A 57,671-nucleotide genomic window follows, 5' to 3' on the forward strand; every position below is an offset into this window, starting at 1 on the left:
GTATAGAGCATATACCTCGCTCGGCCATACCAGAATTAGTATCAATTAAATGAGATCCTTGAAGTTCATCGTCTGGATTGTAAATATCCAGACAATATTCATCTAGGATGCCTGATGGCAGCTCATCATTTGCTCCAGGCTTAAACCATTTTTCATTTGGGTAATGAACAAAGTCACTGTTAGCAATGTCTTCACCTAGATACTGGTCGTTATAGAAGAAATTACAGTTCAGGCGTTCAATAAACTCACCTAACGCAGAACAAAGTGCACTTTCTTTAGTTGCGCCTTTACCATTAGTAAAACACATTGGAGAAGCGGCATCACGTATATGCAAAGACCATACATTAGGAACGATATTGCGCCATGAAGAGATTTCTATCTTCATGCCAAGATCTGCCAAAATACCTGTCATGTTTTTAATGGTTTGCTCAAGTGGTAAGTCTTTACCCAGTATGAAAGTACTGGCATCGCCATCTGGTTGTCCCATAATCATGGCTTGTGCATCTTCATCGAGGTTTTCAACGTGTTCGATTTTAAACTCAGGTCCAGTTTGCACAACTTTTTTAACCGTACAGCGATCTATCGACCTTAATATACCTTGTCTGTCTTTATCAGAGATACTTTCTGGTAACTCAACATCAATTTGAAAAATTTGGTTGTAGCGATCTTGTGGATCTACAATATTGTTCTGGGACAATCTGATGTTTTCAGTAGGAATGTCTCGAGCTTTACAATACACCTTTACAAAGTAAGCCGCACAAAGTGCAGATGAAGCTAAGAAATAATCAAAAGGACTGGGGGCAGAACCATCCCCCTTGTAACGAATAGGCTGGTCAGCAATGACAGTAAAATCATCAAACTTTGCTTCAAGTCTAAGGTTGTCGAGAAAATTAACTTTGATTTCCATTGGATAGTGTCCACAATTGTATGCTGCAATAGTAAGAGTTTAGTCTCTTTATTTAGGAGTCACTAAATACTTACGATCGGCGGATTGATCTTTATAGGTGGGGAATTATCCTTGTTTTCGCGACAATAGTCTTGAATTAATTATATAAATTGGCGAAATATCTGTGTTTAAGTACGTTTACCTAATATTAGCAAAAGTTATTCAACAAAATTAAAAGTTATTCGTATAACGTTTATTAAAAGTCAGTTTTACTTCTGCGTTAAAAAAAAGCTGAAACAATAATTAAAGAAGGAAAAATAAAAAAATAAGTCCGCATCATTAACCTTAAGTATTTATTTGCCTCTTTTAACTCCATAAAGTGGTCAATCACTACTAGCCCTTTATACATTACTGTTAATGCAATAAAAGTTGTTATAAACACAGTAGAGTCAAAGCCCTCCCCTAAAATCGTGTTACTAAAAGTTATCGCAATTAATGCAACCCAGTAATACTCAAGTTTACCAAAACGTTTCATCGGTTCACCCCTAATGTAATACGTATAACAGCGGAAAAATTAATATCCACATCAAATCGATCATATGCCAATAAACCGCCAGCGCTTCTAATCCAGCGTACTCTTTTGCCGAATATGCGCCACTACGTAATCTAAAAATAACCCACAATATGGCACAAGCAGCCCAACCAACATGTAAAAAGTGATTAAATGTCATGTAATAATAAACGGTAAAAAATTCACTGGTTTTGGTACTGAAACCTTGTAAGTCGTTCCAATAAAATTCATAGGATTTAAAGCATAAATACAGACACGCACAAATAAATGTGTACCAAAGATAGCGTTCACATTTTTTGAAATTATTCTTACGAATATTACTCATGGCTTTTGCCATAAAGTAGCTACTTGTCAGTAAAATAACGGTATTACTAACCCCTATTGGCGTATTTAAACTTAACGGTCCTGTGGCAAAAACCTCTGGGTAGTTATATTTAGCAATAAAATAGGCAATAAAAAATATACCAAATTCGGTTAATTCCGAAAGTATACCTACCCAAATAGGAATATTACCTGGTACTCTGCCAGCTTCTTGTTCACTCCATTTTCTTGGAAAGATAGCTAGCGAATTATTTGGTTCTATAGAAGTCATATTTCACAATTAACCTAAAAATAAAGAAAGTAATCTACATTAAACCTAAAGGACTCAATAACCTGGTTTGGCTTTGGTCAATATTGGTAAATAAATATAAACAAAGCAGCCATAAGCAATTACCCAAAACACAATTGCGGTATTAATAACTTGACTGTAATCGGTTAAAAAGTAGCTGCCAAACACTCTAAAAATTGTCGATAAAATAATTGTAATAAAAGCAAAGGTCATCAACTTACTTGCGACTATAGCTCTGCCAGTATGGCCTAATGATACTCGTGATATCATCGACAAAATCATAGTTCCCATAGCGCCAACAGTGAGTAAATGAACCGCTTGTGATTGGCTTACCGTGGCACTAAGCTCAGCGACACCGAATAACAACAAGCCTATGGCAATACACCAATAACTAAAATGTAGTGACCACACCAATGGTGTTTTTAAGGTCACCCATACTTTCCAACGAAAAGCTCGAGCAGCATGTGCAACTGCAGCGATAAAATAGATACCTGCTTTAAACTCTGTTGGTAAATCAATAATATTAAAGCTAATAATTAGTGCTACCAGGGTGGTGATTATGACCACTTTTTCGAGCCAACCAACTGCATTCACACGTGGTGTTTGGGTACCGTTGGCCGTAAACATTGGAAATACACGCCCCCCCATAATAGTCATAATCAAGGTAACTAATAGCACCATTGCTGTACTTGCGTTGTTCATTAACTGAGGTGATTGAGAAACGATAGAATAATGCATGACAATATTGATTAATGTCATTATTAACAAAATTGGGATAAACATTAGATTTCGCCACAGCTTTACTTGAATTATAGGGTAAGCAAGTGCAGCAGCAGCAAGTGGTAAAAAAGTAATATCAACAAGAATAATAAACCAGGGGGAGAGATTAACTGGCATTAAAAACAAGACTCTGCCTAGCAACCAGAGAATGAACAAACCTAATAGACCTTTGCCATTTAAACTGCGTACCCCTGTCCAGTTTTGCACTGCTGTTAATAAAAAACCAACGATAATGGCAGAAACAAAACCGAACAACATTTCATGCTTGTGCCACCATAATGCCCCACCGTACACATCAGCTGTAAAGCTACCATTCAACATTGCGCCCCAAAGCAATAAACTGATGATGCTAAAGAAGGATGCACATAAAAAAAATGGACGAAATGCCAACTCAAGAAATGCCATTGGAGTGTTTTTTTGCTCTGTTGAAGAGGTTTTAGTATTTGCTATGTTAATCATAATTGAAGTCCTATCGAAGGATGATTTTTGCAATAAATATTTAAGCAAGTTTTAAAGTAAGAAGATTGCCTAATTGGTTCTGGTCATCAGCGCCTACCAAATCAGATAAAGTAAATTTATCGAGAGTTTGATAAAAGCTTTGTTGTGCTTGGGCAAAAATTTGTTTTAATTGACAGCCCGGCGTTATAACGCATTGATTGTTTTCACCAAAGCACTCCACCAGCTTATTCGAATCTTCCAGCTCTCGTACCAAAGCACCTATGTTTATCAAAGCGGGAGGTTTGTTCAGTTTGATACCACCATTTTTGCCACGTATAGCAAGCAAGTAACCCTTTAGGTTAAGTTGCTGAACAATTTTCATTAAGTGATTTTTAGAAATGTTGTAACTTTTAGCAATATCATTAATCGTCACAAGTTGCTCTGAGTTTATCGCCAAGTATATTAATACTCGCAGCGAATAATCAGTGTACCGAGTTATGTGCATTTGAAATTACCATGGCATCAAATTAAAGATGCATTTAAAATACATCTTTAAATATGGCGATTCAAACTTATTCGAAATTAGATGAAATAAAGTTAATGTAGATCAATAAAATTAACTAGTTGTAGTTAAAAGTGTTTTTTATTGCGTAAAAAATTGAACAGCATCACCCAATCACCGATAAAGCTGTACAGAGGATAAATGAAAGTAGCAGGTTTGTTTTTTTCAAAAAAGAAGTGCCCTACCCAAGCAAAACCGTAACCAATTAGCGGTAAAGACCACAACAACACATATTGCTGAGTAAAAAGACTGAATGCCAACATGCTTAACACTAAAATACTGCCAATGTAATGTAAATTACGACAAACAGTATTTTTATGCTGAGATAGATAAAACGGGTAAAACTCTTTGAACGTTTTAAATTTTTTCTCTTTCATCACTTGGTCTTATTTAGAGTCTTTATAATGAACCATTAATGGACCAGTAACATTACCCACCGTAATTTCTTTAATTGTGTCGTAATCACACTCCTTAAAGAATTCTTTGTATTTATCAGAAGTTACATAGATAGCCACGCCTTCACTTTCTGTTTCATCTTCAAACACAGCATTAACCGCAGCCATTAGATAATGACCAAAACCATGGTGCTGATGTAACGGGTGTATGGCAATAAAAGATAGGATATGGAAGCAATCCATTGGCACGGCTGCAATAATTTGCTCTTCTTTTTGGATCATTTGCTTGGTACTCACGTAACCCGCACTAAGCATCATTTTTAAACGCCAATGCCAGAAACGATCCGAGCCAAACCCACCGGCAGGACTGTGTAAACATGCAACACCAACCAGTGCTTCTCCAAGGTATATACCTAATATTGGTTGTTTTGCTTGCCAAAAAGCCGCTAACTCTTCTCTAATGGAAGCTCTTAGCTTTTGTTCGTAATCACCTGAACCAGAAAAAATATCCAGAAATACAGGATCATCATGGTAAGCCTGATAGATTAGTGACGCCGCCAGTTTAAGCTCTGGAGCTGTCAAATAAGCGGCTCTGATCTCGCAATCAGTAGCGATTTTTACATCATTCATAACTCGCCCTTTTAAACTTTTGTTTGGTAACTTAGCAGCGTATTTGTTGTTATTATTGTTGCATCTATTCCCCTATTTTGAGGATTGTTTTTTTAGATACTTTTTCGCTGAAAAACCACCATATCAATTAATTTGAATTTAAGTCAATTAAAGTTGCTGATTATTTATTCAGTTTTGTTTTACAAATAAATAATAAAGCTATACTGAAATAACTGATTAACTTTGGGGAGTTATAAGCTTGGACTTGTCATCACACAACTTAGAAGGCTTGTTTGCACAACTTGGATTAGATGCAACAGACAGTGGAATAAAAACATTTATTAATAAGCATAAAGGCTTAGATGCTAATACTAACCTAGCTGACGCAAGTTTTTGGAATAATTCTCAGGCTAGTTTTTTATCTGATGCGCTTCAATTGGATTCTGATTGGAGTGAAATAGTAGATGTGCTGAATACTTTACTCCGTTAAACATTAAATTGGCTAATATCAGGGTTGGGACCGATATTAGCCAATATATGGTTACGGTTAATTAAAGCTCTTTATATGCGCTTTCGCCCCAGCTTACTAATTTATCCGCTTTAAAGATAAGTGGCGTACACTCATCTTTTGTTGTCATGCTGTCAGAATGAACTCTGTTCGTACGATAAAACAACACTTGAATTGTTTCGCCATCTTTTTCATAACGCTCATTAAAATCTGGAACGCCTAGATAATCTTGGGCTGCTATATAACCCATGCCATTTTCTAGACGAGCAATTTTTTTACGGTTCTCAAACTCTCGATCTTCATGATCAGAAATAAAGCTACCATGTTTACCATCGCCATCGGCAACAATGATGCAACCGGTTAAACCTAAGGTAAGTGGAGCAATAAGTAGTAACGTTGCTAAAGATTTTTTCATGGGATTCCCTCTATAAAGTTAAATTTTTATAATTTATTAAAATTGTAGTTAATTTCATTATTTGTTAAAAGTTAAAGTTTATAAAGCAAATACATTGCCAACTTTGTAACCAATTGTTATTAAAGGCTTTTTAAACATAACATAAAAATACAGGATGACTTGATTAGCTATTTTCGCTACTATTTATTCAATTTAACAATATATGTGTAAAAAATGAGCTCAGATCACGAAATATACCAAATAGCCGCACAACTGGCCGCTGAAAATAAAACACCAACCGTTGCCTTAATTAAAGCAAGATTAACGCAAAGCCTACCTCTGGCCAAAGTCATTAAAGGCTTACAGTCTTGGCAGAACAATCCTAAAATTGCAGAAACAAGCACACCTGAAGTTAAAACGCCAAGAAAGGCCGATGAGAACACACTTACATTGGCTGAAGTTGAATCATTAATTGAACAGGCAATAACGCCTCTAAAAGCTGAAATAGAACGCCTAAAAGCTAAAATAAGTTAATTACGCAGAAAGTACGCCATTTTCAATAGGGATATTGTATATGTCGCTGAAACACGGATGTTAAAAAGCGGTCCTTGGTACTTCTGCATATAGTTCATCCCTGGAACAAAGCAGAAAGTACGCCATCCTTGGCATTTCTGCATATAGTTCATCCCTGAACAAAAAAGCCGATATATTTATATCGGCTTTGTTAAATTGAAGTGATTGCTTGTTAGCTTTTAAAGCTTAAGCTATTGATGAATTCAGTTAAGTTAGACGCTATTAACTTAGAGGGCTCACAGCCAACCGGCTCTACCCAAACTTCACCACTATCGTTTTTAATGACTAAATTAATGTCATCTTCATCTGTTACCGCAAAAAATATGGTTACTTCTTGTTTTAACTTTTGTTTCATCAGTACATGACCAATGATATTTTGTTGTAAACGCTCATAATCATCTTTATTCCATGCAAACAGTAACTCTAAGTTGCCTTCACTGCAGCTTGCTGGAATAGCTTCTGAATATATTTGACTAAAATACGTATGAACATCTGGATGAATAGTGAAACCAAGAGCTTGTTCAACATTTTTAAAATCTAAAGCTTCATCAATGTTTACCGGCTGCCAATGAATAAAACCATCCGCATCTATTGCACCGGTTTCACATGGCGATGGCCAACTACTATCGTGCTCAACACTAGGTAATTTACCTGTTTGTTTAATACAATGTTGTTTGAACTGCTCTGTTAACTGCTTAATAGCTAAGTCAATGCTTTGCGCTGTGGTATTCATCAGGTAAAATACGCCTTAAATTTAATTAATGTTATGCTGCTACATCACAGTATATTATGTTGTTTCTATGAAAGTAAGCAAAAAGAGAATATGACTCACTACGACAATGCCACCGAACTAAAGTCTTTATTACTTGGAAAAAGTACTGAATATAAAAGTAATTATGCGCCAGAGCTGTTGCAAGGCGTGCCAAGATCATTAAATAGAGATGACTTAAACCTGCAAGACTCTTTACCCTTTTATGGTGAAGATGTTTGGTATGGTTATGAGCTTTCTTGGCTTGAGCCGAATGGTAAGCCAGTGGTCGCGGTAGCCGAATTTCGTATACCCTGTACAAGTGAAAATTTAGTCGAGTCTAAATCATTCAAGTTGTATTTGAACAGTTTCAATCAGAGCTGTTTTGACTCATGGCAGGATGTTGAAAAAACTCTTGTTAACGATTTAACAAATACAGCAAACGCTCCGGTTAAGGTAACATTATTTGAGGTTGATAACTGCCCAGCTCTTGCGATTAAAAAAATAGATGCTGTTAAAATTGATGACATCGATATTACTATTGAAAACTATGAGTTTGATCGGAATATTTTAACCCAAGCTGTACCGTCTACACCTGAAGATAGCGTAAGCGAGTATTTGGTAAGTCATTTATTAAAATCTAACTGTTTAATCACCAACCAGCCAGACTGGGGTAGTGTTTATATTTCTTATACCGGTAAACAAATTAATCACGCATTGTTGCTTAAATATTTAATTTCATTTCGCCAGCATAATGAGTTTCATGAGCAATGTGTAGAACGTATCTACACGGATATAATGGAATTTTGTAAGCCGGAATCACTTACTGTATTTGCACGCTACACTCGCAGAGGTGGACTAGACATTAACCCATTTAGAAGCAGCGAAGATATCTCTGCGCCACTAAATAGAACGCTTAGACAATAATCCTAGAATCGATAACAGTCATGTAAACTCTTACTTCGTTTATATGACTGCTCTACGTTTCTCCTTGCTCACCTTTTTATCTGCTCCTTTATAGACTACACTCAAACTATAGACACCCATTTTATTGTCTAAGTTGTTATTTTCCTTAATAAAAACTTTAATTATCTATTGTCATTTTCGAGGTAGCTTATGCAAATTGAATTAAACCCAGTAGGCAATATGTGCCAACTTTCTCCTCTTGAAGTCGATCAACTTCAGCATTCTGCTAATAGTGAACTTTATCAACTTTATCGTAACTGCTCTCTTGCTGTTCTAAATGTAGGCAGCACAACAGACGATGCGGAAGCCATCTATGAAACATATAAAGACTTTAATATCCAAGTGTTAAAGCGTGAGAGAGGGGTGAAATTACGATTAATTAACCCACCAGCACATGCCTTTGTTGATGGTAAAATAATTAAAGGTATTCAAGAACAATTATCGGCTGTTTTGCGTGACATTTTATTTATTTCAAGCAGGTATTTGGCTACCCCACCACCACGCCCATCAAGCTTAATCACCCACATTGTCTTTGATATTATTCGTAATGCCGACGCGATAAAGCTCGATAGCGATCCAGGGGTTATCACATGCTGGGGTGGTCACTCTATAAATCAGGATGAATATAAATACACTAAAGATACAGGTTACCAACTCGGGCTTCGCAATATCAATATTTGTACGGGTTGCGGTCCAGGGGCAATGAAAGGTCCAATGAAAGGTGCAACGTTCGGCCATGCTAAACAACGTAGTGGCATTGGCCGCTATATAGGCTTAACTGAGCCCAGTATTATTGCTGCTGAGCCACCAAATACCATTGTAAATGAGTTGGTGATCATGCCTGATATTGAAAAACGCCTAGAGGCTTTTGTTCGTTTAAGCCACGGTTTAATTATTTTCCCTGGGGGGGCTGGAACAGCTGAAGAGTTGTTGTTTGTATTAGGGATTTTATTGCACCCAGAAAATAAACTGCAAAAATTACCGATTGTGCTCACAGGCCCTAAAGGCGCAGAACAATATTTCAATGCATTAGATAGATTTATTGGTGAAATCTTAGGTCCTGAAGCGCAGCAATTATACACAATTATTATTGACGACAGCGAACAAGTGGCGAAATATCTAAAAGACCAAATAAGCTCAGTAATAAGCTACCGTAAAGCGGTTGGTGATGCTTATCACTATAACTGGACTTTAGAAATAGAAGCTCAATTTCAACAGCCATTTGAACCAACTCATGAAAATATGGTTCAAATCAGTTTAAGTAAAGAGTTACCGGTAAATGTACTGGCGGCAAATTTACGAAGAGTATTTTCCGGCATTGTCGCGGGCAATGTGAAGCCAGAATGGGTTAAAAATATTCGAAAAAACGGTCCTTATGAGATATCTGGCGATAAAGAAATTATGACTCACATGGATAACCTGTTATCATCTTTTGTTAAGCAGGGAAGGATGAAGTTACAAGGTAAATATACACCTTGTTATAAAATCGTTTCAGAATAACAAAAATAAAATACATACGATGCAAGCTCACTTAGTTCTTATTGATGCCATGAATTTGATCCGCAGAATACATGCTGCGCAAGAACGGTTGTACCCGTTAAATGGCGATTTGTCAGATAAAACCAAACAACAAATTATCCACAATACCAAAACTGCAGCGACTAAAGCCCTGCAAAAAATTATTCAAGAACATAAACCAAGTCATGCGTTAGCAGTATTTGACTGCCAAGGTTTGTGTTGGCGTTATAAAATTTTTCCCGACTACAAAAAAGGTCGTAAGAAAATGCCAGAGCATCTTGCTGAAAGTTTGTCGGCAATGCAGGACAGTTTTTTAGCTTTAGGCGTAGATTCACTTGAGTCTGAGCAGGATGAAGCCGATGATTTAATTGCTACATTAGCTGTAAAAATGGCACTCAATGGTCAAAACACAACGATTATCTCTACTGACAAAGGTTTTTTACCGTTACTCGGACATCATGTTCAGGTATATGACTATTTTAAAAAACGTTATTTTGATGATGAATATGTGCAACAAAAGTTCAATGTTAAAACCTCACAACTCATCGACTTTTGGACATTAACCGGAGATACAACAAATAAAATCCCGGGCGTCGCAGGCATAGGACAAATAACAGCTGCAGAACTTTTAAATAACTACGGCTCTTTAAAAGCAATACTCGCAGCTACAGACTTAAAAAAATCAGTTGCTAAAAAATTCGCTGATACTGAATTGCAATTTGAATTAAGCCAACAACTTCTGAATTTGAAAAAAGACATACCTTTAGGCTTTAACCTTAAAGATATTCGTTTACATAATGAGGCCAGTTAAAAAATTGTTACAATTTTTTAACCCTATTATCATCATATAATTTATAATCATTTTTTTATAATTATGTAATAATAAAGTTTATATTTTTTTGCAAGGATTGTTATGAACACCAAAGTAGTTTCGCGTATTGTCATCGCAGTTATTATTTATGGCATTTTTGCCGCTGCGGTAATGCATTTCTATAAAGACACCCCAGTAAAAATGGAGTGGGATGAGCGCGAGGGCTTCAACCGCCAGTATATTGCTAAATTAAAACTAGATAGCGCCAACCTTGATAAAATAATTATGGATATTGGTAGCCCTGATTTAACTGAAGCAAAAAAAGTTAAAACTGGTAACTATCAAGTCATGTTTTTTAGGACGCAACATAAACATTCTGATGGTATAACAACTCAAGATGAATGCACCCCACTATTATTCAAAGATGATATTTTAGTTGGGATCGGCGAAAGTGCATATTTAGACTATAAACAGTTAAAAGCAATTGAGTAACATCATTTGAAATGTTCAAATAACATTGGAGCAGGGTCTTAATCTTCTCATACTTTAGTCTAATTTCGCTTAAAATCCGTAAAAACATATGCAAATTTACGTAAAGTGACTAGATATGAAAGTATAGCCATGATATAAAACGCCGTACTTAAACGGCGTTTTTTTATACCCGAAGTATTTATTTAGCACATGTTATTAATAGGCAAACTTTATGACTCAGCAAACGATCACCATTATTCCTGGCGATGGCATCGGCCCAAGTATTATCGATTCATGTATTAAAGTACTAGACAAAGCTGGATGTGACTTTAACTACGAATTTTCAGATGCTGGTTTAACCGCTTTCAAAAAATCCGGTGACCTTGTTCCTGAAGAAACATTAACGCTTATTGAAAAAAATAAGATCTGCCTCAAAGGGCCTCTTACCACTCCTGTTGGCGAAGGCTTTACGTCTATAAACGTTACTCTTCGTAAAAAATTCCAACTATACGCAAACCTACGCCCAGTAACATCATTCAAGGGTACCCGCGCCCGTTATGACAATATTGATATTTTAACGATACGTGAAAACACTGAAGGTATGTACTCAGGTCTTGGTCAAACAGTATCCGCTGACGGTGAAACCGCAGAGGCAATGAGTTTAATTACGCGTGAAGGTGCTGAACGTATTGTTGAATTTGCCTATCAAACTGCGATAAAAGAAGGCCGTAAAAAAGTTACAGCTGTGCATAAGGCAAATATCTTAAAGTCTACGTCGGGTTTATTTTTAAAAGTAGCTCGTGAAGTTGCTAGCCGTTACCCTGAAATTGAATCAACAGAAATGATTGTCGATAATTGCTGTATGCAGCTTGTGATGAATCCAGAACAATTTGACGTGATTGTAACAACGAACTTGTTCGGTGATATTTTATCTGACTTATGTGCAGGATTAGTAGGCGGTTTAGGCATGGCGCCAGGGGCCAACATTGGTAAAGACTGTGCAATTTTTGAAGCTGTTCATGGCAGTGCTCCTGATATTGCAGGTAAAAACCTGGCTAACCCTACATCAGTTATTTTAGCGGCAATTCAAATGCTTGAATACATGGGGATGGATGATAAAGCTACTCTAATTCGTGATGCAATTGCCGATGTGATAGAGACTGGTGATCGCACTACTCGTGACCTAGGCGGCGAACATGGTACTACCGACTTTACTGAAGCGTTGTTAGAAAGGTTGTAAAAAAGGAGCCGCGGCTCCTTTTTTATAAACGAGAACATACATTCAGCCGCTGCGCGTTTAAAGTACTTCTAGAAGCGAGAAACGAGAAGCTAAGGGCAGTATTGTTATAAAGTATGTTTAAAAACGATACCGATAAAACGCTCTTCGTCTCTCGTATCTATTAATCTCGTCTCTAGTTTTACTTATTACCTAACACACGTAAATGCACAGTCACTTCTTCACGATCATAGTATAAATGCTTAGCGTACATTTCATACCAAATGCTGTGTTCAGATAATGTGTCTTTTATTATTTGTAAGTTTTTCATCACTAGTTGATAACGTCCAGCTGTAGGCGGAAGCTTTAAATTAAACATTGCTTCTTTACAGTCACCTTCAACCACCCAGTCAGCCATGAGTTTGGCAACTTTAGTTGGGTTTTCAATCATGTCACACACTAACCAATAATTGTTCTTTTTACGAGGGCGCCACTTAAAGCCATCTTGCTGATAGTGCTTAACTTGCCCGGTTTGCATCAAGTCATCATCCATAGGGCCGTTATCAACAGCTTTAACCATCATGCCTCTACGAACCAGTTGATAAGTCCAACCTCCAGGCGCTGAACCTAAATCAACAGCATTTAAACCGCCAGCGAGACGAGTTTCATGTTCTTCTTTAGGAATAAAATATAAAAATGCTTCATCAAGCTTTAATGTAGAGCGACTTGGCGACGCACTTGGAAATTTTAGTCTATGTATACCCATCACATGTTCTGATGAGTTTGAGACGTAAGAATAACCCAATTGCACTTGTTGCCCTGACATGAATAAGGCGTGCAAAATTGTTGCGCCACGCGCATCATTGCCCTGCTCTTTCGCTGCCAGCACACCAGATTTACGCAAATTTTGTCTTAGCGGAACCGATAATTTTCTAATGAATTTAGACAGTTCTTTACCATCGTTAGTATCGGTTGTTTCCATACGAATTTCTTCATAATGAAAATCAGTACCCAGCGCTTCACTAATCGCCTCAACGCGGTTAAATGCAGGTAATTCTACTTCCTCACCTAAAGTAACAAACCATTGGCGAGCAAAAATTAAGCGCGCTAAAGGCAGCTTTTGAATTAACTTATCTGCGTCGCTACTTTCATGTAAATGGAAATAAACCAAGCCCTGGTTTTTACACACTTTGATGTAACCATAAACTTCATTCCAGGCTGCTTTCTCTTGAATTTCAGCGCCACATTCTTTTTCAAAACCTGGTCGACAATAAAGGACAATCGCGGTCATTAATCTTTGTTTCCTATGATGTTAGGACTAGTTTTAGCACTGGCTACACCAAGTACTATCCAACCTAAAGCAAACGCTACTCCGCCCATTGGGGTCAGTTTCGAGAGCATGCCTATAGATATAAATGTTCTTAAAATTATTAAGCCACAAAAACTTAATAAACCAAAACCAAACAAACTTGCTGCATATTGGCAAAGCCTTTGATTAGTTTGGTTAAATAAAAGCACCGCAATAAATATCGCAATGCTATGAATAAATGCAAATAATAATGCGGTTTCTAAATTACTTACCTGATGTAAGGATAGCTTATCTCCTGCGTGAGACAACCATGCCGACAGTAGCACGCAAGCGGCGGCTATTATGCCAGAAAATGTAGATAAAATACGCATTAACATTTAACTTTGTTCCTTTATAAAAGCTTTTATTACATTAGCCGCGGTTATTTTATGCTGAAAATGGGTAAAACCTGATTTTACTCTTGGTTTTAAATCGTGATCGCCATCCTCAACAAAGTGAACAGTAATATTATTTGCTAAATCATAATCCAAAATATCGGCTTTATTACCTAGAGGATCTCTGTCACCTTGCACTATTACAACTGGCTTATCAGCTTCCTGCAAAGGCTCTAAACGGAGTTTTTCTGGTTTTTTCTGTGGGTGAAACGGATAACCAATACACACAACGCCATTCACTTTTTCTTCACCGGCAACCATAGCGGCTACCCTAGACCCCATAGATTTACCGCCGATAAACAAAGGTAGCTCTGCAGAGTATTGCTTAATTCGTTCAATATAACTTTCTTTCAATACATCCATTTTTCCTGGTGGACGTCGTTTACCATCAATTAAGCGTTGTTGCATGTAAGGAAAATTAAAACGTATTACGTTTATCTCACGTTCGTTTAACAGCTGAGTAAATTCGGTCATAAACGCACTATCCATATTCGCGCCTGCACCATGGGCAAATATCAAGGTTGCAACAGCACCATCAACCAAATTTTGTTGAATTGATAAGTCATCAGTAATTGGCATTACCCTATTTCTCCATTCTCTATGTCACTTTCTTCTACAGCAATAGTGTTTAATACCCATTGACGAAATTGGTTAATTCTTCCCGTATCAAGCTGTTCATCTCTACAAACAATATAAAATGCATCCTGATTCACTAATACATGAGAAAATGGTGCAATTAAACGACCAGCTTCAATATCTGGTTTTGCCAAGATGTTATTTACTAGTGCGACACCCTGGCCATGAATTGCAGCTTGCATAACCAACGCTGAATGGCTAAATATCGGTCCTTGATTTAGATTGCTTGTTTGAGTATTTATACTTTTAAACCACCGTTTCCAATCTTTCCTTGATGAATCGTGCAATAGCGTATGATGCTCTAAATCAGCAGCGTTAACTATTGGCCTTTCACTTGTCAGCATTAACGGCGAACAAACTGGAATTAAATATTCAGTTAATATTTTATCTGAGACTACGTTAGGCCATGGACCACGCCCATAATAAAATGCAACATCAACATCACTGGTGAGCGTGTCATCGTCGTTATCAGCCGCTTTAATTCGTACATCAATGTCTGGATGATGTTTATTGAAATCAGTCAAACGTGGCACTAGCCATTGAATGGCTAAACTTGGCTGAATAGAAACGGTTATCGTCCCCTTCTCACTTTTTGCTAATAACTTTTGTGTTGCGTCATGCAGAGAAACAAAAATATCTTTTATGTCTAAAAAGTAAGACTGACCTTCTTCGGTGAGTAACAGAGATCTATTTTTTCGCATAAACAGCTTTAAACCAAGATGCGCTTCTAACGATTTTATTTGATGAGAAATTGCAGCTTGAGTGACGAATAACTCTGCAGACGCTTTTGTAAAGCTCAACAGACGTGCGGATGCTTCAAAGGCTTTTAGTGCATTAAGAGGTGGTAGTCGATTAGACATAGGCTAAGTTGTTTTTATTCATTATATTTTCTAATGCGTAATTATAAAGTAACTCTTGCTTGTGTGCTATTAAAGTAACGCTTCCCAAAAAATTCAAACAGGCAACTACCGACATGAAAGTTTATTCTAAGAATAATAAATCTATATTAATCTGAAGGTTACAAACTATTACATTACTAAACAATCCATTACTTGTTAATTTTATGTTGCACTGGTTTAATAGCACCATATTAATTAAGAGGCTTAAGTCATGAAAAAGAACACAAATACTATTATCGCTATCGCAACTGCTGCAGTATTACCATTTTTTGCTTTTAATGCTGCTGCTGAAGACAGTGCTGTTACTCACGCACAAGCTCAACAAATTCGAATCGCTGCAATTAGCGTAGAAGACAACCTAGAAGCAATGCGTTTAGAAATGAACGAAGAGCAAAATGTTGAAATCACTGCTATGACTCAACTTAATGAAGAGCAAATTGATCTTGAAGTTGAACGTGACCTTGAAAACAACGAAGAGTATCAAGAGTTAATTGCTGATTAATTCAGTAAAGACTACCTATTGGTAAACCATGGTCAAATAGAATTTATTTGTCAATGAAGTTACAAACTTAAAGCCGTCCATGGCAGTTTGCATTCCTTCATCCATGAAGTTACAAACTTAAAGCCGTCCATGGCAGTTTGCATTCCTTCATCCATGAAGTAAAAAGCGCCTTAATAGGCGCTTTTTTGTTTTAAATAATTAGCAGAATATCTAAAGTAGAAATTTTCTAATCCAAATGTTAATTAGGCGCGAACAACCCACGCCAAAAAACACTTTGTATCATTCACATTATTAAACTTCAATAACTGTGAACAAGTTTGATCTGTCACCACAATATTGTGTTTATTGACAGAGATTGATTGTATTGGCGATTTAATTGAATAAATCTTGCCATTATATGTATATGACATAATAAAACTCTTTTTAATTAGCGCGATACTTTTTGACGTATTGGCGCATGAATATGAAAAGCTTTTTATTGTTTGAACTAGTCGCAATGTAGCATTGTGCTATAAGTACGACGATTATAATTTTTTAAAAATTAAAACAACAGTATGATCGAGACTTTGCTCGATAACTCAGACAACGTTAAGCTTTTTGTTTTGCGTGATGACTGACTGTGAAAGGGAAAGACATAACATTAATTATCGCAGTGATAATTGGTTAAATAAACAAGATGGGAATAGTTAACAACGCAACTCTATAGATATTTGTATATAAAGTAAACATTTATTTATAACACCTATACAAAATTTGCATTTTACGTTCATAAAATAAAGGCTGCATAGTGCAGCCTTGTATTAAATCAAGATTGTATAAAGCTAGTCAGTGATTAATGGCTCAAACGATTTCACTAAGTCATCAACTGCTTTCATTTGTACTAAATAGTTTTCCAATGCATGCAATGGTAGTGCACAAGGACCGTCACAAAGGGCTTCATCAGGGTTCTCATGAGCTTCAATGAATAAACCTGCAATACCCAACGCCATACCACTTCGAGCTAACTGTGCGGCTTGAGCACGGCGCCCATCAGCAGAATCACTTCTACCGCCTGGCTTTTGTAGTGCATGAGTCGCATCAAAAATAACTGGCGCCATTGTAGTCATCTCATCCATCGCAAGCATATCAACAACCAAGTTGTTATATCCGTAGCAACTACCGCGCTCACATAAGATAACGTTTTCATTACCCGCTTCGCTGAACTTGTTAATGATATGGCGCATTTCATGAGCAGCTAAAAACTGTGGTTTTTTCACATTTACAACAGCATTAGTTTTTGCCATCGCCACAACTAAGTCAGTTTGACGAGCCAAAAATGCAGGCAGTTGAATAACATCAACAACTTCAGAGACCGGTTGTGCTTGGTAAGTTTCATGCACATCAGTGATAATTGGTACGTTAAAAGTAGACTTTATTTCTTCAAATATTTTTAAACCAGCATCCATTCCTGGACCTCGAAATGAGTTCACTGACGAGCGATTGGCTTTATCAAAAGAAGCCTTAAATACATAAGGGATACCAAGCTTCGTTGTTACTTCAACATAATGCTCTGCGATTTTCATTGCCATATCGCGAGATTCCAGCACATTCATACCGCCAAACAACACGAACGGCTTGTTGTTATCAACACTTACGTTAGCAAAATCTATCGTTTGTAAACCCATGAGAAATCCTTATTAAGAAACAACTTGTAAAATTTGGCCACATAACCACGCCATATATGTACCTACTGTATAGCCTAAAACAGCTAATAAAACACCTACCGGAGCTAAAGATGGGTGGAACGCTGATGCAACAATAGGTGCAGAGGCTGCGCCACCAACATTGGCCTGGCTACCTACAGCCATATAAAACAGTGGTGCTTTGATTAGTTTAGCGACAAATAACATAAGACTCGCGTGTATTATCATCCAAATAGCACCTATAACGAAATAAATCGGCGCTTCAACAATCATGGTAACGTCCATCTTCATACCAATTGAAGCTATAAGAATATATAACATTACCGAGCCAACTTTACTGGCACCTACACCTTCAAGTTTACGTAAACGAGTAAATGACAAAATAATACCAACAGTAGTGGCAAATACTATCATCCAGAAAAATTTACTATGGAAAGATAATTTGTCCAGTTCAGGAAAGTTCGTCACCATATAAGGCGTAATGGCATCGGCAAAGATGTGAGCAAAACCAGTTACACCAAAGCCAATGGCTAAAATAATCATTAAATCATGAAGTGCAGGATTACGAGAGTGCTCAGCATGGAAGTTTTCTACTCTTTCTTTTAAACGAGTAATAGCTGATGTGTCTGCTCCAGCTTTTTCATCAATTTGTTTTGCATTCGATGCCATAACTAATAGGATTGCCATCCAAATATTAGCAACAATGACATCAACGGTGATCATTGCAGAGAAAATTTTGTCTCCTGCCCCGTAAATTTCCTTCATTGCGGCTTGGTTAGCGCCACCACCAATCCAACTACCGGCAACAGTCGTTAAACCACGCCATACCGCTTCAGGCCCATCTACACCAAGAACTCCTGGAGCAAAACTGGCTACAATCATTAATGCAATCGGGCCGCCCAATACAATACCAACGGTACCAGTAAAGAACATAATTACTGCTTTTTTACCTAAGCCGGCAATTGCCTTTAAATCAACACTTAACGTTAATAACACCAAACAGGTTGGTAATAAGTATCGAGATGCAACAAAGTAAAGGTTCGACTCTTCACCACTAATTACACCAAAGGTATTTAGTAAAGACGGTAAAAAGTAACATAATAATACGGCTGGAACGATGGTATAAAATCGCTTCCATTTAGGGTTACTGCTATTAGCGGTATAAAAAACCAAACCAAGTAAAATGGCCAATAAACCAAGGACTGAAGCATCGTTAGTGATTAACGCTTGATTATGCATGTGTTCTCCGAAAATGAAATTATAGTCTCCCCTTCATGTAAAAAAGGGATAGTGTAGTTTTTGCTAATGAATAACAGTATCTATACTGCTAATCATATCTAATTGCATTTGTAATATTTTAGCTTGTGGATCTTTAGGACAACGCTCAACAAAATACTGATAGTCATCGAAAGCTACTTTAAAGCAATCAAGTTGCTGTAATAAAAAACCACGATCACGTCGATGATACGGATCATTTGGGTTTAATGCCAATATTAACTCAACACATTGTAATGCTTCAGAAAACATTTGTTCTCTGATCAATGAGTTTTTCAAAGATATTAAATATTGAACAATTAAATTTTTATCACTAATAGCCTCTAAAGTAACATGTTCGTTTGGATTTTCATCATTATTCAATCGTTGGTCAAGCTCATGCCAATTAATTGGTGTGCCATCTAAACAATTAAAAATAATGGCATAGTCTTCATCACAAACAATACGCAACATTACTTCATTAGGTACATAAACGGCATCCACTTGAAAGCCACAGCAACGAATAATATGCAAAAGAAGTAAATTCTTTAGTGCTGGAGCCATCGAACGAAACGCCATTCCGTCGTTAAGCTGATGAGTATTAACAGGCCAACTTGGTCGCGGATGATCAACAAAGAGTTGTTCAACAAAAATTAAGTTTAATAAACGCTCTGCTCGGTCTAATGCATCATCTATACTTTCAATCTCTGATTGAAACAAATGCACAAACTCATTTATATCAGCCATATTTTCTACGATGGCTGATTCGTCTAAGCCCAGTAAACTTTTCTCAATTAAGTTAACGGCTTGCATTGCATTAATGTGGTCTGAGTTTAACTCAGACAATAATAAATCTTTCATCAAAATAAGAAGTTTTGTTTAGTCATTGCTATTCGAGCAATTAAAATTACCCAGCCCATCGCACCAAGATAACCAATAACCTGCATGGTTTTATTGCGAGCTAATTTTAATGTGTAATAGCCAGTAAATATATAAGCTGCAACTGCAACTAATTTTTCAGTCATCCAATCTACCTGCCCGGGGTATAAAGAATACTGAATCACCATAATTATTCCTAAAGTAAAGAGTAATGTATCGATAATGTGCGGACTTATTTTCAACCATTTCTGCTTTAGCTTTTCAGGGTTGGTCATCAAAAGGGCAAAACGGAATGTAAAAAACGCCACACTAATGGCGGCAAGAAGCATATGTAGATGTTTCATTGTACGGGTAGAAACCTTTAGATTAACAAAGCAGAAAAATTTGGCGCTAGAATAACATATAGCTGTGCTAGCTCAAAGTGCAAGATGCGTCTTGGTGCTTGTATGGTATTAAACAGCTACTTTCAGGCACAGAACTTATGTTGTTAACAAGGTTGATTTTCAAACTGTTTTAATTGCTTTTTTGTGCGAATAACTTCGATGTTCATTAATTAAGCAAGGCTTGCTAGATCACGGTTTAATTGGGATAAGATCTTTTGTATAAAGGTAATACACAATGTTATCCACAAGCTGAGTGGATAAGTCTAATTAAAGCGAAAGGAAGAAACTGGAAGGTAGAAACGAAAAGCATATTAACTTTTCGTTTCTTAACTTAATGGTTATAAATTTTTAGTGATGTGGTGCGAAGCCGCTGCTGTAAATACTACATCGGTTGAGCTATTAAGCGCAGTTTCTGCAGAGTCCTGTATAACACCAATAATAAAGCCGATAGCAACTACTTGCATTGCAACATCATTATTAATACCAAATAGACCACAAGCCAGTGGAATTAATAATAAAGAGCCGCCGGCAACACCAGATGCGCCACACGCAGACACAGAAGCAACGACACTAAGCAATAAAGCGCTGGCTAAATCAATCTCAATACCTAACGTATGAGCCGCTGCCAGGCTTAATACCGTGATGGTTATCGCAGCACCTGCCATATTTATAGTTGCACCTAAAGGAATAGATACCGAGTAAGTGTCTTCGTGCAAATCCAGTTGCTTACATAAACGCATATTTACCGGAATATTAGCCGCAGAACTACGAGTGAAGAATGCTGTGATACCAGAGCCACGCAAACACTTAAATACTAATGGATATGGGTTTTTACGAGTTACAGCAAAAACTATCACAGGATTGATTACTAGCGCCATGATCAGCATTGAACCGATTAGTACTAATAACAACTGAGAGTATTCAGCAAGAGCACTAAAACCGGTTGTTGCAATAGTATTTGCCACTAAACCAAAGATACCTAAAGGTGCTAGTCTGATAACTACTCGAACAATCGCAGAAACGCCTTCTGCAACATCATGAACCATTAATTTAGTTGAATCATTTACACGTTTTAGTGCAAAGCCTAAACCTAACCCCCAGGCCAAAATGCCAATAAAGTTACCAGTTGCAATGGCATTAATTGGGTTATCAACAATTTTAAACGCCAAGGTTGTTAACACTTCATTTAATCCTTGCGGCGGTGTAGCTGATGCTCCTGCTAAATCAAGAGTTAACGAGGTAGGAAACATAAAACTCATGGTAACTGCAACAAAAGCGGCACTTAAGGTACCAACAAGATAAAGCCCAATAATAGGTTTTAATTCTGCGTCACTGTCTACCTTTTGATTAGCAATTGATGACACTACCAGCACAAATACTAAAATTGGTGCCACAGCTTTTAAGCCATTTACAAACAAACTACCTAACAATGCAAATGATTTTGCAGCCTCTGGCGCTAAAACGGCTACGATACAACCGAGTATGATTGCCACAATAATTTGATTTACTAAACTAACTTTCTGGATTTTTTGAAATAATGATGTGCTCACTATCAACCTTCTCTATTTATGTTTATGCCAAGTAATGCTTAGGCATTTTGTATTAGTATTAGCGGTAAAATCCTTGTCGATAAACAAAGGTAATACTGCCGCGAGTTGTTCGTTAATAAAAATTAAAGGCAATCGCCTTCTTTGCCACGTTGGTATTTGTAACTCTTGAAGTACTTTCTTTAACGTCCTACGTTGATGTCTAAAATCAGGTAAACACTTTGGATTATCATGTTTAAATGCTAATTTTAATTGTGCATGTACATCGTTATAAGCTAAAAAAAACTGACTCTCAGAGCTATTTTCTATCTGTTTATTTTCCGTAAAGTATAGACTACCTAAGTTATCCGGTAAGGTGATTTCTTTAGTGTGTAATAATTCAGCTATGCTAAATTGTTTTTGCCAAGCAGAAATATCACCAAATACATCGCTAATAAACAATTTCTGCTTAAAGCGCCGTATATAAAAGTCCCCAACTTTAACTTCAGGATTTTTATCTTCCTTTGCGCTAAAACAAGTTTTTATAACTTCTTCAATTTGTTTTTCTGAAGGCGCTAATTTATTGTTAACTTTGATAAAAAAGCGTAAAAGATTGATTAACCTTTGCTTACTTAATTCCTTAAGTAAATCAATACTCAATGAATCTTTTGATATTTGACAATGCTTTAAGTCGGTCTCTGCGACCTGTTCAACGAGAATTTGTGCCTGCTGGCAATGCTTTGCACTTCTACTGGCTGTTTTTTTTATTTGTGGCCAACGCTGTTCAAGTAATGGAATAACGCTTTGTCTTAAAAAATTACGATCAAACTCTTGATTGCTATTAGACTCATCTTCAATCCACTTTAACTTAAATGTATTGGCATAATTTTCAATTTGCTTACGACTGATAGAAAGAAACGGTCGAGCAATAACTCTGTTGTCAGTAAAAGAGCGTACATCTTGCATTGCAGAAAGGCCTTGAATGCCAGAGCCACGTTTTAGCGCAAGTAATAGGGTTTCTAGTTGGTCGTCCTGATGGTGTGCGGTTAGTACGACGCTGTTGACTGCACTATTATCAGAAATAGCTTGATAACGTGCATCACGGGCCAACGCTTCCAGGCTTTGCTGATTTTGCTTTTTGATCACGACTTCAACCGCAACATATGGCACGTCAAACTGCGTTGCCTGTTGCTGGGTGAACTGTTGCCATTGGCTGGCATGTTCACTTAAGCCATGATTTACATGCACCGCATGCACTGGCGCGATTAAATAATCTTTTATTTGTGCTAAACAGTGCAAAAGCACCTGCGAGTCGACACCACCACTATAAGCGATGACTAAAGGCTTATTAGCAAATTCATCTTTAGATAGGAAGCTAAGTACTTGTTGGCAAAGTGGATTTAATGATGTGTCAGTCATGAAGGTACATTATCATAAAAACGAAAGACTAGAAACGGGAAACGAGAGACGAAGAGCGGATGCATCGACCAATCCAAATTTTGGATGATATTTATTTCTTGTACTTGTTTCATCATCTGATTTTATCTAGAGCCTGAAATGAGTTCAGGAAGGGGTGTCTCTGTGACATATAATTTATTGTGATTAGGATTCATCAACTTTATCAGAATACATAACATGCTCTTCGTTTCTCGTTTCTAAATTCCACATATAAAAAAAGAGTGTAAAAATACACTCTTTTTTAGCAAACTCAAATGTTGCTACTAGCAGTAACCGTATGTCATTAGACGCTGATAACGGTTCTCAATTAACTCATCACCTTTTTGGCCTTCAAGGCTAACAAGGTCTGCTTTAATTTTTTGCTTTAAGCTATTTGCCATCATTTCAAAGTCACGATGAGCGCCACCAAGTGGTTCATCAACGATATCGTCAATTAAACCTAACTCTTTTATGCGTGGTGCAGTTACACCCATAGCTTCTGCAGCAGTAGATGCTTTTTCAGCAGTTTTCCACAAGATTGAAGCACAACCTTCAGGTGAAATTACTGAATACGTTGAATATTCAAGCATGTTAACTTTATCACCAACACCGATAGCTAATGCACCACCAGAACCACCTTCACCAATAACAGTACAAACAATAGGAACAGTTAAACGTGCCATTACTTTAAGGTTACGAGCGATAGCTTCAGATTGACCACGTTCTTCAGCACCAATACCTGGGTATGCGCCTGGAGTGTCAATAAAAGTGATGATTGGCATTTTAAAACGCTCAGCCATTTCCATAATACGTAACGCTTTACGGTAGCCTTCAGGACGAGGCATAGCAAAGTTGCGACGTACTTTTTCAGTAGTGCCACGGCCTTTTTGGTGGCCAATAACGACAACTGGTTTGCCATCTAAACGAGCGGTACCACAAATAAGGGCTTCATCATTTGCATAAGCTCTGTCACCGGCAAGTTCATTAAAGTCAGTAAACATAAGATCAATATAATCTTGTGTATAAGGACGACCTGGATGACGGGCAATACGGCAAACTTGCCAAGGGTCTAAGTCAGAAAAAACCTTTTTAGTTTTTTCTTCACTTTTGGTACGAAGCTGAGCAATTTCAGCTTCTAAGTCTAAGTTTAAATCTTGACCTTGGTTAACCAATTGAAGCTCTTCAATTTTTGCTTCTAATTCTGCAATTGGTTGCTCAAAATCTAAAAAATTGAGTGACATATGTAATCTACCTAATAATTGTAATGCTAATCTTTTAGCAAGTAACAAGGCTCGAAAAACGGCAATGTTACTATATATCTTAGTCCGTATAAAGTTTTTCGGACATTATGCTCATATAAACAAGCAATTAATTTAAAATTCTAACGAAATATTTTCGTCACCCAATAACACTTTTAATTCGTGCATTAGTGTATCGTCCGGAGACACTCGCCATTGCGTACCTAATTCGATAGTCGCTTTCGCTTCATCGCGTTGGTAAAACATTCTAACTGGGCAGGTGCCTTCCTTGTAGGGTGTAAGAACCTCCGTAAAGTCAGTAATAAACTGTGGGGTTAGCTGATTTCGTAACACATTTAAATCTATAGATTTAATGTTATTTTCGCGAGCTTCGCTAACCGTCATTACTTCACGGGCGGTCATTGTAAGCCCTCCGGAGTAATCATCAAAGCTGACCTGTCCTTTACAGACTAAAATTTCATCTTTTTGTAGGATTTCTTCAAAGCGCTCATAGTCGTCTGGGAATAATCGCACATCAATACGAGCACTTTTATCGTCTAAAGTCACAAGTGCCCAACGTCGGTTCCTTTTATTTACCAATACTCGCACACCAAGCACTAAACCTGTCGCTGTCGATATTTTATCTTTCGCTCCGGGCTGCAAATTAACTAAGCGGGTAGAGCCATACTTTTTAATTTCATCCAAATAACGGTCAATCGGATGACCCGTTAAATATAAACCGAGAGTTTCGCGCTCTCCGTCAAGCCATACTTCTTCAGCCCAAGGAGTGACCTCTTTAAAGCTTTGACGTTCATCTTCTTCTTCAACGTTTATTAAACCAAATAAATCATCTTGACCAATAGCTTGAGCTTTAGCATGTTGATCGGCCGCTTTAATCGCTTCGGGTAATGATGCAAACATCGCTGCGCGATGAGGACCTAAGTTATCCATAGCCCCAGATTTAATTAATCGCTCGAGCACGCGTTTGTTGGTTTTCTTTAAATCCAAGCGCGCACAAAAATCAAACAAATCAATGAAAGGACCGCCCTCTTCTCTGGCTGCTATAATTGCTTCAACAGGGCCTTCACCAACACCTTTTACCGCACCTATGCCATAAACAATTTCATTGTTTTCATTAACGGTAAATTTATATAAACCAGAATTAACGTCCGGAGGAAGTAGCGTTAATTCCATATTGCTACACTCATCTACAAGGGTAACGATTTTCTCTGTGTTATCCATATCTGCCGACATTACAGCCGCCATAAACGGTGCTGGAAAATGCGCCTTCATCCATAATGTTTGATATGAAACGAGCGCGTAGGCTGCAGAGTGAGATTTGTTAAAACCATAACCAGCGAACTTCTCTACTAAATCGAAGATTTTCATCGCCAGCTCGCCATCAACACCGTTATCAATTGCTCCTTTTTCAAAGGTTGAACGCTGTTTTGCCATTTCTTCAGGCTTTTTCTTACCCATGGCACGACGTAACATATCAGCGCCACCTAGTGAGTAACCCGCAAGTACCTGGGCAATTTGCATTACCTGCTCTTGGTATAAAATTATCCCGTAGGTAGGTTCAAGAATTTCTTTTAATGATTCATGCTGCCATTGTGCATCTGGGTATGAAACTTCTTCACGGCCATGCTTACGCTCGATAAAGTTATCAACCATGCCTGAATCAAGTGGACCTGGTCTGAATAAGGCCACCAATGCGATTATATCTTCAAAGCAATCTGGTTTTAGCTTTTCAATCAGTGACTTCATGCCCGATGATTCTAGCTGGAATACCGCAGTGGTTTTCGAAGCAAGCAACATATTAAATGATGCTTTATCATCTAATGGTATCGCGGCAATATCGATTGGTTCTTTACCTAACTTAAGCAATTTTTCATCGGCTATTTCAATAGCCCATTGCAAAATAGTTAAGGTACGTAAACCTAAGAAATCAAACTTAACTAAGCCTGCATCTTCAACATCATTCTTATCGAATTGAGTAACCGGGTTATTGCCTTCATCATCACAATAAAGCGGAGCAAAGTCAGTGATCGTTGTCGGCGAAATAACAACACCACCGGCATGTTTACCGGCATTTCGTGTAGTTCCTTCAAGAATACGACACATATCGATAAGGTCTTTAACCTCATTATCTTGCGCGTAGACCTCTGGTAATTTAGGCTCTTCTTCGAAGGCTTTATCTAAGGTCATGCCTGGTGTCGGCGGGATCAGTTTTGAAATTCTGTCAACAAAGCCATAAGGGTGCCCAAGAACACGACCAACATCACGTATAACCGCTTTCGCCGCCATAGTACCAAAAGTGATAATTTGTGATACCGCATCTCGACCATACAACTCTGCGGTATGATCAATTACTTCATCTCGTCTATCCATACAGAAATCGACGTCAAAGTCAGGCATTGAAACACGTTCAGGGTTAAGAAATCGCTCGAAAAGTAAATCATATTCTAGCGGATCAAGATCTGTGATTTTTTGTGCATAAGCCACTAATGAACCAGCACCTGAACCACGTCCTGGGCCTACAGGTATATTATTATCTTTACTCCATTGAATAAATTCCATAACGATAAGGAAATAACCAGGGAAACCCATGTTATTAATTACTTCAAGCTCAATTTTTAAACGTTCGTCATACGGCTTACGTAATTCTTCAAATTCAGGCGAGTCTTTATCAAAAAGAAACTCTAAGCGTTCTTGCAAGCCTTCTTCAGACACTTTAACCAAGAAGTCTTCAATTGGTAGGCCTTCAGTTGGAAAGTCTGGTAAAACATACTCACCTAAGGTAACGGTAACATTGCAGCGTTTTGCTATTTCAACTGAGTTAGCCAGAGCCTCTGGAATATCGCTAAACAATTCGACCATCTCTTGTTCACTGCGCAAATATTGCTCAGGGCTATACTTCTTAGGACGTCTTTTATCATCTAGGGTAAATCCATCATGGATCGCCACACGGATCTCATGTGCGTCAAACAAGTCTGAAGATAAGAAAACAACTTCATTAGTCGCGACTACAGGAAGGTGTGTTTGCTGTGCAAGTTCAACAGCTAAGTGCAGGTATGTTTCTTCATCTTCTCTACCCGTACGTATTAGTTCGAGATAGAATCTATCTGCAAAGTATTGCTGATAAAAGCTCACCATTTGCTCAACAAGTTCAACATTATTTTTTAATAGTGCTTTACCTATGTCACCTTCACGACCACCAGAGAGTAAAATAAGCCCTTCGCTATATTCTACAAGCCATTGTTTATCCAGAGCAGCGCGACCTTGAATATGGCCACGTAAATAAGCTTTAGAGATAAGTTCAGTAAGGTTTTTATAACCTTTGTTATCTGTGGCTATAACAACTAAACGAAAAAGCTCATCTTCAAGTTCGTCACTTTGCACCCAAAAATCTGTACCAATAATCGGCTTCATACCGGCGCCATGGGCTGCATGGTAATATTTAACCAGACCACATAAATTAGTTTGGTCGGTCAATGCTAGCGCTGGCATGTTCAATTCAGCAGCTTTTGCAATGATAGGTTTAACTTTGTTTAAACCATCAGACATTGAAAAGTCACTGTGTACTCTTAAATGGACAAATTTAGGGTCGTTCATAAATTATCTAAGCCCACGTTCTGCAACGATTTTTGCCACTGGTTTAAAGCTTTTACGATAGCAATTGAGCACACCATGCTCGGCTATTTTTTCGAAATGGGCCTTAGTTGGATAGCCTTTATGACTGGCGAAGCCATATTCAGGGTAAAGTTTATCTAGCGCTAACATTTCATCATCACGAGCAACTTTTGCAATAATTGAAGCGGCACTTATTTCCGCTACTTTTAAATCACCTTTTACCACTGAATGGCAAGGTAAGCCAAAATCAGGGCAGCGATTACCATCAACTAATACATAGTCAGCAGGAACTTTAAGACCAGCTACAGCACGTTGCATCGCAACCATTGTCGCCTGTAAAATATTAATTTGATCAATTTCTTCGGGCTCACTTCGCCCTAAACACCAGGCCAGTGCTTTCTCTTTAATTTCAATAGACAGTGCTTGACGTTTTTTATCTGAGAGTTTTTTTGAGTCAGTTAACCCTGCAATAGGGTTATTAGGATCTAAAATAACAGCGGCGGTAACAACTGCACCAACAAGTGGACCTCTACCTACTTCATCGACACCGGCAATTAAATTTGCCTGAGGTCTTATAAAATCATCACTCATTCTGTTATTTCTCCGGCTTTTAGCCTGTTATATTTCTTATTATGGATTCACTTCAGCGTAAAATTACTACAGTAATTTCATCACCGCAGCTGCAGCTTTCTCACTGGCATTTTGTTTTAATACATTATGAATATCAGTAAACTCGCTAACCAACTGGCTTTGATCTTGATAAAGTAATGGCTCAACATGCTTGGTTAAATTTTCAGGCGTTACTTGCTCTTGCAACAACTCAGGTATTAACGTTTTATTGGCAAGTAAATTAGGCAATGAAAACCATTTAATCTTCACCATAATACGGCCAATCATTGCTGTTAACCAATTAAACTTATAGGCAACTACCATAGGCCTTTTAACTAATGCGGCTTCTAACGTTACCGTACCTGACGCTGTTAATAAACAATCAGCGCTCGCCATTACGGTTTGAGTGTCATTGTTTACTATTTGAATATCCAGTTCAGGCGCATGCTCTTGTTGAATTTGTTTAAATTGCTGTTCGCGAATATCATTGATAACCGGCGCTATAAATTGTAAATCACTATGCTGTTGTTTAAGAAGAGCCGCTGTTGCTAGAAAATCAGGTAATAATATCGATAATTCACTGCCACGAGAACCCGGCATTATCGCTAAATATTTTGCATCCGTGTTTAATCCAAGCTTTTCTCTAGCACTACGTTTATCGCTGTGCATTGGAATATCATCGGCTAATGGATGACCAACAAAGGTGCAGGCAACGTTGTGCTTATCATAAAAGTCTTTTTCAAAAGGCAATAAAGACAACACCATATCGGTGGCTTTATCTATTTTAAATATACGCTTTTCACGCCATGCCCAAACCGACGGACTGACGTAATGAACGGTTTTTATACCTTGAGTTTTTAAACGCTGTTCAACTGTTAAATTAAAATCAGGTGCATCTATGCCGATGAAAACATCTGGCTTATTTTCGGTGAAAAAATTAACGATAGACTTTCTAACATGAAGCAAACGTCTTAATCGTCCAAGGACTTCAACGATACCCATGACAGCAAGTTCTTCCATAGCGTATAAGCTTTCGAAGCCTTGCTTGATCATTTTTGGGCCGCCAATACCAACAAATTTGGCATCAGGGTAATGTTTCTTTAATTCACTTATTAAGCCAGCACCTAGGGTATCCCCAGAGTGCTCGCCAACAATAATTGCGAAGGTTGGTGCTTGTTTATTCAAGGGCATCCCTAAAGGTAACCCTAGCGAATAATGCCACGGCTAGAGTTATTGATAAAATCGACAAAGTCTTTAACTTCTTGGCAATTGCTAGCAGACTCGGCTAAGGCAGAGGTTGCCTCGCTGATAGTTTGATTCTTACGATACACTTCTTTATAGGCACGTTTCACTTGTAATATAACGTCTTTATCAAAACCACGACGTTTTAACCCTTCACTGTTTAAACCAAAAACAGACGAAGGATGTCCCGAAACCATCACATAAGGAGGAATATCTTTAACAACAATACTACCACCACCTACGAAACAATGTGAGCCAATATGACTAAATTGATGCGCACCAGACATGCCACCAAATATAACCCAATCACCTACATGGCAGTGACCAGCCAAACACACTTGATTAGCAAAGATGCCGTGGTTGCCAATAACACAGTCATGAGCAACGTGAGCACCTGCCATAAACAAGTTATCATCACCAATAATAGTTACTGATTCGTCCTGTATGGTACCGCGATGGATGGTACAGCTTTCACGAAAAACGTTATTGTTACCAATTTCTAAACGAGTTGGTTCTCCGGCATATTTCTTATCCTGACAATCTTCACCAATCGACGAATATTGAAAGATATGGTTGCCAGTTCCAATGTTCGTTGGTCCTTTAATAACGACATGTGAATAAATAATACAGTCATCACCAATTTCAACATCATTACCAATATAAGTCCAAGGACCTACTCGTACATTTTTGCCTATTTTAGCACCGGGTTCAATTATCGCTTGAGGATGAATCACGTTGTTATACACCTTTTCTCGCACACATTAAATCGGCACTACAAACAACTTTGCCGTCGACTTCTGCACGTGCCGCAAATTTCCACATACCACGACGCTCTTTTACAAGTTCTACATGTATGTGCATAGTATCGCCTGGCGTTACAGGGCTTTTAAATCTGGCATTATCTACAGAAGCGTATAAAAACATTTCGCCATCTTTACCTTCAACGGACTTAAACCCTAAGACGCCACCTGCTTGTGCCATGGCCTCTAGGATCATTACGCCTGGAAAAATTTTAAAGTCTGGGAAGTGGCCTTGAAATACAGGCTCGTTAACTGAGACATTTTTTATCGCATGAATAGATTTACCTGGGACAAAATCAAGAACGCGATCAATTAACAAAAATGGATAACGATGTGGGATTAATGTTTGAATTTCTTCAACCGAAATTACGTTGTTCGTGTTGTCCAAAGCTATTTCCTTTAAATGAACAATGAGTGCATTGCACTCATAGCTTAGTAACTCATATAAACGATTACTGTTATTTACTTTTTATTTCAGCTATGGCTTTTTCAAGCTCAGCCATTTTCTTATACATCTCATCCAAGTGTTTATAACGAGACGCATTTTTTCGCCATTCTTTGTTCGGCAATGATGGTATTCCTGAAGAGTAAACACCGCCCTCTTTAACCGATTTAGTAACCATGGTCATGCCAGTGAAAACACAGCCATCAGCTACATTAATATGACCGTTAATACCAACTAACCCTGCTATGGTACAGTTTTTACCGATAACGGTACTGCCGGCAATTACGCTACAGGCCGCCATTGCGGTACCTGAACCAATTTTCACGTTATGGGCTATTTGGATTTGGTTATCAAGAATCACATTATCTTCGATAATGGTATTTTCCAACGCACCACGATCAATTGTAGTACATGCACCAATTTCTACATTGTCGCCTACAATAACCGAGCCTAACTGTGGAATTTTGACCCATCGACCTTGATCGTTTGCATAACCAAAGCCATCACTGCCAATTACAGTATTAGCTTGAATTAAACAATTCTGACCAATTTCAACACGATGATATACACTAACGTTAGACCAAAGTTGACTGCCGCTTTTTATTATTGCGTCTTTACCAACAAAACAATTGGCACCAATGGTAACGTTTTCACCTAATATTACGCCACTTTCTATGACTGCATTAGCGCCAATACTGACACCTTTGCCTAGTGTGGCATCACTAGAAATTACGGCAGTTGAAGCAATATCATTTGCAGCTTTTGGGGTTGTATCAAGTAACTGAGCAACCAAGGCAAACCCTAAATACGGGTTTGTTAAAACGAGTGCATTAGTTTGACAATACTTAGCGTTAGCTTCAGAAACAATAACAGCACTCGCTTGAGTTGTTTCTAAATGAGGACGATATTTGGCATTTGCTAAAAAAGCAATTTGACCACTTCCCGCTTGAGTAAGTGTTGATAGTGATGAAATTTGACAATTGTCATCACCTTTTACTACTCCACCTAATTTATCAGCCAATTCGCCTAATGTGATCATAATAACTTTTACTTAGTTTTAGATGCTTGTTCTACAACTTTAGTCGAAATATCAAAATCTGGCTTAGCAAATGCTACAGCTGACTGTTGAATAACAAGGTCGTAGCCTTCTTTTTCAGCAACAGAATCTACAGCTTCTTTTACTAACAATAAGATTTTTTGTTGCTCTTCTTGTTCACGACGTTTCAGAGCTTGCTGTAAAGGCTGTGCTTTACCAGCGTATTCTTGACGTAATGTAGTAATTTCAGCTTCTAACGCTTCAATTTCTTTTTTGCTTAAAATAGCTTCGTCACGTTGACGCTTTTCAATTTTGTACTTGATATCACCTTCCATCTTTTTAAGGGCATCAATTTGCTCTTTAAATTCAGAAGTGATCGTTTGCTGTACAGCAGCCATTTGTGGTAATTGGCTAACAACTTGTTGTACGTTTACCGTAGCAATTTTTTGATCGGCTGCTAATGAAGTACCAGTAAATAACATGCTTGCTGCTGCCGCTGTGAAAGCAACTGATTTAATTAATGTTTTCAATTTATTCTCCTAAATAAAATTTTTTTCTTTGGCGTTTCTCGCCTTTTTCTTGTTATAACAAATAGCTCTAGAATGTTTTACCAATATTAAAACTAAAGAATTCTGTGTCATCGCCATCTTCACTTTTAAGACGTTTGGCAAAGTTAAATACCATTGGCCCCATTGGTGACAGCCATTGAATTGATAAACCTGCCGACGTACGAAGACGCATCGGATCAGAGTAATCTTCTATTTTTTCATACTCAATAGGATTTAATGCAGAGTAATCTGAACGACTAAACTCAGTATCCCACACATTACCTGCATCAACAAACAAACTTGTTCGTACACTATTTGTATAACTTTCGTCTAAAAATGGTGTAGGGACAATCAATTCGATACCGGCAATTGCAATCGCATTACCACCAACAGAACGATCAGAAACAACTATAGCATCTTGATCTGGTGGACTAACTTCTGGTGGTTCACCAGGAATACCAGGACTTTGACTTGGATAACGATAAATCGCACGTGGACCTACGGTATTGTTTTCAAAGCCACGTAAGGTATCAGAGCCACCAGCTCTAAAGTTTTCCCAAAATGGTAATAGTTGATCATGACCATTGATATCACCGTAACCATTACCGTAACCAGCTTCGAAACGAGTTAAAACTGTCCATTTATGATCTCGAGTTAATGGGAAGTAATACTTCGAGTCATATTTGAGCTTGAAGAACTGCACATCAGACGATTCTGGTGTGGTTACTTTAGCCGATAATACTTGTGATGAACCTGCGGTAGGGAATGTACCACGGTTTAAGGTCACTCTGGATAAAGTTGCATTAATATCATAAGTTTCAAAGTTTAGTTTTTTATCCGGATCGTTTGGATCTTTAAAAACTTCATAAAAATCTTTAATTTGTTCATAAGTTTGTAAATTTGAAATATCAGAGTTTTTATAGCCGATACCTAAATTTAAACGCACATATTCATTAATTGGAAAGCCCATGTTAATACCAACACCGTAAGTGGTATTGTTGTAATTAACCAAGTTAGCTTTACCAGCATCAAACTCGCTGTAGAAAATATTACCACCAAGCGAAATTGCGTCGATAGTAAAGTATGGATTGGTGTAAGACAAGTTAGCACTTTGAGAGTACTTCATTGTGTTTACTTGGAAAGCTAAACGGTTACCAGTACCTAAGAAGTTGTTCTGTTGAACACCGGCATTTAGGCTTAAACCTGAATAAGAACCATAACCAACACCCGCAGTAAATGAACCTGAAGGTTGTTCTTTAACAGTAAAATCTACATCAACAAGATCTTCTTCACCAGGCAACTGTGTGGTTTCAAACTCAACAGTTTCAAAATATGGTAAGCGCTGAACACGCATTTTCGAAGCTTCTAACCAGTTATTTGATAACCAGGCGCCTTCCATTTGACGCATTTCGCGTCGTAAAACTTGTTCTGAAGTAACATCATTACCAGAAAAGTTTAATCGGTTTACGTAAACACGTTTGCCAGGATCGACAGAAACAATTAGTTTAACCGTTTTATCTTCATCGTTAATTTCAGGTATGGTTTTAACTTTTGGGTAAGCGTAACCAAAACGTCCTAAAAACTTACTAATGATATCTTCGGTGTAAGTAACCTCAGCACCGTTATAAAGTTCTTCAGTTCTTAGCGGAGATATTGCTTCTATGGTTTTTTCATAGCCGGCCATATCACCAATAAACTCAACTTCACTGACAGTGTATTGCTCACCTTCAGTTACGTTCATAGTAATATAAACACCTTCTTTATTCGGTGTCATTGATACTTGTGTTGAATCAACGTTATATCTTAAGTAGCCGCGGTCAAGATAATAACTTTCTATCGTTTCCATATCCCCTTGCAGGGTTTGTTTTTGGTAACGATCTTGCGCCATGAAATCCCACCATGGCGAATCAAAAGTTAATTCAATTTTATCTAATAATTGCGCATCGCTAAATACTTCATTACCAACGATATTAATTTGCTCAATAGCAGCGGCATCACCTTCTTCAAATTCAAACGTAAGGTTAATTCGATTTCGAGGTAAATGGGTAATTTTTGTGTTTACCTCTGCATTATATTTACCAACGCCATGATAGAAGTCTTCTAAGCCTGACTCTATACCAGTAAGCACTGAACGGTCTAGAGTTTCACCGACACGAATATTACTGCCATCAAGGCTTTCTTGTAATTGTTCGTCTTTAATATCATCGTTTCCTTCGAAGGTAATATCGCTGATAGTTTCACGTTCCTTAACGCGAAAAACCAGTTTATTGCCATCTCGAAATACTTTGATGTTATGAAAGTGACCTGAGGCATATAATGACTTTATTGATTGTGAAATTCGAAAGTCAGTCAGTTCATCACCCACACTAATAGGGATGTGAGTTAATGCTGCACCAAGGGCAACACGTTGCAGACCTTTAATTTGAATATCATCTACTACAAACTCATCGGCTGCTTGCGCATTACTTCCGATGCTGCCTAATAACACTGCTAAGGCAAGTTTTTTTATTATCATGTGGTTAGTCAACTTTTCTAATATTTTTTTGCAACAATCAATGTTGTTGTCATTTATTTAGAGCCGGGAAAAATCGTTAATTATTGCTATGCTCATTAACGATAATAAAATCAGTGCTCCAATTTTAAATCCAACTTCTTGTATTTTTTCTGGTACAGGCTTTCCAGTCAGAAGCTCTATAACATAATAAAGTAAATGGCCACCATCAAGTATTGGTAGTGGTAAAAGGTTAATTATTCCTAAATTAATGCTAATTAAGGCTAAAAAGCTTAAAAAGTATACAAGACCAATGCCTGCACTACTTCCTGCTCCCTGAGCTATAGATATAGGCCCACTTAAATTATCTACACTTACATGCCCGGTAATTAATTTACCTATCATGTCAAAACTTAAGACAATTAAATTCCATGTACTGTCTACAGCTTTTCCCATAGCCTCGATAGGACCATAGGAGATTTCCAGTTTATGACTCTCTGGCCAAGGGTCAATTTTCGGTGAAACACCAATATACCCTACATTACGACCATCAGTATGCTGACGAGTTCCCACCAACATATCAATTTTTTCAAGCTCACCATTTCGAATTACTTCAAGGGCGACAGTTCGATTCGAATTTTGTTGAATAATATCAACAAAAGCCTGCCAATTACCATACAATTCAACGCCATTCGCTGAGATAATTTCATCACCAATAAGAAGCCCTGCTTTTTTACCAGCTTCGCCATCTGCAAGTAACGCCACAATTGTATAGGTTCTAGGTAAAAATGGTTCTATTCCCAAGCTGTGCATTGCGGATGTTTTATTCGGTTCAAACTTCCAATCAGCCGTATTAAGCTTTTGATTCCTAACATAAGTTGAGTCTAAATCACGGGTAGAAATATTTATTTCAGTTTCACCAATATGACCAATGAGCGCCAAATTAACAGCTTGCCAATCTTGGGTTTCCTGACCATCAATTGCCATTATTTGTGTATTTGTTCTTATCTCTGCTTGCTCGGCAATTGACCCTTGAGTGATTTCACCAATGATAGGTTTTACGCTTGTCATGCCAATTAGAAACATTAAATAAAAAGCAACAATAGCAAATAGAAAGTTAGCAATTGGTCCTGCAGCGACGATAGCAATGCGTTGTAAAACAGTTTTTTGATTAAACGCGAATTGCTTGTCTTCTTCGCTTACCTCATCTATTCGCTCATCAAGCATTTTCACATAACCGCCTAATGGTATTAAGGCGATTACATATTCAGTACCCTGCTTATCAAATTTGCGCCACAAGGTCTTGCCGAAACCAACTGAAAATTTTTCAACCCGTACACCACATTTACGGGCAACCCAAAAATGGCCATATTCATGTACCGTTACTAACAAACCTAAGGCAACGATAAATGAACCTAAATTCCATAAAAAATCAAACATGTTAGCTATCTTCCTTAATGTTTAACACGTGTCGTTTCGCCGCGATTCGAGCTTTATTATCTAGGTCAGTGACATCATCAATAGTATTTATGTTGATATTAATGAACTGATTCATCACCACTTTATTCACTTTGGCAATTTCAACAAAACTAATATCATTATTTAAAAAGGCTTCAACAGCGATTTCATTTGCAGCATTCAATGCAGTACACGCACCTTGGCCTGCTTTACATGCATTTATAGCAAGTTCTAAATTTGGGTAACGTTCAAAATCCGCTTGCGCAAATTCAAAGTTTTTACAGTTAAAAAAATCAAAAGGCTCAACACCTGATGCAATTCTTTGTGGAAATGCTAACGCATGAGCGATAGGCGTGCGCATATCAGGATTGCCCATTTGAGCAAGTACACTACCATCTTTGTATTGCACCATTGAATGTATGGTGCTTTGTGGATGTAACACAACTTGAATATCTTCAGGCTCAAGGTTAAATAACCATTTAGCTTCTATAAACTCTAGGCCTTTGTTCATCATAGTGGCAGAGTCGACTGATATTTTACGGCCCATATCCCAGTTAGGATGAGCGCAAGCCTGCTGTGGAGTAATATCTGCAAACTGTTCAAGAGGAAGAGTTCTAAAAGGGCCACCAGAGCCGGTAAGTAAAATTTTACTGATACCAGAGTCTGCAATGCCAGCCATGCCCATATTATTTTGCATATTGGTAGGCAGGCACTGAAAAATTGCGTTATGTTCACTGTCTATAGGTAGCAATTGAGCGTTAGAGTTTTTTAACGCATCAATAAAAATTTGCCCAGAAGTCACTAACGCTTCTTTATTGGCAAGCAGAACCTTTTTATCGGATTTTACCGCGGCTAGTGTTGGCAGTAAGCCACTTGCGCCAACAATTGCCGCCATTACCACGTCAACATTATCGCTACTGGATAGTGCAGATAGTTCACTATGCCCAGATAATACTTCAGTGCTATGTAAGTCATCTTGCAGTAACTTAAGCTTTAATTGCTGGGCTGATAACTCATCAACCATAACGACAGTTTCAGGTTTAAATTCAACACATAAAGCATGCATCTCATCTACCCGGGTATTGGCACTTAAGCTCACTACCTTGTATTTATCTGAGTGCCTTCTAACTACGTCTAAGGTACTAATACCTATAGAGCCAGTAGCTCCCAGCACACATAAGTTTTGCATGTTAATAATTGCCTACCAGCCGAATAAAACAAAGCATAATGCAAACACTGGAGCGGTTGCAGTTAAGCTGTCTATACGATCTAAAATTCCACCATGACCAGGTAATATAGAGCCACTGTCTTTAACCCCGGCTTGTCGTTTAAGCATGCTCTCAGTTAAATCACCGACAACCGACACTATGCTGATCAATAGCGCTAACGCAATAGCTAATATAATTTGCTGGCTAGTCCAAGAAAACATAAGTCCGGTAACAACAGCGACTAGAGCCGCAGAAACGTTTCCGCCAACAACCCCTTCGATAGTTTTACCTGGGCTAACGTTCGGCATAAGTTTATTTTTACCAAATCGTTTACCTGCAAAATAAGCGCCTATATCAGCACTCCAAACAAAGGCGAATAACAATAACAGTAAATAGGTACCATGAAATTCATCCAAAAGATGGCCATTTGACCTAAGGATCAAGAATGCTAACCAAGTGGGTGCAAGGGTTATGATGCCAAACAAGCCGCGAATACTGCGGTGGGAAGTCCAAAAAGAAGAGTAACGTGGGTATTTAAAAATCATAAAGATGGTAAATAACCACCAAACAGCTGAAACATATAATACGTTTAACGCCAGAGGGTTAATTCTGCCATCCAGTGTCCATAATTCTTGTGGTGGTATAGCTAGCCATAAACCAATAATACAGAATACAACAGCACTAACAAAAGCAGTTCTGCGGGTTTTTGTATCGAAGCCCATTAAAGGCCCCCACTCCCAAGCGCCAATAGCTAAAACTACGAGTAAGGCAGCTGCCAAGTTTGGCAGTGACAAAAAGAAGATTGCGGCAATGGCTAACGGTACCAATATAACAGCCGTTAAAATACGTTGTTTTAACAAACGTGAATCCTTTTTAATCTGATATCAATTAAATCAAAAGCAGATGCTAAGTTCCCTTAGAATCATTGATAAAGTTGATATTATTGTGCTTTTACCTGTTCACCGGTTTTACCAAAGCGTCTTTCTCTACTAGAGAAAGAAATAAGCGCGTCTTTAAACGCTTCCTTGTTAAAGTCGGGCCATAATTCATCAGTAAAGAAAAATTCGCTGTAAGCCGCCTGCCAAAGCAAGAAGTTACTGATACGATAATCCCCACCGGTTCTGATCAATAAGTCAAGATCAGGTAAATGCGATAAATTAATATATTGATTAAGCATTTGCTCATCAATATCTGCTACGTTGATGTCGCCTTTAACCGCGAGTTGAGCTATTTTTTTTGTTGCCTGGCTAATATCCCAACGTCCACCGTAATTGGCGGCGACAGATAAAACCAATGCATCATTATTTTTAGTTAGTTGCTCTGCATCATTTATTTTTTCTTGTAATTTTTCTGAAAAGCGAGATTTATCACCAATCATTTGAAAACGGATATTGTTTTTATGCAGCTTTTTAACCTCTCGGGTTAAAACAAACATAAACAAATCCATTAACACACTAACCTCTTCTTGCGGTCTTAGCCAATTTTCACTGCTAAAAGCAAAAAGAGTTAAGGCTTTTACACCTAATTCTCGAGCGCCACTCACGCAGTCTCGTACTGATTGTACGCCTGCACGGTGTCCAGCAACACGACCTTTACCTCGTAATTGCGCCCAACGCCCGTTACCATCCATGATAATTGCCACATGTTGTGGTAAAGGCATTTGTTCACTATTATTTTTTAATTCAATAGTCGTCACATAAGTTCCATTTTATAAAAATGCCGTAAACGGTAAATATTCTTAAACAGAATACATAGAGTTACGGCTTTAATAATAGATAATTTAATTATTTATAAATTAAATTTCCATTAATTCTTTTTCTTTTGCAGCAGCTAAATCATCTGCTTGCTTGATGTATTCATTAGTAATTTTTTGAATCTCATCTTCAGCTTGACGTGACTCATCATCACTGATTTCTTTTTCTTTATTTAAAGATTTAATGTCTGAATTCGCATCACGACGGATATTACGAATAGCAACTTTACCACCTTCAATTTCACCGCCAACAACTTTAACTAGATCACGACGACGTTCCTCAGTTAGTGGAGGTAAAGGAATTCGAATTAATGTGCCCTGTGATGATGGGTTTAAACCTAAATCAGACTTTAATATTGCTTTTTCAACAGCGCCAATCATGGTTTTATCAAATACAGAAATTGCGATAGTACGAGCGTCTGGTGTAGAAACACTACCTACTTGGCTTAACGGAGAATCAACACCGTAATACTCAACAGTAATGTTATCTAATAGAGAAGTATGAGCGCGACCCGTTCTAATTTTATTTAATTGGCCTTTTAAAGCTTCAATACTTTTACCCATACGAGTTTTAGCATCTTGTTTAATTTCGTTAATCAAAATGTAGTTCCTTTTTACTTTTAGTTATTGCTATAGAAAGCAAGCCGTTGTTCTGTATTGCTTTCTATAAATAAATTTTAATTTTTAGTGCTTATTTACTAAAATTTTCACTATGGTCAATTACTGTACCTTCAGTACCGCCCATAATAATTGATTTTAACGCACCTTCTCTATTCATGTTAAATACACGAATTGGCATTGAATGATCGCGTGCTAGTGTAAACGCAGCTAAATCCATCACTTTCAATTCTTTATCTAGAATTTCGTCATAAGTTAAATGAGAGTATAGTTCTGCATCAGGATTTGTAACAGGATCAGCAGAATAGATACCATCTACCTTAGTACCTTTAAATACAGCATCAGCATCGATTTCGATGCCACGTAAACATGCTGCAGAGTCTGTAGTAAAGAAAGGGTTACCTGTGCCCGCAGAGAAAATTACTACACGACCAGATTTTAATAGGCTAATTGCTTCTGCCCAGTTATAGCTGTCACAAACACCCGTTAAATCGATTGCTGACATTAAACGTGCATTAACAAAAGCACGGTGAAGTGCATCTCGCATAGCTAAACCATTCATAACGGTGGCAAGCATGCCCATTTGGTCGCCTACAACACGATTCATTCCGGCTTCTGCAAGGCCTGCACCACGGAATAAATTACCACCACCAATAACTAAACCTACCTGAACGCCCATCTCAATTAATTCTTTGATTTCTTGGGCCATACGATCAAGCACTTTAGGATCGATACCAAAGCCTTCCTCACCCATTAGGGCTTCACCACTAAGTTTTAGTAAAATACGACGATAATTTGTTTTTGGGTTGACGCTCATAAAATAAACAATCCTGTGATAAATGGGGGATCAGGTCAAAAAATAACCGAAATTCAAATGCCTAATCGAATCGGGCTATTTTAATACCAATTGAAGTAATTATCTACTGATAAAAACAGAAAGTATATCATCCATGGTTTTTCTGTATATAGCCCGCTTCGGAGCATAAAAAAAGCCCTGTCATTTTCATGACAGGGCTTTTTATTTATATAATTTAAAGATAAATCTTTAAATTAGTTGCCAGCCTTAGCAGCAGCGATTTGTGCTTCAACTTCAGCAGCAAAATCTTCTTCTTTCTTCTCAATACCTTCACCTACTTCTAGACGAACGAAAGAAGAAACAGTTAAACCTTTCTCTTTAAGAATGTCACCAACAGAACGCTTTGGTTCCATGATGAAAGCTTGACCTGTTAAAGAAATTTCACCAGTAAATTTCTTCATACGACCAGTAACCATTTTCTCAGCGATTTCAGCAGGCTTGCCTTCGTTCATCGCGATTTCGATTTGGATAGCTTTTTCTTTTTCAACAACTTCAGCTGGTACGTCAGTTGGATTAACGTATTCAGGCTTAGAAGCAGCAACATGCATTGCAATGTGCTTTAATGATTCAGCGTCGCCTTCACCAGCAACAACTACACCAATGTTGCCACCGTGAATGTAAGATGCAGCTGCACCTTCAACATAAGATACACGACGAACATTGATGTTTTCACCAATTTTAGCAACAAGTGCAACACGAGTTTCTTCGAATTGAGCTTGTAACTCTTCGATTGAAACGTTGTTAGCAGCAGCAGCATCAGCTACTTCGTTAGCAAATGCTAAGAAGTTACCGTCTTTAGCTACGAAGTCAGTTTGACAGTTAACTTCTACTAATGCAGCAACACCATTGTTTTCTTTAATGATGATTGCGCCTTCAGCAGCAATGTTACCCGCTTTTTTAGCAGCTTTAGCTTGACCAGACTTACGCATGTTATCAATTGCAAGTTCGATGTCACCATCAGTTTCTTGTAAAGCTTTTTTACAATCCATCATGCCCGCGCCAGTGCGGTCACGAAGTTCTTTAACTTGTTTAGCAGTAATTGCCATGAGTTAATTCCTTAAATATCTGTAATTAATTAGAAAGAGGCTCAAATGAACCTCTTTAGAAGAAAATATTAAATCGAAAGATTTAATTATTCAGCTTCAACAAAACCGTCTTTTTCAGCAGCTACTGCGATGTTAGTTTCGCGACCTTCGATTACAGCGTTAGCAGCTGAATCAAGGTATAAGCTAACTGCGCGGATAGCATCATCGTTACCAGGTACGATGTAATCAACACCGTCTGGGTTCGAGTTTGTATCAACAACAGAAATTACAGGGATACCTAAGTTGTTAGCTTCTTTGATAGCAATGTGTTCATGATCAGCATCGATGATGAATAAAGCATCAGGAAGACCGCCCATGTTTTTGATACCACCAAGGCTTTTCTCAAGCTTGTCCATTTCACGAGTACGCATTAATGCTTCTTTCTTAGTAAGAGCATCAAAAGTACCGTCTTGGCTTTGGCTTTCTAAATCTTTAAGACGTTTGATAGATTGACGTACTGTTTTCCAGTTAGTCAACATACCACCTAACCATCTGTGGTTAACGTAGAATTGATCAGATTTAAGTGCAGCTTCTTTAACTGCATCGCTAGCAGCACGCTTAGTACCAACAAATAAAACTTTACCTTTTTTAGAAGAAACGCCTTCTAAAAAGCTTAACGCTTCGTTAAACATAGGAACAGTTTGTTCTAAGTTGATGATATGAACTTTGTCACGAGCACCAAAAATGTATGATTTCATTTTTGGGTTCCAGTAACGAGTTTTGTGACCGAAGTGAACACCGGCCTTAAGCATGTCGCGCATTGATACGTTTGGCATTTTAAATTCCTCTGGGGTTAAGCGTTCATACATTCCATATTTCCGACCTATTGTTACCATCAAGCTGGTAACAGGCACCCCGGAATATGTTTGCCGAATGTATGTGAGTTTAATATTAAATTGTGCGAATAATTTCGCATCAAAATTGCTAAATATTTAGCGTTTGTCACCTCAAAGCAAAATGGCTTTTTCAGTGAGCGGCGTTTTATACCACTTTTGAGGTTAAAAATAAAGGAAAAACTGCATTAAAGACGAGAAAAATAGCAACAAGAAACGAAGGGCTGCGTGAGCATGAAGTAATAATGATATTAGCTTACTTATATAAATAGTTGTCTATTCTTAATGGACAGTAAAAAACGTGTTTGATCTTCGTCTCTAGTTTCTCGTTTCTTTTGTGTTATTTGCTGTTCTAAGTTATTATTTCTGCAATTATTAGTAAGTAAATAAGCGTAATAAAAATAAACGCTTTTAGCCCTTAAAGGAAAACAATGAGTATTGCCATAAAAACTCAGGATGAAATTGAAAAAATGCGTGTTGCTGGAAAGTTAGCGGCTCGTACACTAGACATGATAGAACCGTTTGTAAAAGCGGGCGTTACTACCGATGAACTCGATGCTATTTGTGCAAAGTTTACTGCAGAAAATAACGCTTTGGCTGCGCCTTTAAATTATGGTGCTGATCAAAATGGCGACGGTGGCTTTCCAAAATCTATTTGTACATCAGTAAATCATGTTGTTTGTCACGGTATTCCTTCTGAGCAAACTTTAAAAGATGGCGATATAATCAACATCGATATCACCTGTAAAATTTGTTTAGATCCTGAAGATACACCTGAAGCTGATAAAAAATATTATCATGGTGATACCTCTAAAATGTTTTTAGTTGGTAATGTGAGTCCTGAAAATCGCCGCTTATGTCGAATTACTCAGGAAAGCCTTTATGCTTCTATGCGTAAAGTGAAGCCAGGTACAAAATTTTCTGAAATTGGTGCAACAATACAAAAGTACATTAAAAAGTCAGGCCGATACGGCATTGTAAAAGATTTTTGTGGCCATGGTATTGGTTCAGTATTTCATGAAGAACCGCAAATTTTGCATTATAAAAATGCCGATAACCGTAAAATGCAAGCCGGTATGATTTTCACTATCGAACCAATGATTAATTCTGGTAAAGGTGGAACCAAGCTTGATCAGGATGATGGTTGGACTGCTTACACCATAGATAGCAAAAACTCCGCGCAATGGGAACATACAATATTAGTGACCAAAACAGGTTGCGAAGTATTAACCCATCGCGATGAAGAAAAAGATATCTCTAGAATAATGAATAACTAATAAACCATAAAACGGCCAATTACTTGGCCGTTTTGCGTTTTAATAGATAGCAAACACTGATCCTTTTCTGACATTAACTTCAACAACGTAAAAATAAGAAGACCTGCATTGTTAAATAACCCGATAATACCAACTCACTTAACCAGTAAATTAGCCCCCGCTGCTGCCATGCTAACAACCGCAGAGCTTGTTGATTTAGGTAGTCAATTTTATCAATGGTTAACAGAGTCTTTCGACATCATTGAAGTAACTGAACTGGTACATGCCCGTGCTGACTTTGTTGATCAAGTTTTGCAAAAGGTTTGGTGCCAACATCATTTGGACGAACATCAAATAGCCTTAATAGCCGTTGGTGGCTATGGCCGTGGAGAATTACACCCACATTCAGATGTTGACATTCTTATTCTGACTCAAGAAAAGGTCAGTGCTGAAGTTGAAGAGTTTATTGGCAAATTTATTACTGAACTTTGGGATATTCGATTAGATATTGGTCACAGCGTGCGCAGTGTTAAAGAATGTGTAAAGCGAGCAAACGCTGACGTTACTATTGCAACAAACTTATTAGAGTCACGAAGAATATGCGGCAACCAGCAACTTGAAGAGCAATTAAAGCCGCATATACAGAGTGCAAAGTTTTGGCCGTCAGACAAATTTTTTGTCGCTAAACGAGATGAACAAAAAAAGCGCCATCAACAGTATAAAGGCGCAGCCTACACTCTTGAACCAAATTTGAAAGCTAACCCTGGTGGTTTACGAGACATACAAACCATTAGTTGGGTAGCAAAACGTCACTTTTTAGCCGACACGCTGGAAGAGCTAGTTGCTCATAAATATCTTTCTGAAAATGAGTTTTCAGAATTAGATGAATGTCAGGACTATTTATGGCGTATGCGTTTCTGCTTACATTTAGTCGCTAACCGCAGTGAAAACAGGCTACTGTTTGATCATCAAGGCGCGGTTGCTAAAATGATGGGCTTTGGTGACGATGGTAAACCAGCAGTAGAACGAATGATGAAACGATTTTTTCGAATCATCAACTCGGTAAATGAACTCAATGAAATGTTATTACAACATTTTAAACAAGGCATTCTCGGTGCCAATGATAGCGAGAACATTGTTGAACTTGACGATCACTTTTCACTTGTTGGAGATTTAATTCGAGTTAAAAACAAACGCAAGTTCATGCGACCTAAAACCATGATGATGCTGTTTTTAATGATAGCTAAAACCCCTGAAGTAAAAGGTATACACTCCGACTCGATACGTTTATTGCGTAACTCACGTCGCCGATTAATTGGTGGCTTAAACGACTATGCTGAATGCCGTCGTATTTTCATGGAGTTTATCAAGCACCCAAATGGACTTGGTCGATCGTTTAACCTAATGCATCGTCATGAAATACTGGGCAGTTATTTACCCGAATGGCAAAGTATCGTAGGGCAAATGCAGTTTGATTTATTTCATGCTTATTCTGTAGATGAGCACAGCTACCGTTTAATTAAAAATTTATATCGATTCAGCTTGCCTGAGCATAATCATGAATTTCCTTTATGTAGCAAAATAATGCAAAGAGTTCGTAAACCTGAACTACTCTATCTTGCCGGAATATTTCATGATATCGCCAAAGGCCGGGGTGGACGTCATAGTGAATTGGGCGCTGTAGATGCATTAGAGTTTGGTAAGTTACATCAACTTTCTGATCATGACTCTCGTTTGGTTTCTTGGTTGGTAAAACAGCACCTGCTTATGTCCGTTACCGCTCAACGTAAAGATATTTCAGATCCTGATGTAATAAAAGCATTTGGTGAAATCGTTCGTGATGAAGCGCAATTGGATTACTTATACTGTCTAACGGTTGCCGACATGCGAGCCACTAACGAAAGCTTGTGGAATAGTTGGAAAGCCAACCTGCTTGAAGAATTATACTTTGCCACCAAAGCAGCCTTTAGACGTGGATTAGAAAAGCCAGTAGAGCTTAGAACCAAAATTCGTGAAAACCAACAAAAAGCGCTGGAGTTACTTGATGCCGACGACATCAGTTCTGACGTAATAAAACCACTTTGGAAAGCATTTAAGCCAGATTACTTTTTGCGCTACTCGCCACAGCAGATAGCCTGGCATTGCCGATACATTATTAGTCACGACAAAAACAAGCCTTTAGTTTTAATCAGTGAAAAACCTTACCGTGGTGGTACAGAGGTATTTGTCTACACAAAAGACAAGCATAATATATTTGCAACCATTGTTACTTTGCTAGGTTTAAAAAAGCTGTCAATTCATGATGCAAAGATTTTAAGCTCAAAAGATGGTCACACCTTAAATACGTTTGTAATTCTTGATAGCAAAGGCCACCCAATAAAAGATAGCTATTTAGCTGACAATATTAAAACGTCATTAACTCAATACCTTAGCCAGGATGAGCATATCGAATATGGCAAAATTCCAATGCCGAAAAAATATAAGCAATTTAACTTTCCAACGAGAGTAAGCTTTATCGAGCATAGTAATAAAAACGTTTCATCTCTTGAAATTAAGGCGATTGATAGACCTGGTTTATTGGCCGAAATAGGTAATGTATTTCAAAAATGTGAGCTTAATGTCCACATGGCAAAAATCACCACGTTTGGTGAAAGAGCAGAAGATGTCTTTATTGTATCAAATAAAGATCATTTACCCCTTTCAACAACGGAACAAAATCAGTTAGAATCACTGCTCTGCGATATTAGCTAATTAAGCTATCGCAGGTGGTATACCCAAGCTTCTTTAAGATGCAGGATTCGGTTGAAATTAGAAACGTCTTTAGGTAAGACTTTGATTGAGAGAATGATTTTTCGCTTGTCAAAGTCAGTAACGCCAAAAAATCCTTTCTAAACAAATCCTTAGTGGATGTTTGGAGCTGATTGCTGAAGTGGTTTGGGTATACTTATAAAATATATTTAGGAAAACTCATGAGTACGTTAAAAGAAGTCATTGAATTAGCATTTGAAAACCGAGCAGACATTACGCCTAGTAGTGTTAGTGATGAAGTTAAAAATTCAGTATTTGCAGCCCTGCACTTATTAAATATCGGTGAAGCACGCGTTGCTGAAAAAGTAGATGGTGACTGGGTAGTGAATGAATGGCTTAAAAAAGCCGTTTTATTATCTTTCCGCATTTTAGAAAATGAAGTTATTGAGGACGGTGCCGGTAATGGTAAGTTTTTCGATAAAGTTCCAATGAAATACAAAAACTATGACACAGCTCGTTTCGCTAAAGATGGCGTTCGTGTTGTTCCTGGCGCCTCAGTACGCACAGGTAGCTACATTGGTAAAGACGTTGTAGTAATGCCTTCGTTTGTAAACATTGGCGCTTTCATTGACGAAGGTACAATGGTTGATACATGGGCAACAGTAGGCTCATGTGCGCAAATTGGTAAAAACGTACACTTGTCAGGTGGTGTAGGAATTGGTGGCGTTTTAGAGCCATTACAAGCTGGCCCTACAATCATTGGTGACAATTGTTTCATCGGCGCGCGTTCTGAAGTTGTTGAAGGCGTTATAGTTGAAGATGGTTGTGTTCTTTCAATGGGCGTATTCATTGGTCAATCTACCAAGATTTTTGATCGTGAAACTGGCGAAGTACACTATGGCCGCGTTCCTGCTGGATCTGTAGTTGTTCCTGGTAACTTACCTTCTAAGTGTGGTACTTACAGCTTATACGCTGCAATTATCGTTAAGAAAGTAGATGCAAAAACGCTAGGTAAAACCGGTCTTAACGAACTTCTACGTTCTATCGACTAAATAGTCGAAAGTTTCAGAACATTAAAAAAGGAGCTATTTGGCTCCTTTTTTGTTAATAGCTGCGATACGTAATTAGACAAACCATTTCATCATCCCATCATGCTTTTGAGTGGGATCTCCTTCAGTAATAGAGTGCTTATAAAGCTTAGAATTGATTTCTTTGTAGAGCCACAGTATACGGCAGGAGGTCCCTGACATCGCTACTGCTCTTCAGGGATGACGACGTACTTTTTCAAAGAATGTGTAGAACTCTTATTCGTTCTTACCAAACCTTAACCTTTTCAGTACGTTAAGATCAATTTTGTGTCATAGATATGCGGTAATAGATGAAGACTATAACCTGACTGGGTATCTGTGTTTATTTTAAGATCGACAATGGGAAAAAGCTATTTCATAACTAACAGAGTAGCCACTAGAGCCCAAATAATCATCAACCCGATTTGCACACCATTCCAATGCTTCTTCCTTACTTTCAAAAGTTTGATTTGGATTCCAGCATTGATTTAAATCCCACATTTGTTCCGCATATGTAGGAGCATTAGATTCTGTTATTTGACAAGATCTATAATTAAACTCTTCTTTTTCTTTCTGTTTTTCGGCCTCACAAGCCAACAATGTTAATAAAATACTTAATAGCATCAACTTTTTCATTCTATTTCCTAATATATTGGTTTAAGAAGAATTCGTTGAACACTATGCGATTTTGGCATGAGACTTCGAAATATTCATGGTCATTATTTTTAATTTGAATTTCCAGTGTTTTATAACCTGAGCATTCGAATTTAACACCGGATGCAGGAGGTAAGTTAAACGTTTCTCCATAAATATCAATTTCAACATGTTCAGTTGAGAGATTTTGGATTGATAATTTTAATAAGTTTGTTTCAAATATTTCAATATTTTGCAGTGGAGGTGTGTAATCACTAGCCATTACATTCAACGATACAAGACAATAAAGAAAAACTGATTTATAACTAAATTTCAAACAACCTCCCGCTTTGAATGTTCGTTGTACTTTTACTTAACTCGTATAGGTCTCTTGTTCGCTCTATGATTCGATATTTATTGGTTTCTTAAATACCAAGGTGAACCTATCTGTATTACCAGTAACAGATTTTCTACCCACTTCATAACCAAGCTCATCATCAGGGCGATAAAACATATCAGAAGATTTTTCTAATATAAAACCTGCCGCTTGTACTTCTAAAATTACTTTGACTGCATCTTCACGGCGGCGTAACTCGTGTGTTTCAGGAGCCATATGACGTCGGCTATGGTCAATAATTACATAAGTTCCACCGGGCTTGAGAGAGTCAAAGGTAGCTTTGTTTAATTTAGCTTTATCTTCTTGATTAAAGTTGTGATATTCACGAATATTCAAAACCATATCAGCATCAGATATCCCAAAACTCAAATCACCTAATTGATAACGGCTTTCAGTGCGATTCCAGCTTAATTCAATAGGCAGCTTTTTCGCTTTACTTATCTCATCTACTTTCAATAAGTCATCAAAATCAGCAAGCCACTTCTCACTGTATGCTAAATGAAGTTCGCCATTATCTTTTAATACTGGAGCAAGTATTTTGGTATACCAGCCATTACCTGGTGCAAATTCGATTACCTTCATATCATCTTTCAGTCCAATGAATTCTAAAGCTTGAATTGGTTGGCGATTGCGATCTCTAGCAGTATCAACTTCTGTACGATGCTCCATTTTCATTGCCGCCCACACCTTTTCTTGGAGAGGTGTCAAATTTGCCAATGATGCAAATGAACTGAATAAGCCAAGTGAGGCTAACCCGATTAATATTTTTTTATTTTTCATTTTGTATTCCCTTTGATTCCGCACAGTCATCCATATTTAGCAGTTTATTCAAATATGATGCTATTTAAAAAGTGCAATTTTCAGTTGTACTGACTAACCGCTTTTCGCACAAAGCTAACCGAAGTAAACTTTAATCATTTGTAAATCAACAATACATGATGTTATTGTTTAAACACAAGTTTTTACTGTTGGTGACTGCCTCCATAGAGTGAAATTAAAACGTTCAATCTACAATCGGCATTCATAATTCACCTACCTAATGCGCGTTATGAGTATCGAATATGAGCATCAATTTTCAACCATTGAACAAGCATGACGTTAACTTTTCAAACGTGCTCGATCTTTACAGGGAAGCATTTCCAGAAATTCGTCGCGTACCGCAATGGCTGCTTCGCTATAAAATGAGAAAAGGCAAAGCAGGGTTTAGCGTTATTTATGATCATGATACTTGGCTTGGATTTATCTATACCACAGAATATAAAGACATAATTTATGTACAATTCATGGCAATAACTGAATCTCTCCGTTCTTCTGGATACGGAAGTAAAGTAATTGACTCAATTAAAGATATGTATTGCGGTAAAAGAATTGTATTAAATATTGAAGAACTCAATGAGCAAGCTGAAAACTACCCTCAGAGACTAAAACGTAAAGCATTTTATGAAAAAAATGACTTTAACTCTTCAGGGTATATTGTTAAAGAACCTGCTGAACGGGTTGAGGTGCTTATATTTGGCGGAAACATCAGTAAAGAAGAAATAGAAGAAATGTACAAATCTCTTATGGGCTTCCCTTTTGGTTTATTAATTAAACCAGAAGTGTTTAAGATTTAATAAAACTAATTTTTACGACCCTAACTGCCTCTGGTTATTCTAGCTAATGGCAACCCATGGCCATTAACTTTTGCCAAATAAAATAATTACCCAACAGACTTTATAAGCTGGCAGCGTAGCGTCGAGCTTTTTCTAAATCTTCTGGAGTATCAACACCTTCAACGGGTAATCGTGATTGCGCAACTTCAACATGAATTTTCTCACCTTGCCAAAGAACACGTAATTGCTCTAACGCTTCTATGTTTTCCAAGGCACTTGTTGGCCATTGTACGTAATCTTTAATGAACCCTGCACGGTAAGCATAAATACCAATGTGTCGCAGGTAAAAGTCCCCTACTTCTTTAATGTCTTGAGTATTTAAAAAGCGTTCACGATCATAAGGAATTGTGGCGCGAGAGAAATATAAGGCATAGCCATCTTTGTCACATAGCACTTTAACCGCATTTGGGTTTAATGCTTCCTCAACCGAGTCTATATTTACGGCTAAAGTCGACATGCGAGCTTTACTTTGCCCTGCTAAGTTGGCGGCAACCTGAGCAATATTTTGGCTTGGTATAAACGGTTCATCGCCTTGAACGTTAACAATAATTTCATCATCACTGAATTGATATTGCTGCACTACTTCAGCTAATCGTTCAGTACCGGATTGATGGTCACTACGGGTTTTACATACTTCACCGCCAAAAGCGTTTACTGCAGTTTCTACTTCATCATTGTCAGTAGCAATAATAACCCGCTCTGCACCCGAGGCGAGTGCTTTTTCAGCAACCCACTGGATCATCGGTTTACCATCAATATCTGCCAAGACTTTTCCCGGTAATCGTGTTGATTGAAAACGGGCAGGTATTACTACAGTAAATTTCATTAGCTACGCTCTTCTTCAGACAATTTTCTTGCTTCAGTTTCTAATAAAACCGGAATATCCTTTTCAATTGGATAAGCTAAATGGTCAAACTTACAAATCAATTCTGATTTATCTTTATTAATATCAAGTTTGCCTTTACATACAGGACAGGCAAGAATGCCAATAAGGTTACTATCAAAAGCCATAGTTTTTACATCTCGTTATAATTAAATCAATTAATTGCTCACCTTGGTTATCATCAAAATGAGCATCCACTGGCAAATACCAGCTATTTTGTGGCGCTATGCCCGTACACTTTACCGCATCTTTTTCAGTCATTAATAATGGTGTATTGGCACAAAATTGGTCAAAATCAGTGTCGCAAAAATGGTGGTGGTCAACAAATGCTATTTTTTGCCCTAAACTAAAACCCAGCTCATTTAAGCTAATAAAAAATCGTTCTGGGTTGCCAATTCCAGCCATAGCATTAACAACACCATTTTTTCCATGGTGCTCTTTAAAGTCTTCAACCGTTACAACACTGCCGTCGTGAATATTGATCAGTTTATCGCCTTTTAAATACATATGCTGTTCATTCACATCAGCTAGGCCACTATTTACAATAACTTTATCGACGGTTTTTAATCGCCATAGCCCTTCCCTTAGTGGGCCGGCAGGTAATAACCAACCATTACCAAAACGGCGATTACCATCAACAATCACTAACTCTACATCACGTTTTAAGCGATAATGCTGTAAACCATCATCACTGATCACAATATTACAGCCCTGGTTCATTAATAGGTTTACCGAGGCTACTCGATCACTGCTTACCACCACAGGTACCTGGCAACGTTTAAAAATAAGCACAGGCTCGTCACCTGCTTGCTCTGCGGTGGTTTCACCGGTTAACAGTAATGGTGAACTTCTTTTTTCACCACCATAACCACGGCTAATTACGCCAACTTTCAAACCACGTTGTTTTAGCTGTTCTACAAGGTAAACAACCACGGGTGTTTTACCATTACCACCAACGCCAATATTTCCAACAATGACAACAGGGATGTCCAACTGAGGTTGTTTTAAAATACCTAAATTAAACAATACCCGTCGCAAAGCTGACAACAGATAAAATAAAACATTTAAGGGTAACAATAGCCACTTTATTGGATGATTTTGATACCAAGCCTGTTCAATTAAGCGCACTGTTCACCCCTAATCACCAAATTGAAATGCATGTAATTGTGCATAGGCACCATTTTTATCTAACAATTCTTGGTGGGTACCTTGTTCAAGTAAACTACCTTGATCCATTACGATGATAGAGTCGGCATTTTCAATGGTAGATAAACGGTGAGCAATCACCACACAGGTTCTGTTTTGCTGCAATACATTTAAAGCATCTTGTATATGGCGTTCAGATTCAGTATCTAAGGCACTGGTAGCTTCGTCCAGTATTAAAAAAGGTGCATCGCATAACAATGCTCTAGCAATTGCTAAACGTTGACGTTGACCGCCACTAAGCATAGAGCCATTATCACCAATATTTGTTTCTAAACCTTCAGGTAAGTTTTCAACAAACTCCATTACATGGGCTGCTTTGGCTGCCGCTACTATTTCATCGCGGCTTGCTTCAGGGTTACCATAAGCAATGTTGTTTGCAACGCTATCGTTAAACAGTACAACCTGTTGAGAAACAAAGGCGAACTGTTTTCTTAAGTCTTTTAGTTTGTAATCACGAATATTTTCACCGTCAATCAACACTTGCCCGTGATTACTGTTATAAAAACGCAGCAATAAAGAACTAAGGGTTGATTTACCACTACCTGAGCGCCCTACCAGTGCTAATGTTTTTCCAGGTTCTAGCTTAAAGCTTACATTTTTAAGTGCTGGTTTTTCGCTGCCACGGTAGTTAAATGTTACGTCATCAAATTCAATAATGCCTTGGGCATGTTTAAGCTCAAGGGTGCCACTATCTTGCTCTACATCTTGGTCGAGCACTTCAAAAATGCTTTGTGCGGCGGCCATACCCCGTTGAAATTCGCTGTTTACCGTTGTTAATAACTTAAGCGGTCTTAACATCATAATCATACATGTAACAACAGTCGTAAATGTTCCTGGTGACAACTCACCTATCAAATCATCTTGGCTGGCAACATATAAAACAAATGCAAGTGCAAATGAGGCTATGATTTGAATTACAGGTACACTGGTCGACTTTGCCGCCACCATTTTCATTCGTTGCTGGCGGTTTTGGTTATTTATTTTTGCAAAACGCTCAAACTCTCGCTCTTGCCCACCAAACGACAACACTACTTTGTGGCCATTAAAGGTTTGCTCTGTCGCACTGGTGACTATACCCATCATTTTTTGAATGCGTTTACTTACCGCTCTAAAGCGTTTTGAAACGACGACGACAATACCAGCCACAATTGGGATTATAAGTAAGAAAATAGAGGATAATTGCCAGCTGTTATAAAACATCAAACCAATTAAGCCAACAACAAAAGCACCTTCACGAATTAATGTTAGAAGCGCTTTTGTTATCGCTTTTAATAACTGCTCAGTGTCATAGGTAATTTTTGAAATTAAAGTACCAGTAGACTCTTTATCATGAAACGGTACCGGCATTGCAACAATATGCTCAAATAATTTCTGCCTTAATCGCATCACTACATGGTTTCCCATCCAAGCTAGGCAATAAGTTGCAATAAAATGAGAAATACCGCGAATAAAAAACGCACCGATAACAAATATAGGAGCGTATTTAAGAATATTAGGATTTGAATTTGTTAATCCTTCATCGATGAGAGGTTGTAGCTGTGAAAACACTAAGGTATCAATACCAGCATAGCCTAGCATACCTAAAATCGCGGCAGCCAAGCCGAAGCGTAACCCTCTGGTATATTTAAATAGTCGTTTAAAATTCTGCCAGGTGGAGGCAGGCTTTTGCTCTTGCATGAAAGTCTCTTAATTAATGCAAAAAACACTGCATCTTATTAAATTATTATGAAAGTATAATACCTGATATATAAGGCTAATTCACTGATATACAACTATAATAGCCTAATAATTGAAAAAATTATTGCCATGGCCAAAAAGGCAGCAAATTTTCACGGTACGATTTATAGCTTATTTCATGCTCGGTAAACGTAAATTGCAACATCCCCACCATACTTGTATTCAGTTCTACGGCACCAATTTGTTGGTATCGCTGGCTAACTTCCTCAACAGGCATATTCCAACGATTTAGAAAGCCACTGCTGTAAATGACAAACTTAGGCCGAACAAACTGAACAAAGCTGAAACTTGAAGAGCTTTTAGAGCCATGGTGCGGTGCTATCAGTACATCAACTTCAGACAATGATTGTAGATATAATAACTGTAATTCCACCTTACTAGAGATATCTCCAGGCAATAATACTTTATGCACCCCATCCGTTAGCTCAATGACACAGGAATCATCATTATGCTCCCCCACGTTATTAATAGGCGACAACACTTTTAATGTTAAGTCTTGCCAGTTTATAGATGTGCCGGCACTACATTGACGATTATTTTTCAACTCTGCAAAATTTACGGCAAATGATTTAACTAAGTTATGCTGCTGTAAGTGCACTAAACCGCCAGCATGATCGTTATCACTGTGACTTAGTATGGCCAGATCAATTACCTCCAACCGATTGGTAAGTAAATAAGGCTTAACTGCAGCTTCAACAAAATTAAAGCCACTTGAATAAGATGCACCAGTGTCATACAAGATTGCCTTACCATTTTTTTCAATCAATACAGCTAAACCGTGACCAACATCAAACACTGTCATCAACCAATAATTATTCGTTCGCTGCCAATATTTCGCGCCTACTTCAACCAAAAATAGACTCACTAAGATAGGAAACAGAGTAATAACTTGCCATTTGAAACTTATTAATCGCAGGCTTTGCAAAAATATTGCTAACGGGAGTAAACAAACAATGATCAGAGCTGGTGTCGAAAACGATACAATAGAATACTCAAATGCAGTAAGCCAATTAAGGTAACTTATACTGAGTTGCAGACAATAATTGGCAATATCAAATAACCATAAAGCTAATGAAGGGATTATGGGTAACGACAATGTAGCAATTAAAATGATAGGAATTGCCGTAAACGACAACCAAGGAACAACAACAATATTTGCAAAAGGCGCGACAACAGAAACTTGATTAAACAGAAGTAAGGTCATTGGCATTAAAAATAAGCAAATACCAAGTTGTAATAACAATAAAGACAACAGGGCCTTTTGCCACTTAGACCTGTCTTGAACTAAATAGCCCCAGCGCCAAAAACTAAATAAAATAACTAATACCGCACTAAAAGATAAATACAAACTTGCATCTAAAATTGCAAATGGCTCTATCACAATAATGGTACACAAACTAAGTAACAACCATTTGATAATACTGACCTTAGTGCAAAATAGCCTAAATGCATAAAACCATAACAACATAATTAACGCTCTAACTGTTGGCATCGCAAACCCAGCCAGGTATGAATAACTACAAGCAAAAATTAGACTAACGATGATTGGATAAAGATATAAATACCGTTGTGATATTAACGGTTTGGGTAACAGCCAAATAACCAGTTTGGTCAAGGTAAACCCAAACGCTGCAATAAGGCCTAAGTGCAACCCAGATATAGCCATTAAATGTTGAGTACCGGTAGTTTGTAACATTTGCCACATAGGTTTATCTATTTGAGATTTATCGCCAAGTGACAACGCTAAAATTAACGGTTTTAAATTTTGTTTAAGCCTTGTGTTTAACTGGTTGTAAAGTGCTTGCCTAACACTTTTTGATTTTTCCAGCACCATGTTTTGTGCTGACTTTTTTACATAACCGGTAACAACAATATGTTTTTGTAGTAACCATTTTTGATAGGAAAAACCACCTTGATTAGCAAACCCATGGGCGGGTTTTAGTTTTACCAGTAAGCGGATATTATCGCCTTGAGAAAGGTTGATATTTGCTTGTTTAAACGTGAGTCGAGCTAAGAATGTCTTCTTTAACCGTTGTGAGTTTATTGATTGTATTTCAACATTAAAGCGAAGGTCTTCACTTTCTACAATCAAGGTTTGTACTGTACCCTGTATCAATACATCATTTAAATGTAAGGTATTTACGTCTAAGTCATTATTTTCGCTCCATGAAAAATGAGCATGCGCGGCCCATAAAATATAGGTAAATCCAACAAGCCAAGCGAGTACTGGTAGCAGTTTTTTACAAAAATAGACAAGAATAGCGACACAAAAACAAGACAACGCTAACAATAATAGATAGTATAACGCCGGTACTTGCTCAAGCACTAACGCACAGCATGCACCAACAAAAAATAACAGCAACCACCGTTCCATAGTGAATTGTCCATAATAATGCTGAAAATTAAGTTGTAATGAGTATAGTCGCTTTTAAATTTCCTATACTGACTTAGTTCCCTTTAAAAATAATACGCAAAAAGATTAACTAAACATATGCCGAAGAAAATGATCAAACGATGGTTACCTGATCATCACACCATCAAAACAAATAAGCACCTGCAAATTTTTGGTGATGTGTTACATGACGCTAATTTATGGCACCTTAATCGCCGTTCTGTTTCAAAAGCATTTGCAGTTGGATTATTTTTCGCCTTTGTTCCGGTGCCATTTCAAATGATGTTAGCAGCTGGAATGGCAATTTTAGTCCATGCAAACTTACCTCTTTCGGTAGCTCTTGTTTGGTTAAGCAACCCTATTACTATTCCACCAATATTTTACGGGTGTTATAAATTAGGCACGGTGTTAATGAATGTACCACCGCAAGACTTTGCTTTTGAATTAAGTGTAGAGTGGCTAACGACAAGTTTATCAGCCGTTGCCGGTCCATTCCTACTTGGCTGTGCTGTTTGTGCAGTGTTCTTTTCAGTCGTAGGTTATTTTACCATTAATGGTATTTGGCGTTATTCAGTAGCAAGCAGTTGGAAAAAGCGTAAAGACCGTTAAAAATCCGGTTTTAAACACAGTACCCCACCATAATAAGGCCAGTAAAAATTATCTGCTGGCCATTAACAACTCAATATAAAAAAACTCTTAACCTTCGATTTAAGATTAAGAGTTTAACTAAATGATTTTAATACTTTATTCTCTACTAACTAAGTAGAAAACTCGGTGAAGTAAGCCTTACATTAAATGCTCATTTAAAAACTTCAGCACGTTATTCATGTATTCCTTTTTGTCTTCCGGA

The 57,671-nt window shown here is 37.8% G+C and carries 57 protein-coding genes (2 of these 57 cut by a window edge); 13 read left to right on the forward strand and 44 right to left on the reverse strand.

What is annotated here, in order from left to right; genetic code table 11:
• The 7 genes from RI845_RS11760 to RI845_RS11790 all read right to left on the reverse strand — a co-directional run.
• On the reverse strand, window positions 1–907 hold the 5' end (the start) of the coding sequence (locus tag RI845_RS11760) for an OsmC domain/YcaO domain-containing protein (protein ID WP_348386356.1). Its footprint begins 1,280 nt before the window's first position; the window shows 907 of its 2,187 coding nt (coding positions 1–907); it begins with the start codon at window positions 905–907; the stop codon falls past the left edge of the window.
• Window positions 908–1,166: 259 nt separating this feature from the next.
• Window positions 1,167–1,421 (reverse strand): cytochrome C oxidase subunit IV family protein, encoded by a 255-nt coding sequence (locus RI845_RS11765; protein ID WP_348386357.1) that lies wholly within the window; start codon window positions 1,419–1,421, stop codon window positions 1,167–1,169.
• A 10-nt stretch (window positions 1,422–1,431) separates the two neighbouring features.
• Window positions 1,432–2,049: a cytochrome c oxidase subunit 3 family protein gene (locus RI845_RS11770; RefSeq protein WP_348386358.1), complete on the reverse strand. Its 618-nt coding sequence runs from the start codon at window positions 2,047–2,049 to the stop codon at window positions 1,432–1,434.
• 54 nt (window positions 2,050–2,103) lie between these two features.
• On the reverse strand, window positions 2,104–3,306 hold the full coding sequence (locus RI845_RS11775) for an NnrS family protein (protein WP_348386359.1): 1,203 nt from the start codon (window positions 3,304–3,306) through the stop codon (window positions 2,104–2,106).
• A gap of 40 nt (window positions 3,307–3,346) precedes the next feature.
• Entirely contained in the window at window positions 3,347–3,790 is a 444-nt protein-coding gene (locus RI845_RS11780) for an RrF2 family transcriptional regulator (RefSeq protein WP_348386360.1), read from the reverse strand.
• 125 nt (window positions 3,791–3,915) lie between these two features.
• Complete coding sequence (locus RI845_RS11785) at window positions 3,916–4,224, reverse strand: DUF962 domain-containing protein (protein WP_348386361.1); 309 nt, start codon at window positions 4,222–4,224, stop codon at window positions 3,916–3,918.
• Between the two features lie 9 nt (window positions 4,225–4,233).
• Window positions 4,234–4,872, reverse strand: a complete 639-nt coding sequence (locus RI845_RS11790; protein ID WP_348386362.1) for a GNAT family N-acetyltransferase — start codon at window positions 4,870–4,872, stop codon at window positions 4,234–4,236.
• A gap of 238 nt (window positions 4,873–5,110) precedes the next feature.
• On the opposite strand from RI845_RS11790, the gene RI845_RS11795 reads away from it, so the two are divergent.
• The gene (locus RI845_RS11795) at window positions 5,111–5,341 is read left to right on the forward strand and encodes a DUF2789 domain-containing protein (RefSeq protein ID WP_348386363.1); all 231 of its coding nucleotides are present in this window, start codon (window positions 5,111–5,113) and stop codon (window positions 5,339–5,341) included.
• A 61-nt stretch (window positions 5,342–5,402) separates the two neighbouring features.
• On the opposite strand, the gene RI845_RS11800 is transcribed toward RI845_RS11795, so the two are convergent.
• Window positions 5,403–5,774, reverse strand: a complete 372-nt coding sequence (locus tag RI845_RS11800; protein WP_348386364.1) for a DUF3192 domain-containing protein — start codon at window positions 5,772–5,774, stop codon at window positions 5,403–5,405.
• Window positions 5,775–5,987: 213 nt separating this feature from the next.
• Here RI845_RS11800 and RI845_RS11805 point away from each other — a divergent pair, with 213 nt between their 5' ends.
• The gene (locus RI845_RS11805) at window positions 5,988–6,287 is read left to right on the forward strand and encodes a hypothetical protein (RefSeq protein ID WP_348386365.1); all 300 of its coding nucleotides are present in this window, start codon (window positions 5,988–5,990) and stop codon (window positions 6,285–6,287) included.
• A 211-nt stretch (window positions 6,288–6,498) separates the two neighbouring features.
• Here RI845_RS11805 and syd read toward each other — a convergent pair whose 3' ends face one another.
• Window positions 6,499–7,059, reverse strand: a complete 561-nt coding sequence (gene syd, locus RI845_RS11810; protein ID WP_348386366.1) for a SecY-interacting protein — start codon at window positions 7,057–7,059, stop codon at window positions 6,499–6,501.
• A 90-nt stretch (window positions 7,060–7,149) separates the two neighbouring features.
• Between syd and queF the strand changes: the two genes are divergently transcribed.
• From queF to RI845_RS11835, 5 genes are all read left to right on the forward strand, one after another.
• The gene (gene queF / locus RI845_RS11815; protein WP_348386367.1) at window positions 7,150–8,001 is read left to right on the forward strand and encodes an NADPH-dependent 7-cyano-7-deazaguanine reductase QueF; all 852 of its coding nucleotides are present in this window, start codon (window positions 7,150–7,152) and stop codon (window positions 7,999–8,001) included.
• A 189-nt stretch (window positions 8,002–8,190) separates the two neighbouring features.
• Window positions 8,191–9,540, forward strand: coding sequence for a nucleotide 5'-monophosphate nucleosidase PpnN (ppnN, locus tag RI845_RS11820; RefSeq protein WP_348386368.1), 1,350 nt, complete (start codon window positions 8,191–8,193; stop codon window positions 9,538–9,540).
• A 19-nt stretch (window positions 9,541–9,559) separates the two neighbouring features.
• Window positions 9,560–10,369: a flap endonuclease Xni gene (xni, locus tag RI845_RS11825; RefSeq protein WP_348386369.1), complete on the forward strand. Its 810-nt coding sequence runs from the start codon at window positions 9,560–9,562 to the stop codon at window positions 10,367–10,369.
• 102 nt (window positions 10,370–10,471) lie between these two features.
• The gene (locus RI845_RS11830) at window positions 10,472–10,861 is read left to right on the forward strand and encodes a DUF3192 domain-containing protein (RefSeq protein ID WP_348386370.1); all 390 of its coding nucleotides are present in this window, start codon (window positions 10,472–10,474) and stop codon (window positions 10,859–10,861) included.
• Between the two features lie 211 nt (window positions 10,862–11,072).
• A complete protein-coding gene (locus tag RI845_RS11835; protein ID WP_348386371.1) occupies window positions 11,073–12,080 on the forward strand; it encodes an isocitrate dehydrogenase in 1,008 nt (335 codons plus the stop codon).
• A gap of 178 nt (window positions 12,081–12,258) precedes the next feature.
• Here RI845_RS11835 and rlmM read toward each other — a convergent pair whose 3' ends face one another.
• The 4 genes from rlmM to RI845_RS11855 are packed head-to-tail and all read right to left on the reverse strand — an operon-like array spanning window position 12,259 to window position 15,295.
• A complete protein-coding gene (gene rlmM / locus RI845_RS11840; protein ID WP_348386372.1) occupies window positions 12,259–13,347 on the reverse strand; it encodes a 23S rRNA (cytidine(2498)-2'-O)-methyltransferase RlmM in 1,089 nt (362 codons plus the stop codon).
• Window positions 13,347–13,742, reverse strand: coding sequence for a DUF423 domain-containing protein (locus RI845_RS11845; RefSeq protein WP_348386373.1), 396 nt, complete (start codon window positions 13,740–13,742; stop codon window positions 13,347–13,349). Before RI845_RS11845 ends, rlmM begins: the two co-directional genes overlap by 1 nt.
• Window positions 13,743–14,378: an alpha/beta family hydrolase gene (locus tag RI845_RS11850; RefSeq protein WP_348386374.1), complete on the reverse strand. Its 636-nt coding sequence runs from the start codon at window positions 14,376–14,378 to the stop codon at window positions 13,743–13,745.
• Complete coding sequence (locus RI845_RS11855; protein WP_348386375.1) at window positions 14,378–15,295, reverse strand: transcriptional regulator GcvA; 918 nt, start codon at window positions 15,293–15,295, stop codon at window positions 14,378–14,380. Before RI845_RS11855 ends, RI845_RS11850 begins: the two co-directional genes overlap by 1 nt.
• 250 nt (window positions 15,296–15,545) lie before the next feature.
• On the opposite strand from RI845_RS11855, the gene RI845_RS11860 reads away from it, so the two are divergent.
• Entirely contained in the window at window positions 15,546–15,836 is a 291-nt protein-coding gene (locus RI845_RS11860) for a hypothetical protein (protein ID WP_348386376.1), read from the forward strand.
• 821 nt (window positions 15,837–16,657) lie between these two features.
• Here the strand turns inward: RI845_RS11860 and kdsA are convergent.
• From kdsA to rpsB, 23 genes are all read right to left on the reverse strand, one after another.
• Window positions 16,658–17,500: a 3-deoxy-8-phosphooctulonate synthase gene (gene kdsA / locus RI845_RS11865; RefSeq protein ID WP_348386377.1), complete on the reverse strand. Its 843-nt coding sequence runs from the start codon at window positions 17,498–17,500 to the stop codon at window positions 16,658–16,660.
• A gap of 12 nt (window positions 17,501–17,512) precedes the next feature.
• Window positions 17,513–18,757, reverse strand: a complete 1,245-nt coding sequence (locus RI845_RS11870) for a DUF819 family protein (protein WP_348386378.1) — start codon at window positions 18,755–18,757, stop codon at window positions 17,513–17,515.
• Between the two features lie 63 nt (window positions 18,758–18,820).
• Window positions 18,821–19,618, reverse strand: coding sequence for a tetratricopeptide repeat protein (locus RI845_RS11875; protein WP_348386379.1), 798 nt, complete (start codon window positions 19,616–19,618; stop codon window positions 18,821–18,823).
• A 14-nt stretch (window positions 19,619–19,632) separates the two neighbouring features.
• Complete coding sequence (locus RI845_RS11880; RefSeq protein WP_348386380.1) at window positions 19,633–19,995, reverse strand: SirB2 family protein; 363 nt, start codon at window positions 19,993–19,995, stop codon at window positions 19,633–19,635.
• Window positions 19,996–20,372: 377 nt separating this feature from the next.
• A complete protein-coding gene (gene sstT, locus RI845_RS11885) occupies window positions 20,373–21,590 on the reverse strand; it encodes a serine/threonine transporter SstT (protein WP_348386381.1) in 1,218 nt (405 codons plus the stop codon).
• A 6-nt stretch (window positions 21,591–21,596) separates the two neighbouring features.
• Window positions 21,597–22,979, reverse strand: a complete 1,383-nt coding sequence (tilS, locus tag RI845_RS11890) for a tRNA lysidine(34) synthetase TilS (RefSeq protein WP_348386382.1) — start codon at window positions 22,977–22,979, stop codon at window positions 21,597–21,599.
• 302 nt (window positions 22,980–23,281) lie between these two features.
• Entirely contained in the window at window positions 23,282–24,238 is a 957-nt protein-coding gene (accA, locus tag RI845_RS11895; RefSeq protein WP_348386383.1) for an acetyl-CoA carboxylase carboxyl transferase subunit alpha, read from the reverse strand.
• 132 nt (window positions 24,239–24,370) lie between these two features.
• Window positions 24,371–27,850, reverse strand: coding sequence for a DNA polymerase III subunit alpha (gene dnaE / locus RI845_RS11900; RefSeq protein ID WP_348386384.1), 3,480 nt, complete (start codon window positions 27,848–27,850; stop codon window positions 24,371–24,373).
• Window positions 27,851–27,853: 3 nt separating this feature from the next.
• The gene (gene rnhB / locus RI845_RS11905; RefSeq protein WP_348386385.1) at window positions 27,854–28,459 is read right to left on the reverse strand and encodes a ribonuclease HII; all 606 of its coding nucleotides are present in this window, start codon (window positions 28,457–28,459) and stop codon (window positions 27,854–27,856) included.
• Window positions 28,460–28,525: 66 nt separating this feature from the next.
• Window positions 28,526–29,662 (reverse strand): lipid-A-disaccharide synthase, encoded by a 1,137-nt coding sequence (gene lpxB / locus RI845_RS11910; protein WP_348386386.1) that lies wholly within the window; start codon window positions 29,660–29,662, stop codon window positions 28,526–28,528.
• Window positions 29,663–29,682: 20 nt separating this feature from the next.
• On the reverse strand, window positions 29,683–30,453 hold the full coding sequence (gene lpxA, locus RI845_RS11915) for an acyl-ACP--UDP-N-acetylglucosamine O-acyltransferase (protein WP_348386387.1): 771 nt from the start codon (window positions 30,451–30,453) through the stop codon (window positions 29,683–29,685).
• A 4-nt stretch (window positions 30,454–30,457) separates the two neighbouring features.
• Window positions 30,458–30,907, reverse strand: a complete 450-nt coding sequence (gene fabZ / locus RI845_RS11920) for a 3-hydroxyacyl-ACP dehydratase FabZ (RefSeq protein ID WP_348386388.1) — start codon at window positions 30,905–30,907, stop codon at window positions 30,458–30,460.
• A 70-nt stretch (window positions 30,908–30,977) separates the two neighbouring features.
• Window positions 30,978–32,003 (reverse strand): UDP-3-O-(3-hydroxymyristoyl)glucosamine N-acyltransferase, encoded by a 1,026-nt coding sequence (gene lpxD / locus RI845_RS11925; protein WP_348386389.1) that lies wholly within the window; start codon window positions 32,001–32,003, stop codon window positions 30,978–30,980.
• An 8-nt stretch (window positions 32,004–32,011) separates the two neighbouring features.
• Complete coding sequence (locus tag RI845_RS11930) at window positions 32,012–32,530, reverse strand: OmpH family outer membrane protein (protein ID WP_348386390.1); 519 nt, start codon at window positions 32,528–32,530, stop codon at window positions 32,012–32,014.
• 67 nt (window positions 32,531–32,597) lie between these two features.
• Window positions 32,598–35,063, reverse strand: coding sequence for an outer membrane protein assembly factor BamA (gene bamA / locus RI845_RS11935; protein WP_348386391.1), 2,466 nt, complete (start codon window positions 35,061–35,063; stop codon window positions 32,598–32,600).
• A 57-nt stretch (window positions 35,064–35,120) separates the two neighbouring features.
• Window positions 35,121–36,479 (reverse strand): sigma E protease regulator RseP, encoded by a 1,359-nt coding sequence (rseP, locus tag RI845_RS11940; protein WP_348386392.1) that lies wholly within the window; start codon window positions 36,477–36,479, stop codon window positions 35,121–35,123.
• Window position 36,480: 1 nt separating this feature from the next.
• A complete protein-coding gene (gene ispC / locus RI845_RS11945) occupies window positions 36,481–37,686 on the reverse strand; it encodes a 1-deoxy-D-xylulose-5-phosphate reductoisomerase (protein WP_348386393.1) in 1,206 nt (401 codons plus the stop codon).
• 12 nt (window positions 37,687–37,698) lie between these two features.
• Entirely contained in the window at window positions 37,699–38,565 is an 867-nt protein-coding gene (locus tag RI845_RS11950) for a CDP-archaeol synthase (protein WP_348386394.1), read from the reverse strand.
• 80 nt (window positions 38,566–38,645) lie between these two features.
• On the reverse strand, window positions 38,646–39,392 hold the full coding sequence (locus RI845_RS11955; protein ID WP_405054128.1) for an isoprenyl transferase: 747 nt from the start codon (window positions 39,390–39,392) through the stop codon (window positions 38,646–38,648).
• A 108-nt stretch (window positions 39,393–39,500) separates the two neighbouring features.
• Window positions 39,501–40,058: a ribosome recycling factor gene (frr, locus tag RI845_RS11960; RefSeq protein ID WP_348386396.1), complete on the reverse strand. Its 558-nt coding sequence runs from the start codon at window positions 40,056–40,058 to the stop codon at window positions 39,501–39,503.
• Window positions 40,059–40,149: 91 nt separating this feature from the next.
• Window positions 40,150–40,893, reverse strand: coding sequence for a UMP kinase (gene pyrH, locus RI845_RS11965; RefSeq protein ID WP_348386397.1), 744 nt, complete (start codon window positions 40,891–40,893; stop codon window positions 40,150–40,152).
• Window positions 40,894–41,126: 233 nt separating this feature from the next.
• Window positions 41,127–41,978 (reverse strand): translation elongation factor Ts, encoded by an 852-nt coding sequence (gene tsf / locus RI845_RS11970; RefSeq protein WP_348386398.1) that lies wholly within the window; start codon window positions 41,976–41,978, stop codon window positions 41,127–41,129.
• 86 nt (window positions 41,979–42,064) lie between these two features.
• Complete coding sequence (gene rpsB, locus RI845_RS11975; protein WP_348386399.1) at window positions 42,065–42,793, reverse strand: 30S ribosomal protein S2; 729 nt, start codon at window positions 42,791–42,793, stop codon at window positions 42,065–42,067.
• Window positions 42,794–43,281: 488 nt separating this feature from the next.
• Between rpsB and map the strand changes: the two genes are divergently transcribed.
• The 3 genes from map to dapD all read left to right on the forward strand — a co-directional run bounded on the left by map (window position 43,282) and on the right by dapD (window position 47,906).
• A complete protein-coding gene (gene map / locus RI845_RS11980; protein WP_348386400.1) occupies window positions 43,282–44,127 on the forward strand; it encodes a type I methionyl aminopeptidase in 846 nt (281 codons plus the stop codon).
• A 108-nt stretch (window positions 44,128–44,235) separates the two neighbouring features.
• Window positions 44,236–46,857: a [protein-PII] uridylyltransferase gene (gene glnD / locus RI845_RS11985; RefSeq protein ID WP_348386401.1), complete on the forward strand. Its 2,622-nt coding sequence runs from the start codon at window positions 44,236–44,238 to the stop codon at window positions 46,855–46,857.
• A 218-nt stretch (window positions 46,858–47,075) separates the two neighbouring features.
• A complete protein-coding gene (gene dapD / locus RI845_RS11990) occupies window positions 47,076–47,906 on the forward strand; it encodes a 2,3,4,5-tetrahydropyridine-2,6-dicarboxylate N-succinyltransferase (RefSeq protein ID WP_348386402.1) in 831 nt (276 codons plus the stop codon).
• A 363-nt stretch (window positions 47,907–48,269) separates the two neighbouring features.
• Here dapD and RI845_RS11995 read toward each other — a convergent pair whose 3' ends face one another.
• Together RI845_RS11995 and RI845_RS12000 are read right to left on the reverse strand one after the other, a co-directional pair.
• The gene (locus RI845_RS11995; RefSeq protein ID WP_348386403.1) at window positions 48,270–48,557 is read right to left on the reverse strand and encodes a hypothetical protein; all 288 of its coding nucleotides are present in this window, start codon (window positions 48,555–48,557) and stop codon (window positions 48,270–48,272) included.
• A gap of 397 nt (window positions 48,558–48,954) precedes the next feature.
• Entirely contained in the window at window positions 48,955–49,731 is a 777-nt protein-coding gene (locus tag RI845_RS12000; RefSeq protein ID WP_348386404.1) for a class I SAM-dependent methyltransferase, read from the reverse strand.
• Between the two features lie 281 nt (window positions 49,732–50,012).
• Here RI845_RS12000 and RI845_RS12005 point away from each other — a divergent pair, with 281 nt between their 5' ends.
• Window positions 50,013–50,564, forward strand: coding sequence for a GNAT family N-acetyltransferase (locus tag RI845_RS12005; protein WP_348386405.1), 552 nt, complete (start codon window positions 50,013–50,015; stop codon window positions 50,562–50,564).
• Window positions 50,565–50,664: 100 nt separating this feature from the next.
• On the opposite strand, the gene kdsB is transcribed toward RI845_RS12005, so the two are convergent.
• From kdsB to RI845_RS12030, 5 genes are all read right to left on the reverse strand, one after another.
• A complete protein-coding gene (gene kdsB, locus RI845_RS12010) occupies window positions 50,665–51,429 on the reverse strand; it encodes a 3-deoxy-manno-octulosonate cytidylyltransferase (protein ID WP_348386406.1) in 765 nt (254 codons plus the stop codon).
• Window positions 51,429–51,614, reverse strand: coding sequence for a Trm112 family protein (locus tag RI845_RS12015; protein WP_348386407.1), 186 nt, complete (start codon window positions 51,612–51,614; stop codon window positions 51,429–51,431). The genes kdsB and RI845_RS12015 overlap by 1 nt, the downstream gene beginning before the upstream one ends.
• The gene (gene lpxK, locus RI845_RS12020) at window positions 51,604–52,614 is read right to left on the reverse strand and encodes a tetraacyldisaccharide 4'-kinase (protein ID WP_348386408.1); all 1,011 of its coding nucleotides are present in this window, start codon (window positions 52,612–52,614) and stop codon (window positions 51,604–51,606) included. The genes RI845_RS12015 and lpxK overlap by 11 nt, the downstream gene beginning before the upstream one ends.
• A 9-nt stretch (window positions 52,615–52,623) precedes the next feature.
• Entirely contained in the window at window positions 52,624–54,369 is a 1,746-nt protein-coding gene (msbA, locus tag RI845_RS12025) for a lipid A export permease/ATP-binding protein MsbA (RefSeq protein ID WP_348386409.1), read from the reverse strand.
• 121 nt (window positions 54,370–54,490) lie between these two features.
• A complete protein-coding gene (locus tag RI845_RS12030; protein WP_348386410.1) occupies window positions 54,491–56,803 on the reverse strand; it encodes a DNA internalization-related competence protein ComEC/Rec2 in 2,313 nt (770 codons plus the stop codon).
• Between the two features lie 117 nt (window positions 56,804–56,920).
• On the opposite strand from RI845_RS12030, the gene RI845_RS12035 reads away from it, so the two are divergent.
• Window positions 56,921–57,430: a DUF2062 domain-containing protein gene (locus tag RI845_RS12035; RefSeq protein ID WP_348386411.1), complete on the forward strand. Its 510-nt coding sequence runs from the start codon at window positions 56,921–56,923 to the stop codon at window positions 57,428–57,430.
• A gap of 177 nt (window positions 57,431–57,607) precedes the next feature.
• On the opposite strand, the gene RI845_RS12040 is transcribed toward RI845_RS12035, so the two are convergent.
• On the reverse strand, window positions 57,608–57,671 hold the 3' portion of the coding sequence (locus RI845_RS12040; RefSeq protein ID WP_348386412.1) for an alpha/beta hydrolase family protein. 1,880 nt of this gene lie beyond the right edge of the window; 64 of the gene's 1,944 nt are visible here — the last part of the coding sequence; its start codon lies beyond the right edge, outside the window; the stop codon is at window positions 57,608–57,610.

This window comes from Thalassotalea nanhaiensis, assembly GCF_031583575.1.
GTDB lineage: Bacteria > Pseudomonadota > Gammaproteobacteria > Enterobacterales > Alteromonadaceae > Thalassotalea_A > Thalassotalea_A nanhaiensis.

What these genes read in the sequence shown, in the direction of transcription:
- RI845_RS11765 (WP_348386357.1), bottom strand. Translation starts at nt 1,421, where the DNA reads ATGAAACGTTTTGGTAAACTTGAGTATTACTGGGTTGCATTAATTGCG.
- RI845_RS11770 (WP_348386358.1), bottom strand. Translation starts at nt 2,049, where the DNA reads ATGACTTCTATAGAACCAAATAATTCGCTAGCTATCTTTCCAAGAAAA.
- RI845_RS11775 (WP_348386359.1), bottom strand. Translation starts at nt 3,306, where the DNA reads ATGATTAACATAGCAAATACTAAAACCTCTTCAACAGAGCAAAAAAAC.
- RI845_RS11780 (WP_348386360.1), bottom strand. Translation starts at nt 3,790, where the DNA reads ATGCACATAACTCGGTACACTGATTATTCGCTGCGAGTATTAATATAC.
- RI845_RS11785 (WP_348386361.1), bottom strand. Translation starts at nt 4,224, where the DNA reads ATGAAAGAGAAAAAATTTAAAACGTTCAAAGAGTTTTACCCGTTTTAT.
- RI845_RS11790 (WP_348386362.1), bottom strand. Translation starts at nt 4,872, where the DNA reads ATGAATGATGTAAAAATCGCTACTGATTGCGAGATCAGAGCCGCTTAT.
- RI845_RS11800 (WP_348386364.1), bottom strand. Translation starts at nt 5,774, where the DNA reads ATGAAAAAATCTTTAGCAACGTTACTACTTATTGCTCCACTTACCTTA.
- RI845_RS11805 (WP_348386365.1), top strand. Translation starts at nt 5,988, where the DNA reads ATGAGCTCAGATCACGAAATATACCAAATAGCCGCACAACTGGCCGCT.
- syd (WP_348386366.1), bottom strand. Translation starts at nt 7,059, where the DNA reads ATGAATACCACAGCGCAAAGCATTGACTTAGCTATTAAGCAGTTAACA.
- queF (WP_348386367.1), top strand. Translation starts at nt 7,150, where the DNA reads ATGACTCACTACGACAATGCCACCGAACTAAAGTCTTTATTACTTGGA.
- ppnN (WP_348386368.1), top strand. Translation starts at nt 8,191, where the DNA reads ATGCAAATTGAATTAAACCCAGTAGGCAATATGTGCCAACTTTCTCCT.
- xni (WP_348386369.1), top strand. Translation starts at nt 9,560, where the DNA reads ATGCAAGCTCACTTAGTTCTTATTGATGCCATGAATTTGATCCGCAGA.
- RI845_RS11830 (WP_348386370.1), top strand. Translation starts at nt 10,472, where the DNA reads ATGAACACCAAAGTAGTTTCGCGTATTGTCATCGCAGTTATTATTTAT.
- RI845_RS11835 (WP_348386371.1), top strand. Translation starts at nt 11,073, where the DNA reads ATGACTCAGCAAACGATCACCATTATTCCTGGCGATGGCATCGGCCCA.
- rlmM (WP_348386372.1), bottom strand. Translation starts at nt 13,347, where the DNA reads ATGACCGCGATTGTCCTTTATTGTCGACCAGGTTTTGAAAAAGAATGT.
- RI845_RS11845 (WP_348386373.1), bottom strand. Translation starts at nt 13,742, where the DNA reads ATGTTAATGCGTATTTTATCTACATTTTCTGGCATAATAGCCGCCGCT.
- RI845_RS11850 (WP_348386374.1), bottom strand. Translation starts at nt 14,378, where the DNA reads ATGCCAATTACTGATGACTTATCAATTCAACAAAATTTGGTTGATGGT.
- RI845_RS11855 (WP_348386375.1), bottom strand. Translation starts at nt 15,295, where the DNA reads ATGTCTAATCGACTACCACCTCTTAATGCACTAAAAGCCTTTGAAGCA.
- RI845_RS11860 (WP_348386376.1), top strand. Translation starts at nt 15,546, where the DNA reads ATGAAAAAGAACACAAATACTATTATCGCTATCGCAACTGCTGCAGTA.
- kdsA (WP_348386377.1), bottom strand. Translation starts at nt 17,500, where the DNA reads ATGGGTTTACAAACGATAGATTTTGCTAACGTAAGTGTTGATAACAAC.
- RI845_RS11870 (WP_348386378.1), bottom strand. Translation starts at nt 18,757, where the DNA reads ATGCATAATCAAGCGTTAATCACTAACGATGCTTCAGTCCTTGGTTTA.
- RI845_RS11880 (WP_348386380.1), bottom strand. Translation starts at nt 19,995, where the DNA reads ATGAAACATCTACATATGCTTCTTGCCGCCATTAGTGTGGCGTTTTTT.
- tilS (WP_348386382.1), bottom strand. Translation starts at nt 22,979, where the DNA reads ATGACTGACACATCATTAAATCCACTTTGCCAACAAGTACTTAGCTTC.
- accA (WP_348386383.1), bottom strand. Translation starts at nt 24,238, where the DNA reads ATGTCACTCAATTTTTTAGATTTTGAGCAACCAATTGCAGAATTAGAA.
- dnaE (WP_348386384.1), bottom strand. Translation starts at nt 27,850, where the DNA reads ATGAACGACCCTAAATTTGTCCATTTAAGAGTACACAGTGACTTTTCA.
- rnhB (WP_348386385.1), bottom strand. Translation starts at nt 28,459, where the DNA reads ATGAGTGATGATTTTATAAGACCTCAGGCAAATTTAATTGCCGGTGTC.
- lpxD (WP_348386389.1), bottom strand. Translation starts at nt 32,003, where the DNA reads ATGATCACATTAGGCGAATTGGCTGATAAATTAGGTGGAGTAGTAAAA.
- bamA (WP_348386391.1), bottom strand. Translation starts at nt 35,063, where the DNA reads ATGATAATAAAAAAACTTGCCTTAGCAGTGTTATTAGGCAGCATCGGA.
- rseP (WP_348386392.1), bottom strand. Translation starts at nt 36,479, where the DNA reads ATGTTTGATTTTTTATGGAATTTAGGTTCATTTATCGTTGCCTTAGGT.
- ispC (WP_348386393.1), bottom strand. Translation starts at nt 37,686, where the DNA reads ATGCAAAACTTATGTGTGCTGGGAGCTACTGGCTCTATAGGTATTAGT.
- pyrH (WP_348386397.1), bottom strand. Translation starts at nt 40,893, where the DNA reads ATGAGCGTCAACCCAAAAACAAATTATCGTCGTATTTTACTAAAACTT.
- tsf (WP_348386398.1), bottom strand. Translation starts at nt 41,978, where the DNA reads ATGGCAATTACTGCTAAACAAGTTAAAGAACTTCGTGACCGCACTGGC.
- rpsB (WP_348386399.1), bottom strand. Translation starts at nt 42,793, where the DNA reads ATGCCAAACGTATCAATGCGCGACATGCTTAAGGCCGGTGTTCACTTC.
- map (WP_348386400.1), top strand. Translation starts at nt 43,282, where the DNA reads ATGAGTATTGCCATAAAAACTCAGGATGAAATTGAAAAAATGCGTGTT.
- dapD (WP_348386402.1), top strand. Translation starts at nt 47,076, where the DNA reads ATGAGTACGTTAAAAGAAGTCATTGAATTAGCATTTGAAAACCGAGCA.
- RI845_RS11995 (WP_348386403.1), bottom strand. Translation starts at nt 48,557, where the DNA reads ATGAAAAAGTTGATGCTATTAAGTATTTTATTAACATTGTTGGCTTGT.
- RI845_RS12000 (WP_348386404.1), bottom strand. Translation starts at nt 49,731, where the DNA reads ATGAAAAATAAAAAAATATTAATCGGGTTAGCCTCACTTGGCTTATTC.
- RI845_RS12005 (WP_348386405.1), top strand. Translation starts at nt 50,013, where the DNA reads ATGAGCATCAATTTTCAACCATTGAACAAGCATGACGTTAACTTTTCA.
- kdsB (WP_348386406.1), bottom strand. Translation starts at nt 51,429, where the DNA reads ATGAAATTTACTGTAGTAATACCTGCCCGTTTTCAATCAACACGATTA.
- RI845_RS12015 (WP_348386407.1), bottom strand. Translation starts at nt 51,614, where the DNA reads ATGGCTTTTGATAGTAACCTTATTGGCATTCTTGCCTGTCCTGTATGT.
- msbA (WP_348386409.1), bottom strand. Translation starts at nt 54,369, where the DNA reads ATGCAAGAGCAAAAGCCTGCCTCCACCTGGCAGAATTTTAAACGACTA.
- RI845_RS12030 (WP_348386410.1), bottom strand. Translation starts at nt 56,803, where the DNA reads ATGGAACGGTGGTTGCTGTTATTTTTTGTTGGTGCATGCTGTGCGTTA.
- RI845_RS12035 (WP_348386411.1), top strand. Translation starts at nt 56,921, where the DNA reads ATGCCGAAGAAAATGATCAAACGATGGTTACCTGATCATCACACCATC.